This window comes from Shewanella sp. BJSY2023SW001, from assembly GCF_047314685.1.
GTDB lineage: Bacteria > Pseudomonadota > Gammaproteobacteria > Enterobacterales > Shewanellaceae > Shewanella > Shewanella indica.
Window position 1 is genome coordinate 57,672 of the sequence record NZ_JBKORF010000084.1, and the last position, 57,671, is coordinate 115,342.

The window sequence follows — 57,671 nt, forward strand, 5'->3', positions numbered from 1 at the left end:
CTATCTCTTCCACTTCCACCACTGTTATCTTGCCGGCGGTGGCCATCATGGGGTTGAAGTTGGCGGCTGTCTTGCGAAATACCAGGTTACCCATGGTATCGGCCTTCCAGGCGCGGATCAGCGCGAAGTCGGCTGTCAGTGCCTCTTCCAGCACATAGTGGCGGCCATTGATTTCGCGGGTCTCTTTGCCCTCGGCCACCGGGGTGCCGTAGCCGGTGGCGGTAAAGAAGGCGGGGATCCCGGCGCCGCCGGCGCGGATCTTCTCCGCCAGAGTGCCTTGTGGGGTAAGGATTACATTGAGTTCGCCGCTGAGCATCTGCCGCTCAAAGGTGGCGTTTTCACCCACATAGGAGGCGATCATTGTGCTTATCTGCTTATGTTGCAGCAGCAGCCCCAGTCCGAAGTCGTCCACCCCGGCGTTATTGGAGATGGCGGTCAGGCCGCTGACGCCCAGCTTGACCATTTGATTGATAAGGCCTTCGGGAATGCCGCAAAGGCCAAAACCTCCCACCATGACTGTCATATCATTGGTGAGACCTGCGAGCGCTTCGTCGTAGCTGCCGACGACTTTATTGAGTCCTGCCATAGTGATGTCCTTGCTGTTTATTATCTGTCGTTATACTGCTTATCTGTTGTGCCACCTGGAAGCCTTAAGCTCCTAGGGCTCTGGCCACTTTTGAACCGGTTTGCCGGCCAAGCTGCTGGCTTATCTGCCGTCCGGCCCGGGCCAGTTTGTTGAGATCTATGCCTGTGTCTATACCCATACCATGCAGCATGTAGACAAGATCTTCACTGGCCAGATTACCGGATGCGCCTTTGGCATAGGGGCAGCCACCGAGTCCGGCGACCGAGGTATCTATTACACTGACGCCGGTTTCCAGGCAGGCGAGAATGTTGGCCAGCGCCTGACCATAGGTATCATGGAAGTGTAGCGCCAAGCGCTCTACCGGTACTCGCTCGGCCACTGTTTCCAGCATTTTGCGGGCCTTGAGCGGTGTACCTACGCCTATGGTGTCGCCGAGGGATATTTCATAGCAGCCCAATTGATGCAGAATGTCGGCGACCCGAGCCACTTCTGCCGGGGCGATTTCACCATCATAGGGGCAACCCAGTACGCAGGAAACATAGCCGCGAACCCGAACGCCTTGCTCCTTGGCCCGGCTCAGCAGGGGCTCGAAGCGGGCGATGGACTCTTCGATGGAGCAGTTGATGTTCTTCTGGCTGAAGCCTTCGGAGGCGGCGGCAAATACCGCCACTTCATCGGCGCCGGCATCCAGCGCCAACTCCAGGCCCTTGAGATTGGGAGTCAGGGCGCTGTAGCAGACGCCGGTGCGGCGTGAAATGCCGCGCAGCACCTCGCCCGAGTCTGCCATTTGCGGCACCCACTTGGGCGATACAAAGCTGGCGGCTTCGATGCGCTTCACCCCGGCATCGGCCAGGGCTTCAACCAGGGTTATCTTGGCTTGAGTGCTGACCGAGGTTTCATTTTGCAGGCCGTCTCTTGGGCCCACTTCAAACAGGCTTACCTTGGGAGGCAGCATTTTTAAGCCTCCTTGAGTTGTTCGCTGAGCTCCAGCAACTGGGCGCCATCGCTGACCAGTTCGCCGGGCTGGAAGAAAAACTCACTCACAGTGCCATCGAAAGGCGCGGCTATGGTGTATTCCATCTTCATCGCTTCCATCACCATCAGCCCTTGGCCGGCCTTAACGTTATCGCCTACAGCCACCAGGTGGGTGACTATGGTGCCGTTCATCGGCGCCTTGAGCAGATCGGCGTGGTTGGCCTGCTCCTCTTCCAGTTCATTCTGAATGGCGCGGAAATGACAGGCGCTAAGCTCGCCGGAGCGGCCAAGCAGGGTAAAGTCCATACCCTGGCGGCTGATTCGCTGGCTGCTGATATGCCCATCGACCATACAGCGAAGCGTGTCACCACCGGCCTCATCTGTGCTCAACTCGCCTTCGATAACCAGGGTTTGACCATCCAGTGTCAGTTGCCAGCTATCGGCTTTGGCCAGCTCAGTCAGCTGCAGGTGATGAATATGGTGTTCATCGTCCATCAGGGCAATATCGTGGCGCTTGGCGCTGTTGAGTCTAAAGCCATTGGCGCTGCCCCAGGGCGAGGATGGGTCCTGACTGTTTGTCTGTTTGGCCCGGGAGTCGCGTTTGCGCCACAGCATTTCATACAGTGCGGCTTTGGCCAGCAGCGGCAAGGGCAGAGTGCTGTCTTTCGCTTGAGGCAGCAGCTGTGCTTGATAGCGCTCAATAAAATCTGTGCTGAAGTCGGCGCTGGCAAAGGCCGGGTGAGCGGCGATTTTTCCCAGGAAACCGATATTGTGTTTCAGGCCGGTGAGCTGGAAGTCATCCAAAGCCCTTTGCAGGCGCTGCAGCGCTCTTGGGCGTGATTCATCCCAGACAATCAGTTTGGCTATCATGGGGTCGTAGAAGTTGGAGATTTCATCGCCTTCACGAACCCCTGAGTCGATACGTACATGGCGCGATGACTTGGGCTCGCGCAGGAAGTTGAGCTTGCCGCTGGCGGGCAGGAAGTCGTTATCCGGATCTTCGGCATAAATTCGCACTTCAAAGGCATGGCCCTTAATGGCAACTTGCTCCTGAGTCAGGGGCAGAGGCTCTCCGGCGGCGACCAGCAGTTGCCAGTGCACCAGATCTGTCCCTGTCACCAGTTCGGTAACCGGATGCTCTACCTGCAAACGGGTATTCATCTCCATAAAGAAGAAGCTGCCGTCTTCTTCTGTGGCATGGGTGTCCAGCAGAAACTCGACCGTGCCTGCACCCACATAGTCGATGGCGCGGGCGGCAGCCACGGCGGCTTCACCCATGCGGCGGCGCAGGGCGTCGCTGAGGCCGGGGGCCGGCGCTTCCTCCACCACTTTCTGGTGGCGGCGCTGAATCGAGCAGTCCCTGTCTGACAGATAAATGGCATTGCCCTGGGTGTCGGCAAATACCTGTACTTCCACATGGCGCGGCTGCTCCAGGTAACGCTCCATCAACAGCTTGTCATTGCCAAAACTGGAGGCGGCTTCACGGCGGGCCGAGTCGATGGCCGACTTGACTTCCGTCAGGCTGCGGACAATCCGCATTCCCTTACCGCCGCCACCGAAGGCGGCCTTGATCAGCAGCGGGAAACCGATTTTTTCGGCTTCACTGAGCAGCACTTCATCGCTCTGGTCATCACCGTGATAGCCGGGCACCAGCGGCACTCCGGCGCGGCCCATGATGAGTTTGGCGGCGCTCTTGCTGCCCATGGCTTCTATGGAGTCGGCCTTGGGGCCGATAAAGGCGATATTGGCCCGTTCACAGGCAGCGGCAAAACCGGCGTTTTCCGACAGAAAACCATAACCCGGGTGGATCGCCTCGGCGCCACAGGCCTTGGCGATATCGATGATGGCATCGCCCTTGAGGTAGGAGTCGGCCGGCGCCGAGCCCCCCAGATAAAAGGCTTCATCGGCCATAGCCACGTGGGCGGCATGGCGATCGGCATCCGAGAACAGTGCGACAGTGCGCACTCCCAATGACCTGGCGGTACGTATGATGCGACAGGCAATTTCGCCGCGGTTGGCAATCAGAATCTTGTTGAACATCTTACATCCTTCCTTAGTCACGGCGCTGTGGCGGGTTTGAGCTATTGCCTGGATTGCAACTGGAGTTGTTGCCCGAATTGTCACTTGAGCCTTGCCAGCTCGGCGGGCGTTTTTCGAAAAAGGCGTTCAGCCCTTCCTGGCCTTCAGCAGACACCCGGATCCGGGCGATGGCCTCGCCGGTGAGTGCCAGCGTCTGTTCATCTATCAGTCCGTGGCGGATATCGCTTATCAGCTGTTTGCACCAGTTGAGCGCCTGCGGACTGTTGCCCAGCAGCGACTCGATAAGGGGCGCGGCGGCGACCTCGAGATCGTCTGCTACCTGATGCACCAGTTGCAAAGTTTTGGCGGCTTCGGCATCGAAACGCTCTGCGGTCAACATATAGCGTCTCGCCTGACGCTCGCCCATGGCGCGGCGCACATAGGGGCTGATAACCGCCGGGATCAGGCCAAGCTTCACCTCTGACAGGCAAAAGCTGGCCTTGGGTGTTGCTATGGCGATATCACAGCAACACACCAGCCCCAGCGCTCCGCCAAAGGCCGCGCCTTGCACCAGGGCCAATGACGGCTTGGGGAATTGATCCAGGGTTGCCATCAACCGGGCCAACTCGGCGGCGTCTTTGAGGTTGTCGTCAAAGTCCATCGCCGCCTGTTTGCGCATCCAGTTCAGGTCGGCGCCGGCGCTGAAATGTTTGCCGTTGGCTTTCAGCAGCAGCACCCGGCAGGCGGGATCCCGGGCCAGGGACTCCAGCGCATCAATGAGCTCGGCAATCATCACTTCATCGAAGGCGTTGGCCAGCTGCGGGCGATTCATCACCAGGGATGAAACGCCGCGGGAGTCGGTGGTTAAGGTCAGATATTGATAATCCATACCGGCCTCCATTACATGCGGAACACGCCGAAACGTGTGTCCTCTATGGGCGCATTCAGCGCCGCCGACAATGCCAGGCCAACCACATCACGGGTCTGGGCCGGGTCGATAATGCCATCGTCCCACAAACGGGCGCTGGCATGGTAGGGATGCCCCTCTTTATCGTACTGGGCTATTACCGGAGCCTTGAAGGCGGCTTCTTCCTCGGCGCTCATGGTCTGCCCCTTGCGGGCCAGGCCGTCTTTACGCACTGTGGCCAGCACTCCGGCGGCCTGTTCACCCCCCATGACTGAGATGCGGGCGTTGGGCCACATCCACATCATGGTGGGTTCAAAGGCGCGGCCGCACATGCCGTAGTTACCGGCGCCGTAAGAGCCGCCGATGATCACGGTAAATTTGGGCACAGTGGCGCAGGATACTGCAGTCACCATCTTGGCACCGTGTTTGGCTATGCCTTCATGCTCATATTTCTTGCCGACCATAAAGCCGGTAATGTTTTGCAAAAACAGCAGCGGGATCTTGCGCTGGCAACAAAGCTCGATGAAGTGAGCGCCTTTTTGTGCCGACTCGGAAAACAGAATGCCGTTGTTGGCCACTATGCCAACCGGGTAGCCATGAATACGGGCAAAACCGCATACCAGAGTGGCACCATAACCGGCCTTGAACTCGTCGAAGTCTGAGTCATCGACGATGCGGGCAATCACTTCTTTGACATCGAAGGGCTTTTTCAAGTCGGTGCCGACTATGCCGTAGAGCTCATGAATATCGTACTTGGGCGGCTTTACCTGGCTCAGTGTCTGGGCAATCTGCTTTTGGTGATTGAGGCGGGAGACGGCATTGCGGGCCAGCTCCAGCGCGTGGTCGTCGTTTTGCGCCAGATGATCGGCCACACCGCTTATCTTGGTGTGTACTTCGGCGCCGCCGAGCTCTTCGGCACTGACCTCTTCACCCGTGGCGGCTTTCACCAGCGGCGGGCCGGCCAAAAAGATGGTGCCCTGTTCACGGACAATAATCGATTCATCGGCCATCGCCGGCACATAGGCGCCACCTGCGGTACACAGGCCCATGACCACGGCGATTTGCGGGATCCCTTTGGAGGACATGCGGGCCTGATTGAAGAAGATGCGGCCGAAGTGATCCCTGTCCGGAAACACTTCATCCTGGCGCGGCAGGTTGGCACCGCCCGAGTCCACCAGATAGATGCAAGGCAGGTGACAGCGCTCGGCTATCTCCTGAGCGCGCAGGTGTTTTTTCACCGTTAGCGGGTAGTAAGTGCCACCTTTGACCGTGGCGTCGTTGGCGATAATCATGCACTCGACTCCGCTGACCCGGCCGATCCCGGCTATGATGCCGGCGGCGGGCACTTCTTCGTCATAGACTTCGAAGGCGGCAAACTGGCTCAGTTCCAGAAATGGCGAGCCGGGATCCAGAAGTTTCTCTACCCGGGTACGCGGCGCCAGTTTACCGCGGGACAGATGGCGCTCCATGGCCACAGGGCCACCGCCTTCGACTATCTTGTTGAGTTTTTGTTGGACATCGGCCACCAGGTGGGACATGGCGGCTTGTTTTTCCCTGAATTCATCGCTGCGGGCGTTGATTCTACTGCTGATTTGAGGCACGGCTTGTCATCCTTTTCGACTGAATGGGGGAGCGTGAAGGGCCGCTTGAACGGCCCCGGCATTCGCCATTACTTGGTTTCGTTGAACAGCTCTCGGCCGATGAGCATGCGGCGGATTTCCGAAGTACCGGCGCCGATTTCATAGAGCTTGGCATCGCGTAGTAGGCGACCTGTAGCGTATTCATTGATATAGCCGTTGCCGCCCAGCAGCTGAATGGCGTCCAGTGCCATCTTGGTGGCGAGCTCGGCGCTGTAGAGAATGGCTCCGGCGGCATCTTTACGTGTGGTTTCGCCGCGATCGCAGGACTTGGCGACGTTATAGATATAGGACTTGGCGGCATTCATGCCTGTGTACATGTCGGCCAGTTTGCCCTGCACCAGTTGGAATTCGCCGATGGATTTGCCGAACTGCACCCGCTCGTGCATATAGGGCATCACTATGTCCATGCAGGCGGTCATTATCCCAAGAGGGCCGCCGCTGAGCACCACCCGCTCGTAGTCGAGGCCGCTCATCAGTACCTTCACACCCTGGTTGAGGCCGCCGAGAATATTCTCTTCCGGGACTTCGCAGTCTTCGAATACCAGTTCACAGGTGTTGGAGCCGCGCATTCCCAGCTTGTCGAGCTTCTGTGCCTGGGAGAAGCCTTTGAAGCCGCGCTCGACGATAAAGGCAGTGATCCCGTGCGGGCCCTTGTCCAAGTCGGTTTTGGCATAAATCACATAGGTGTGGGCATCCGGGCCATTGGTGATCCACATCTTGTTGCCGTTGAGAATGTAACGGTCGCCTTCCTTGCGGGCATGCAGCTTCATGGAAACCACGTCCGAACCTGCGTTGGGTTCACTCATCGCCAGTGCGCCTATATGTTCGCCGCTGACCAGCTTGGGCAGATATTTTTCTTTCTGGGCCTGATTGCCGTTGCGGTTTATCTGGTTGACGCACAGGTTGGAGTGGGCGCCGTAGGACAAACCTATGGACGCCGACGCGCGGGAGATCTCTTCCATGGCGACGACGTGCGCCAGATAACCCATGTTGGCACCGCCGAACTCTTCGGGGACTGTGATCCCAAGCAGCCCCATGTCGCCGAACTGAGGCCAAAGCTCGTTGGGGAAGGCGTTGTCCTGATCCACCTTGGCGGCAATGGGGGCGATTTCATTGGCGGCGAAACCGTTGACTGCATCCCGCAGCATATCGATTTCTTCACCGAGTCCAAAGTTGAGGCTTGAGTAGAGAGAGTTCATTGGCTTGATGTCCTGTAAGTTAATATTTTTATTTTATTATTATGGTGTTTGGTCAATGGCTCAGGCTTTTTCCTGCTCCATGTCATCCAGCGCCTGACGGCACTGAAGTTCGGCAGAATTGAGTTCCATCAACACCACCTTGATATCGTCCATCTGCTGTTGCAGTGAGGTCTTTTTTTCCTCAATCAGGGCCAACATGGTATTGAGCTGTGCATGGCTGCTCTTGTCGGCATCGTAGAGTTCAAACAGTCGGCGGGTTTCCGCCAGGGAAAAGCCCAGACGCTTGCCGCGCAGAATAAGTTTCAGTCTGACTCTGTCCTTGAGACTGTAGATACGGGTCTGGCCACGACGCCTGGGTTTGAGCAGCCCCTGATCTTCATAGAAGCGGATGCTACGGGTGGTGATATCAAATTCCTTTGACAGATCACTGATGGAGTAAGTGGTTTGTGGATTGTGGTTTGCGCTCATCGATAACACCATAAAATTGAACCTGTTTGGCAAGATATATGAAGTTTACGTAAAGGTAAAGTTTGTTGTGGCATTTTGCGAGCAGCTTGGTGTCCACCGCCGCTGCCATCGGCCTTTGCCCGTATTGAAACACTTGCTTCAGTAACCTGTTTATTTGTCTTCCAATCTGGGTAACGGTACATGGCATCCTTCACTATGCATGTTTGCATTCCAATCGTTTTGATGTCCGCTTCGGATGGACAGCAAAATACTCGGAAGCCAAAAGGTGCAGTTCGAACAGGGTTTTAGGCTAACGTCTAATTGGGGACTTGACCAAAAAGGACTTTAATTGTCACAGGAAGGAAGGGAACGCAGTGCCGTCGCAGAACGGCGTCCTTTGGGAGGAAAGATAATGATAGATCCGGGTTTAGCCATGCATAAGGCGTCACTCGAGGACAAGACACAGTTTTGGGGTGAGTATGCCCGCGCCATTGATTGGCAACAGTCCTGGGAGCAGGTGCTGGATGAGAGTGAGGCGCCATTTTACCACTGGTTTCGCGGTGGCATGCTCAACACCTGCTACAACGCGGTGGATAGACATGTGGCCGCCGGGCGCGGCGAACAGACCGCCATTCAATATGTCAGTCCGGTAACCGATACCGAGTACGGCATCAGCTATAACGAATTACAGCAGCAGGTGAGTCGCCTGGCGGGCTGGATGCAATCTGTCGGCATCAATAAGGGCGACAGAGTCGTTATCTATATGCCCATGGTGCCGGAAACCGTGTTTGCCATGCTGGCCTGTGCCCGCATAGGCGCCATACATTCAGTGGTGTTCGGCGGCTTTGCCGCCAATGAACTGGCAACCCGGATCAACGATGCCAAACCCAGATTGGTATTGTCTGCCTCTTGCGGCATAGAACCTTCAGGTGTTGTGCCTTATAAGCCCCTGCTGGACAAGGCGCTGGAACTGTCCGAGCACAAGGTGGAAAACTGCCTTATTCTCGGTCGCAGTCAGTATCAGGCCGAGTTGCAGCCAGGGCGGGATCATGACTGGCAGAGTGCTATCTGTCAGGCGACTCCTGCCGATTGTGTGGCGGTCGAAGCCACTCATCCCTTGTACATTCTCTACACCTCAGGCACCACAGGGCAGCCAAAGGGGGTTGTGCGTGATAATGGTGGTCATGCGGTAGCGCTGGCCTGGTCGATGAAGGCCATCTATGACATAGAACCAGGAGATGTCTTCTGGGCAGCCTCGGATGTGGGTTGGGTAGTGGGTCACTCCTATATTGTCTATGCACCGCTGCTGGTGGGTGCCACCACCTTGCTGTTTGAAGGCAAACCTGTGGGCACCCCGGATCCCGGTACTTTTTGGCGCACCATAGCCAAGTACAAGGTCAAGAGTTTCTTTACCGCACCGACTGCGATTCGCGCTATCAAACGTGAGGACCCGGAGGCAAGCTATGTGGCTCAAAGTGACCTCTCTTGCCTGAAAAACGTGTTTCTGGCCGGCGAGCGTTGTGACCCGGATACCCTGAAGTGGGCGGCTGAGAAGCTGGCCAAGCCAGTAATAGATCACTGGTGGCAAACCGAAACCGGATGGGCCATTGCTGCCAACTTGATGGGGGTTGCCCCTATTCAGGTCAAAGCCGGGTCACCGGCAAGAGCCGTGCCCGGTTATCAGGTGGAAGTACTGGACGAAATGGGGGAGCAGGTGGCTCCCGGGCAGTCGGGCAATGTGGTTATCAAACTGCCTCTGCCGCCTGGAACCCTGACTACGCTGTGGCAAAATGATAAGCGCTACCATGACAGCTATCTGGCCATGTATCCCGGCTATTATCTCACCGGAGATGCCGGCTATATGGATGAAGAGGGCTATCTCTACATCATGAGTCGCATCGATGACATTATTAATGTGGCCGGTCATAGATTATCGACCGGGCGCTTTGAAGAGGTGCTTTGTCAGCACCCGGCGGTGGCTGAAGCGGCGGTTATCGGTGTGGAAGATAAGCTAAAGGGCCAGGTGCCGCTGGGGTTGGTGGTGCTCAAGATGGGCAATACCCTGAGCGAAGAACAGCTACACAAGGAGCTGGTGGCCCTGGTGCGCCAGGAAATAGGCCCGGTGGCGGCGTTCCGTTTGGTGAGCGCTGTACCCAAGTTGCCCAAGACCCGCTCCGGCAAGATACTGCGCGGCACCATGCGTAAAATTGCCGACAATCAGGAGTTCAAGGCGCCGGCGACCATAGAAGATCCCGCTACTCTGGATCTGGTGCGCACCGCACTGACCCGTATGGGCTATGCCGATTCTCTGGTGAAAGAGCACGCCTGAGGCTGACTTTCTCCTTTTGCGCCTGCCGTCGGCAGGCGTTTTTTTAACTGTTTTTCATGTTGCAAAGGCGCGCCTCTTACACTTTGCCCTTTTAGTCGGCCTTTGCTAAGATGCCGCTGCTCCGTTCGGGGCAACAACAAGTAGTTACATACAAAGTAGTCGCATCCAAGTTTTACATTCAGGCTTGCAACTTAAGCTCACTATGTAGCCTTATCACTCTGGCCGCAGGGACGACCCTGTAAGCGCCTTTTCCACTATCGGGGACGACCCCTCTTAAAAAGGGACGGGTTCATGAACTGGTTACTCTTAATCCTCGCAGGTTTGTTTGAAATAGGTTGGGCCATAGGCCTTAAATATACCCAGGGTTTTACCAAGTTAATTCCGAGTCTGTTGACCTTGGGCGCTATGGCTATCAGTGTCGGTTTGCTTGGGCTGGCGACCAAGTCATTGCCTATAGGCACGGCTTACGGTGTTTGGGTAGGCATTGGCGCTATGGGCACGGCATTGGTGGGGATCTGGCTATTCGGCGAGAGTGCCAGTCTGATGAAAATCGGCAGTTTGCTGTTGATTTTTATTGGTGTTTTGGGACTGAAACTGGCTAATTGAACCCGGATGTTTGTCTGTTAATCGTGTTTTTCAAACAAGGTTATCGTCAAGGGCGGCTGGTAATTAACTTTCGTTAATCAGTATAATTAATCCACTCAAGGCCGGTTGTTGGCTCACAAAACGACCGGCTCCTCTGCTACCCGTGGAATTAATAACAATGCAAACCCACAAGCATCTTTCTGACATCGGGGTCATAGGCCTGGGTGTGATGGGCAAGAATCTCGCTCTCAATATCATAGATAACGGCTATCGGGTCGCGGCGTTCGATCTGGACAGCCGTAAAGTGATTGCTGCCGAAAACCAGGCCAAGATGGAAGTGACCGAGAGGGAACAATTGCTGTTTGGCTGTAATAATCTTACTGATTTGATGGGAAATTTAGCAACGCCACGCATTCTGCTGCTGTCCATTCCGGCCGGTGCGGCAGTCGATGCCGTATGCCAATCCCTGCTCGATGCCGGAATTGAGCGCGAGGATATAGTCATAGATACGGGCAATAGCCTGTGGACAGACACCATAGCGCGGGAGCTGCGCTATCGCGATCAGTTTATCTTCTTCAGCTCCGCCGTATCCGGCGGTGAGGTGGGGGCCAGATTCGGGCCCTCGCTGATGCCCAGCGGTGATATCAAGGCCTGGGGGCGGGTTGCTCCTATTTGGCGGGCGATAGCTGCCAAGGTGGATGGTGACACCGGATTACCGTTGGAGCGATTCGAGCCCGGCAACCCGGTTACCCAAGGGGAGCCCTGCACGGCTTACATAGGCCCGGCCGGTAGCGGTCACTATGTGAAGATGGTGCACAACGGTATTGAATATGCCGATATGCAGTTGATTTGCGAGGCTTATCATCTGCTAAGCCAAGTGCTGGGTCTTGATGCCTACGCCATTGCCGAGGTATTCGAGCGCTGGAATAAAGGTGTGCTTTCCAGTTATCTGATGGAAATCAGCGCCGAGGTCTTGCGGCAACAGGACCCATTGAGCGGTAAGCCTCTGGTTGAGATGATCCTAGATAAGGCAGGGCAGAAGGGCACAGGCCTGTGGACGGCAGTTAGCAGCTTGCAGATAGGTTGCCCGGCGCCCACTATCGCCGAAGCGGTTTATGCCCGCGCCATCAGTACTCAAAAAGTTCTGCGCCAGAGTTTGGCTACCAAGCTGGCCGGTCCCGAAGCGCGAGACACTCAATCGGCGGCCCCGGACGAGCAACAAAGTTTTATTGATGGCTTGGAGAGTGCACTCTATTGCGCCAAGGTGAGCTGTTATGCCCAAGGGTTCCAGTTGATGGCGATGCAGGCTCAGGAGCAGGGATGGCAGCTGGATTTTGCCGCCATTGCCAGGATCTGGCGCGCCGGCTGTATTATTCGCGCCAGATTCCTGCAATCCATAGCCGCAGCCTACGACAAGGAGCCGGAATTGGCCAATTTGCTGTTGGCCGATGGCTTTGCTTCAACGCTTTCTACGCACCAGCAGGCATGGCGGCAAACAGTTGCCAAGGCGGTACTTGCGGGTGTGCCTGTGCCCTGCATCTCATCGGCGCTTTCCTACTACGACAGTTATCGCACTGAGACCTTGCCGGCCAACCTGTTACAGGGGCAACGGGACTTTTTCGGAGCACATAGTTTTGAGCGCATAGATCAAGCTGCCAACGAGCGTTATCACCTGGATTGGAGTGACCCCAAGCGGCCGCTGATTAAGCTGGATTGAGGGAAACCGGGTCGGGCAGAATACTATCACCGGCCAACAAAAAGGCTTCCAACTGCTTGGCAGTGGAAGCCTTTGCTATTTCTATCCCTTTGTTTATAGCTATCCCAGTGCTAAAGGGTAAACACCAAGCCTAAGCTGAACAGGACGCTGAATATCATAGTCAGTTTGGCGGTGCGCCCCAGTAAAGGGTTTAATGCTGCGCCTGACTCCTGGATAAAATCACTGGACAGCTTGCGGGCCATCAGCAGCGCGAGGCCTGTCAGCAGCACAGGTAGCCCAGGTAGCAAGCCCAATAGGAAACCAGCGATAATCAGGCCGAAGGGTAAGTATACCAACGCCTGGTACAGCACCTTGGATTGGGCTTCACCTATACGTACCGCCAAAGTGCGCTTGCCGGCTTTTTCGTCAGTATAGATATCGCGGGTGTTGTTAACTAGGCAGATGGCGGCATTGAGCAGGCCCACGGCGCTACCCAAAATCCAGGCTGCAGTGCTGGTATCACCGGCCTGCAGATAGTAACTGCCGACAACGGCTACCAAGCCAAAGAAGATAAAGGCCGCCACTTCACCCAGGCCGTGTGAGGCCAGCGGGTATGGGCCGCCGCTGTAACCCAGGGCGCCCAAAATGGAAGCCGCCGCCAGGATGGCAATCGGCCAGCCACCGTGCCAGATGAGGAAAGACCCCACCGCCAATGCCAGCAATAGGCAAAAAATCATTGCATTACGCACTTTCAGCGGGTCGAGTAAGCCGCTCTGGGTGACCCTTATCGGCCCAAGTCGTTCTTCGGTATCTATACCATTTTTGAAATCAAAGTAGTCGTTGGCCAGGTTAACGGCAATCTGCAGTAACAGGGCACAGACCATAGATGCCACTGCAATGGTCCAACTAAAACTCTCCAGTTGCAGAGCCAGAATGTTGCCTATCAGCAAGGGTCCTATTGCCGCAGGCAAGGTGCGCGGCCGTGAGGCTAAAATCCAGGGATTCATCTTGTTAATTCTTCAGAGTTAAAGATGGGAAAACATGCTAAGGATACCAATTTTCCACTTGAAAGTTAGCACAATCGGATAAATGCATTTAACAGAGTTTGAGTCAGCGCACATTTGTACCCGTGCGGATTAAAAAAATGCAGCCATAATCAAATAACCTTAGGGGATTATGTGTTCTTATTGTTAAAGAATACCCGGTATTTCATGAGCTTATTACTAAAGCAGAGGTTAATATGATGGGGTTTGGGGGCAGGACAGCCCTTGTCAGCGGTGCCGCCTCGGGGTTGGGGCGCGCCTTTGCCATAGGTTTGGCTCAGCGTGGCGCCAGTCTGGCACTGCTGGACATAGACAGCTGTAAAGATACCTTGAATGCGATTTCTGCTTTGGGGGCCGATGCCAAAGCCTGGCACTGTGATGTTGCCAATGAGCAAGATGTTGCTTTGGTGCTGCAGGAAGCTTGTGACCACTTTGGCACCATAGAGTTGTTGGTGGCCTGTGCCGGGATCCATACCCCTTGCTCATTTGAAAAACTGACACCACAGCAGTGGCGACGGCAGTTGCAGGTGGATCTAGATGGCAGCTTCTTTCTCTGTCACGGCCTCTGGTCGCGAATGAAGGCCCAGGAGTATGGCCGGATCCTTTTGTTGGGGGGTGTTAGTGGACTGTTTGGAGATCTTTTTGAAAGTGCCTGGGCTAGCGCCAAGATGGCTTTGTTTGGATTAACCAATAGTCTCAGTCGTGAAGGCGGCAATCATAACATCCGTGTCAACAGTCTCTATCCTTTGGCTACCACCCCTATGACGGAGCAACATCTGGCACTGCCGGTACAACCTTTATTTGGTTTGAGCGCACCATTGGCAGCCGGGTTGTTTCTGCTCAGTGAGCAGGCGCCCAATGGGCAACATTTGTTGGCTGCAGCAGGCAGTATCAGCCGGGTGAGAATAGCGCAGACAGAGCCGGGTTACTTTAATGCCGATGCTTGTACTCCTGAGCTTTTGGCCAGAGCCTGGCCAGAGTTGAGTGTGGCCACACCGCTGGGTTTCAGCGACAGCGGTGAGGCGCAAATTGTTAACTGGGCCAGACAAGCCGCCGCTGAGCATGATATAGAGATAGAGTAAAGTCATCTGGTCACGAAGGGCGGTTCTGGGTTAATCTTTGCGGTATATGTCAGCCAGTTAGTAGAGTTTTATGAGCCAGGTTTTAGATGATCTCTTGTCACTGCTCGCGCTTGAACAGATAGAAATCGGACTTTATCGGGGCCAGAGTCAGGATCTGGGTTTTGGTCATGTGTTTGGTGGTCAGGTCATGGGTCAGGCCCTCAGTGCCGCCCGTCGTACTGTGCCGCAAGAGCGCCAGGTGCACTCACTGCATTCCTATTTTTTACGTGCAGGCGATGAAAAGCTGCCGATAGTCTACGAAGTTGAAAATATGCGTGACGGTGGCAGTTTCAGCGCCCGTCAGGTGAAGGCGATTCAGAAAGGGCGGCCGATTTTCTACATGACTTGCTCCTTCCAGGAGCCGGAAGTTGGCTTCAGCCATCAGGCAGAAATGCCAGAGGTTCCCGGCCCAGAAGGGATACTCAATCAGCAGGAGTTGGCAATGACCATGAGGGATAAGGTGCCCTCCAGAATGCTGGAAAAGTTTATGGCCGATGCCCCCATTGAAATGCGCCTGGTCAATCCGCTTAACCCTGTAGCTCCGGCGGCCACTGAGCCCGTACGACATGTATGGATGCGGGCAAATGGTGCCTTGCCGCCCGAACATGAAATGCACGACTACCTATTGGCATACGCTTCGGATTTCAACTTTTTGGTGACAGCGGCTCAGCCTCATGGGGTGTCATTTTTGACCCCGGGGATGCGGATGGCCACTATAGATCACTCACTCTGGTTCCACCGACCTGTCAATATGGGGGAATGGCTGCTTTATGCCATAGAGAGTCCCAATGCCAGTGGCGGTCGGGGATATGTGCGAGGGCAATTCTTTAATCAACAGGGCGAGCTGGTGGCTTCTGCCACTCAGGAAGGCTTGATGAGAATGACCGCCAAATAAGGGAAAGCAAGATGATTAAGTATGTGAAAGGACTGGTAATTGCTGCTGGGATAGTGTTTCTAGGCGGCTGTGTCACTGTTGACCCCAAAGCTCCTGTTATCGTCAACGGGGCCGCTGGTTACTTGGAAAGAGTGGCCTTGCCTCAAGGTTCCAGTATCACCATTGCCATCATAGATTTGGACACCCCCGGGGTAATCGTGGCACAAAAGAGCTTTGATATCGCCAGGGCGCCGGTGCCGTTCAAGTTTATTTTACCGACTGAAACCCTTGAGTCCGATGTCAACTATGGTGTGGTCGCCATGATCCAGTATCAGGGAAGGGTGATTTTCCAAACTTATGACAGATATCCGGTGATCAACAATGACAAGTTCACCACCGAAGTGTTGATGAAGGCGGTGCCAATACCTCAGTTGGAACAACAACCTTGATTATTTGATATTGGCGCTAGGATCCCTCTGTCGCGTGATGCCGTTTACTTTTGTAAGCGGCATTTTTATGGTTACGGATGAGGCCGGCTGGGGAAGGGGCTGTTTATTTCGGTAACCTGATATTAGCCGCTGCTATCAGGCTGGCTTACGACTCTAGCCTTGGCGACTTGTCTATTGAACCCATTTTCTCGCCAATAGATGCTGCCAAAATTCACAATCCCCAACTCTAGTCGCGAAACCGGGGGGAGATTAACCATGGTGTTCAGTCTTTATCAGCTTGCCGAACTGATCGTAGAAGTTCCAGTCGCCGGATTCACGATTGCTGATATAGCTGCCTTCGGTACGTTTTTCGCCATTGGTCCAGAAGGTCTGCCACAGCCCCTCTTTTCTATCCCTGAGGAAGGTGCCTTTCTCGGCCAGCTTGCCGTTGTTGTGGAAGTAACTGGCTTCACCCTCTTTCTGGCCCTTGAGCCACTGTTCATGGCTCTGTGGTTTGCCATTTTGGAAGTACTGGCTCAGTTTGCCATCGAGCTTTCCCTGCCAGTAGTTGGCTTGCTGCTTTAACTGACCGTTGCTGTAGTACTGCTCTGACTTGCCGTGCAGTACATCGTCCTTGAATTCATGACTGGCGGCGAGCACGCCATCTTCAAACCAGCTTTGCCACTGGCCGCTTTTGGCTCCTTTTAACAACTCGCCGGCCAGTTTCTGCTGCTCATTGTTGACATAGTACTCGCTGTAGTTGCCGCTCTTGTCGCCATTGGCATAGGTTTCCTTGCGATAAAGGATGCCCTTGAAGCTGTAATGCTCGCGTGCGCCATGCAACTTGCCGAGCTGCCACTGGCTCTTGATCCTGACATTGCCCTCGGGGATGGTGCCGAAGGTGGGATCGTCCTCTTCGTAGCGGTAGTCTATCCAGCTACCTGTCTTCTTATTGTCCAGGTACTCCCCCGTAACCCGGCGGCGGCCATGATAATACTCGGCATATTGGCCATTGAGTTTGCCTTTGACAAAGGTCTGCTCCCGGCTCTTGGCCCCTTCGCGATACTGAATCCAGAGCCCGTCCTTGTCGCCGTTGAGATATGCGCCTTCCTCATTGGGATCGCCGTTGGCGTACCAGCGCTTGAAGGCGCCATCAAGCGGATAACGATAATCCTTGGCGGCCTTGTGTTTGGCATAGTGGGCTAACTCCCTGGGCTTGCCATTGTTGTAGAAGCTCTCATACTTGCCGACCCATTTACCGTCTATGACTTCGCCCTGTTCTTGCACTGTGCCATCTTCAAAGTAGCGGATGGACTTTCCGGTTTGCTTATCATGCAGATATTGCACCAGGCTGCGTTTTTCCCCGTTCGGGAAGTAACGGATAAAGTCGCCGTGACGTTTTCCCTGTTGCCATTGGCTGGACTCTTGCAAAACGCCGGCGCTGAAACGCTGATATAAGCCATCCAGCAGGCCCATGGCAAACCGGGACTTTTCCAGGGGCTTGCCGTCGATATCGAAACGTTCATACTTGCCATGGCGGGGATATTGACCGTTGTCGCTCAATTGGCTGTCGTGGAAGGTTTCCAGCTCGGCCAGCTGGCCATTGGGATGAAAGCGCTTCTGTACGCCGGTTTGCTGGCCGCTTTTGTAGTGCTGCTCTATGACCCGTTTGCCTTCACTGTTGAAGTACTCCTGAGGGCCATCTTTTTCGCCGTCACTGAAGTGTTCATTGCCCAGCAGCACGCCTTTATTGTCGAAGGTTTGGCATTGGCCCTGGCGTTTATCTGCGCGGTAAGCACATTTGATTGCCAGTTCACCGCCGGGGTGATATTTCAGGCTTTCGCCGTCCCGTTCTCCGGCGCTGAAACGGGTTTCGCTCTCTTTGCTGCCATCATCAAAAAAGCTCTGCCAGACGCCCTGACGTTGGCCATTGGCATCGAATTGGCCCTTGACCTTGATTACCCCCTGGGCGTTTTGTTCCAGATACTCGCCAAAGAGTTGGTTGTTGGCATATTGCTGACTTTGGGCCAGGGTGCCGTTTTCATAGAAGCTCTGCCACTGGCCATGGCGCAGGTTATCGGTATAGGTTTCACTGGCCTTGAGTTTACCGCTGGCGTAGAAGCGCTTGACCAGCTCTTTATTGCCGCTGCGGTAGAATACGCTTTCATTGAGGCGGCCATTGCTGTCAAAGGTTTGCCATTCCCCTTCGGGTACGCCCTTGTTGAACACCTGTAATTCGGTCATCTGGCCGCTGAGGTCATACATGCGCCAGCTGCCATTCTGATAACCCTGGAAATACTGGCCCTCAATCAATTTGGCATTGTTGGGGTGAAATACCTGCCAGCGGCCATTGGGCAATCCTTGAGAGAAAGTCGCTTGGGTATAACCTTGGTTATCGCGAATGATGGAGATCTCACCATTGAGGGGCATGCCACTGGCCAGATTGTAATAATGAGGGATACCATCCTGCTGCCGGACTTCCACCATTAAGGAAGAGAGGTTTTGTGCCGCTTGTGCCTGTTGCAGCAAAGTCGATGTGCTCACGACCAACATTGTCATGATGGTGAGATGTTTATGCATAGCTTCTCCTTGTTACCGACTTCTGTAACCCCGTCATTGGGATCCGGTTCTTTACTTATTTGAGCTCACTCTTGCGGGCTTTTTTATATTGGTACATCTGGTTGTCTGCCAACCTGAGACTCTGCTCCACATCGCCATTGAAAGGTGCGATGCCAGCGCTGAAATACACGGCAACCTTATCGGTGGTCAGCTTGGTCTCGACTTGCCGTAAGCGTTCTCTGAGCCAAGTTTCACTGCCGTAGCTGAGCAGCACAAACTCATCGCCGCCAAAGCGGCTCACCAGCGCCGGTGTCGGAAAAGCGAGTTTCAGCTCGGTTGCCAAACGTTTGAGTGCAAAGTCACCGGCACCATGACCCAGACTATCATTGATTTTTTTCAGGTTATCCATATCCAGCAGCACCAGCATGCTTTCTATGTTGTTTTTGGGCTGCCACTTCTGGGTTTGCTCTTCAAAATACTTGCGATTGGCGAGCCCCGTCAGGCTGTCAAAGTTGGCCAATTGGTGGATCTGACGGGACTTTTGGTACAGGGCGATGGCATTGGCGGCTTCATGGGTCAAAATAGCCACCAGATCCCTGTCATAGCTGCTGAAGCTGGCAACCAATGAACTGTCGAGATTGAGCATGGCATAGAGTTTGCCATCTATATGGAGTGGGCTTGAAAGCGTCGCGCTAATGGGAGGGGCGGCTGCGTTTAACAATAATGTTTGAGCTTCAGGACTCAGACCACTCTGGGCGTTGAGTTTGCGCATATCGTTGACTACAACTACCCGGTCGCAGCGGCCATTGGTCAACCTGTATGCGAAAGACTGCTCCAAGGTCATATTCAGCCGTTGCAATTTGGTCATATCCAGCCCAACAGCCGATTCAAAGTGCAGCTTATTACTGCCGGGTTTCACCAGTATGATAGAGCCCATTTCGGCGCCATCTATCATGGCGACTGCTTTACCCAGTAGGGCATTGAGGAAGGCGTGTTCGGTTTCGTATTGGCTGGAAAGATGCACCAACTCGAAGGTGGCTTCGTTGATACCCAGCACCTGTTCCAGGTGTCGCCACAGCCGGCCCAGGCGCCCTTGGTGGACAAAGTAGCCCAGACTATAGGCCATGAAATAGATGACAGAAACCCCAACCCACTGCAGCCAGGGAAGTTCTCCGGCTGGACTGGTGACCCAAAATAATAAGGCTATCAGTAGCAGCGGCAGTAACATAAGCAGCAGATGATAACGCAGATCCAATGTGTCTATCTTCTGCTTTTTGAGTCCGTTCTGATCCAACAAATCCTGAAAACCCTAAAGTTATGCCTTGAACAGTCGTAAAAGGCGGGCAACCCTTGCCCGCCCGTTTTTCAGTCAAACTCTGCCTGTATCCATGAGAGTGGTGCCTGATACTGAGTCGGCATCCACTGCTTAAGCTGGCTGATGCTGTTTGCCAGCGCGTTTTTATCCAGTACCGACAAGTTCAGGTGGCCTACCTTGCGGCCGGGGCGCACCTCTTTGTCGTACCAGAATAGCTCGGCATTGGCCAGGCTCAGCCAACGGTCGTCCTTATCTATGCCTATCAGGTTGACCATCACACATTGGAAGTTAACCTGAGGCGTCATCAGTGGCAAATCGCACAGGGCCCGCAGGTGCAACTGGAACTGATCCATATGGGTGCCTGCCTGAGTCCAGTGCCCTGAGTTGTGCACTCTTGGCGCCAGCTCATTGACCAGCAGGTGATCGCCCACCCGGAAACACTCCATCGCCATCACCCCAACATACTCCAGCTCATGCATTATACTGCTGAGCATAGTTTCGGCCTCGGCCTGCAATGGTTGCAACCGGGCCAAGGGGGCTATCGATGCCATCAGAATGCCATCTTGATGCAAATTGAGCGTTAAGGGATAAAAGAAGCACTCGCCGCTGCGGCTGCGAACCCCAACCAGAGACACTTCTTCATCGAAGGGGATCGCCTGCTCGGCAATCGCCTCATTACGCCAATCGGCTGGGATAGTGCTCGACTCGACTTGCTTCAGCCAGTGTTGTCCCTTGCCATCATAGCCGCCGGTGCGGCGTTTCAGTAGAACTCTTTCACCATATTTGTGATAAAGATCATTAACTTGGGTGTTTTCGTCCAGCAGTTCCCAAGGCGCAGTGGCCACCTTGAGCTGATCCAGCAGGGATTTTTGGGTGTATCTGTCGGCGAGGCGGCCAAATACCGGACCATTGATGAAATGACAGTGCTGCGATAATTGCAGGCTCAGGGGTGACTCGGGCCACTGCTCACGTTCGGCAGTAATAATATCTGTGTCTGTCAGCGGCAACTTTTCATCGCTTGGCGCCATGATATCCACCGGGCGGACATCTATCGCCAGCGGTTGGCCGGCATGACGCAACATGGCACCCAGTTGGCCATCGCCCAGTACCCAAACTCTCTTGTCAGCCATCTCAGTCTTCCCTCGGATCCGGATTATCCAGTACCGCGCGGGTCTGAGCTTCGCGGAAGGCTTCGAGGCGCTCGGCCAGTTGCGAGTCCTGAGTTGCCAGCATCTGGCAGGCCAGCAGGCCGGCATTGAATGCCCCGGCTGTCCCTATGGCCAGCGTTCCTACGGCAATCCCCTTGGGCATCTGCACTATCGACAACAGACTGTCCATGCCGCTGAGAGCCTTGCTTTGTACCGGCACGCCCAGTACAGGCAAGCGGGTCTTGGAAGCTATCATACCCGGCAGGTGAGCGGCGCCGCCGGCACCGCCTATGATGACCTTGTATCCTTTGTCTGCTGCTGATGCGGCAAATTCCATCAACTTGTCTGGGGTTCTATGGGCCGAAACCACTTCGACATGGTAGGGCACCTTGAGAGAATCCATGATCTCTGCGGCCGCTTCCATGGTGGGCCAATCACTCTTGGAACCCATTACAACAGCAACGAGGGCTTGCATGATAACTCCTTAACTACTGATTTTATTTATAATATTTTGCCTGTTTCCAGGTCGGGTACAGTAACGGACGGTGCAAACCCGTTCCATGAGTGCTCTGCGTTGGTCTACAGGCCTGGATACAAGGCGTGGTTCGCACCCTCCTTAACCCGGCGTTGTTCCCAAGGCCGGGCGATAATGGCTGCAGATAATATCATGACAGGACGGCGCGCGCTGCCCTTGAACACTGTGTTTCGGACAAAAATCAGCCCGAATAAAAGATGCGATAGAGGCGGCCTTGGGCATCATCGGCTATCAGCAAGGAACCATCCGGTAACTGCAGCACATCGGCGGGGCGTCCGGATACGGTTTCGCCCTTGAGCCAGCCTTCGGCAAACACCTGAGGTTCACCGGCCTTGCCCTGTTTTATCGGCACGAAACGCACTCGATATCCCACCTTGCTGGACCGGTTCCAGGAGCCGTGTTCGGCAATAAAAATGCCGCCGTGATAGGCCTTGGGGAAGCTGTCGCCGCGATAGAAGGTCATCCCCAGCGCCGCTACATGGGCGCCCAATTTGACTTCAGGTGGGCTGAAATCGGCAAGCTGCTTACCTTTGCCGAATTCAGGATCCAGGGTATCCCCTTGATGAACGTAGGGATAACCAAAATGTTGGCCGCGCTGACTCAAATGATTGAGCTCATCGGCTGGCATATCGTCTCCCATCATGTCGCGGCCATTATCGGTAAACCACAGCTGGCCACTGACGGGGTCGAAGTCGAAACCGACACTGTTGCGCACACCGGCGGCTTCGAGCCTCGGTTGTTTGCTTTGGAGATCCAGGCTGATTATTTTGCTGTAGTCGCTGCCGGCATCACAGATATTGCAAGGCGCGCCTATGGGTATATACAGGCGACCGTCGGCGGCAAACTTGAGGTATTTCCAGCCGTGATGCTTATCTGTGGGTAAGTCATCATAAAAGATTCGATAACTCGGGGAAGCACTCTGACTCAGTTGCTGCTCGATATTGTCAAAGGCGAGAATTTGGCTCACGGCGCCTACATAGAGAGTCTGGTCCCGAAAAGCCAGCCCGGAAGGCATATTGAGCCCGGAGGCGATCACTTTAACCCTGTCATGGCGGCCATCGGCATCTGTATCTATTGCGGCATAGACTTTACCTTCGCCGCGACTGCCGATAAAGAGTGTGCCCTGGCTGCCAAGCGCCATCTGGCGGGCATTGGCGACATTATCCAGATAGACTTCTATCTTAAAGCCCTGGGGCAGGCGGATATCCTTCAGTACCGATGGCGCTGAATTTTCAGCCAGTGCAGAGCCACTCACGGTAGCTGTCAACAAAGCTGCCGTCGAGAGAGCTGCTGCAAGCGAGATAGCGCGGCGCTGCGGGCGCAGTGAAACGGATGAATGCTTAGACATAAGGCCTCCTTGCGGTTGGGCATATCAGTATGACCTGAAATGAAGGCGAATAAAAAGGGAGGCTAAGCCTCCCTTCAATTTACCTTCTAGCCAGCCTGTTATTTGGCGGATGCTTTACTGCCAAGGGTGGTGCTTTTTTCCATCAGTCCCAACGCCGACAAGCCGGTGATCACGTCCAGATTGGAGGTTATGCCGTTGCCGCCACTGCCGTTGATATAGTTCTTCGGCATATCCACCTTGAAGTTGGGCAGGTTCTGATACAGGGCGTTGGCTACATCCCGATTCAGCTCGGCCAGATACACTTTCTCATGAGCACCCAATGCCTTGTATTTCGCCGCCAGTACGTCGGCTTCGGCTATCCCTTTTTCACGGATCGCCTTGGCCTCAAACATGGCCGAGGCCGAGTTGGCTTTCTGGATCTCCAGGTTGGCCTGGGCGATTTCCAGCTCTTTGGCCTTGCTCAGGGTAGCGATATCTTTCTTCTTGCGTTCTTCCACCAGTTCACGCTCGGCGATTTGCCGCGCCACTTCAACCTCTTTTTGCTGGGCAATAACCGCCAGCTCCTTGGCACGCTGGGCATCCTGTACTTCGCGGGTACGCTGGATCTCTTTGCGCAGCTGCTCAGTCTTGGCCTGGGCCTTGGAGGTTTCCTGCTCTTGAATGGTACGGATCCGTTCGGCAACCAGTTTTTTCTTGTCGGTCAATAGCTTGTCCAGTTGATCTTCCGGCTTGGGATCGCCGATAGTGACCTGGGTGACCGTGATGCCATAGTGTTTTAGCGGGTTATCCTGACGTACCGGATTACCGCTCTTGTCGGTAATAGGCACTGTCTTCCACACCAATTGCTTGGTGGCTTGCAGCTTGTTGGAATCTTCCTGATCGAAGCCCACCGGCACCAGATCCACCTGCTCGACTTCAACCTGGCGTCGCTCAGTGGTATAGATACCGTTGCTGAGCTGATCCGACAGTTGTGCCTTGAACTGATTGAGGCCGCCCTGGAAAAACTCCTCGCCGGTATATTGGGTTGAGGTGATCACAGTGACGTTGCGGGCGTTTTTGATCAACATGGTGTCAATCAGGTTGTCGTTGGAGCGAAACTCCCGATGCATGGTCTTGAGCTGCTCGGGATCATAAGACAGCTTAAAGCGGAAAGTGGCCGGTACCTGGCCCGTGTAGGTATCGGCAAAACGTACCTGCAGCGCCGGCAGACGTTGGTAGAATACCTCGCCCTGGTTGTTGCCAAAGGAGACGGTAACGACCTGATCATAGCGGGTTATTTTCGACAGAAACGGCATGCGAAAGTGGATGCCGGGCTCGGTGAACACATCCAAAGAGCCGGTAACATTGTTTTGATGCACATAGGTGTAACCGGCATCTGTCATCAATACTGAGCTTTGGGCAATACTCAGGGCCGCCAAAACGCCCACCCCAATCAGAATGCGCTTGGGGGTAAAATAGGATTTAAAACCTGAGGCACTTTTCAGTTCCATCTAATCTTCCTTAATTGAGTTCCAATACGAAATTGACATAATCCGGGTATTTCTGCTGCCAGGCATCATCAAAGAAATGCCCGCCATGATGCGGTTTGACCTGCAGTTGATTACCCGGGCTAAAAAATTGTTCCAACTGTTTATCCAGCGCCAGATTACTGCTGTGTTCCTGTTCGCCGTATGAGATGACCAGTCGCTTACCGGCGGGCGCCGAAGTTTTGAGCTCGGTTTGCATGCCGCCTGCAGACAATAACAGGGCGCCGACATAATCATTCGGGTGTTTGGCCAGAAGGTGAGCGCTGTGAAGGGCGCCCTGGGAAAAGCCCATCAGCGCCACTTTCTGCTTGTTGACAGGGCTGTTCTTTGCCGCCAGGGCTAAAGCTTGCTGCACCGCCCGGTGACTGGATTCGGTTTCGGTTCTGGCCCAGCGGAAGCTGTGCTCATTGAGCTTTTCCGTGCCGTTGATGCCGATAAATATTGCCCGTTCACTTGTCAGCAGTTCGGCCATATGGGCGCTGTCACTGCCTTCTGTGCCATAGCCGGATAACCAGACCAGCACAGGCCAGCCACCTTCAGGGGCAGTCCCCTGAGGGCGGTAGATATAAGCTGTACCGGCATCTTTTGCATGCTGAGGATAACGACGTTTTACCTTATCCAGCACGGCGCGGTATTCATCCGAGTCTCTGATGGCGTTAAGTTCGTCGTCTTCCTCAAGCATTATCTTTTGCCACAGGCCGCGGCTGTCGGCCAGTTGCAGCATTTCGATTGCCTGGTCTTTAAGTTCCAGCATTGCCAGAGTAGCGGCGGCTTGATAGGGCGCCCAGATATTGCTGCTATCGCGTTCTGTGGCCATTAGGTAATAGGCGAGGGCGCCGGCGTAGTTGTTGTAGCGGCTTTTTTCATTATCCCCTTGGGCGATGAAGTCTTCCGCGTTGGCTTGACTCAGATACAGGTTGGCTATCGGGCTAAGTGTTTGCCAGCGGATCTCCGCTTCTGTTTTATCCTCATTAGCCTGCGCCAGTTGGCTCAGGCTGAATAGTCCTAGCCCGGCAACCAGCTTTAACAGGTTACAGAGCTTTGTTTGTTTTGCTTGCATTCCCAGTCCTTTGCAATGTACGGCGGCAAATCAATATTGCGCCTTTTTTATCCTGTGCTTTTTAATCAACGCCCTTTTTATCAGCGCGCATACTAGCAGATTGGCTTAAGTGGGGGGGATAGCCAATCTCTTACAATTGTGTCAGTAGTTTGCGATGGTTATTACTTTGGCGGGATAAGCGAGCGCCCGGATAAGACCGGGCGCGTGAAGGTATAATCAATGCTCAATAGTGCTATTGTGCCGGTTTGATATGGGCGGCTTCTGCGCTAGTTTGACCATCTATGCTGAGCGGCACCTGTTCTTCAATTAGCTCTCTCAAAGTGGGATAGAACTTGAGCACACCTTCGATAGGCTGAACCTTGGCCTTGGCCAGGGTCCGGATTGGCTGGAATTGCAGATCGGCGACCAGCAAACGGGTATCGTTACTTTGGCATTTGCGTATCAGCTTGTTCAACGCCGCCATACCACCGGCATCGAGAATGGACACCCCATCCATATAGAGCACGATTGTCTGTTTATCCTGAGTCATCTGCGCTATTTCAGCAAAGATGCGCTCCGCCGCGGCAAAAAACAGTGGGCCATTAATCTTAAGTACTACCCAATCGTCCGGTAGTGGCCGGTCAATATAACGTTTATTGTGGCTGATATCGTAGAGGCGGGTCATCTCGGCGATCTCTTTCATAAACAGTAGGGCCGCCAGCATGATCCCGAAAGAGATGGCGATCACCATGTCGAACGCTACCGTCAGGAAAAAGCAGCTTAAAAATACCCAGATATCGCTGCGCGGCGCGGTTTTCAGCAGTTGCCAGGCCTTGGGAGCTTCGCTCATGTTCCAGGCTACAACCAGCAATAAGGCCGCCATGGCCGCCATCGGCAGGAAGGACAGTAATCCGGCCAGCGCCACCAGCCCCAGGAGTACCACCAGGGAGTGGATAATCGCCGATACCGGGCTAAAGGCACCGGCCTTGACGTTGGCCGCGCTGCGGGCGATGGCAGCTGTAGCCGTGATACCGCCAAAGAAAGGGGCCACTATATTACCTATCCCCTGACCAAGCAGCTCACTGTTGGCGCTGTGACGCTTACCTGTCATGCCATCGAGCACTACGGCGCACAGCAGGGATTCGATGGCGCCCAACATGGCGATGGCAAAGGCGGCTGGGGCCAGGGCTTTTACCATCTGCCAGGAAAGCCCCAGAGGTTCACCATCCGGCCCGGGCTGCAACCAAGGCCACTCAAAGTTTGGCAGGAAGGGGGGAATACCATTGCCCTGGCTACCGTCGGGCAGCAGATAATGGAAGCGGCTGCCTATGGTTTCTACCTCTTGCCCAAAGCTGCCGAGCAGCAGTGCCAGTAGACTGCCGATAATGATGGCCGGCAGATGCGCCGGTACCGGCAATTTCAGTTTTGGCCACAACAGCATCACAGCCAGAGTGACCAATGCGACCACTAAGCTGGGAAAATCGGTTTGTGGCAGTGCCAGTACCAGTACCTGCAGCTTTTCACCAAACTGCTCCGGCATGCTGTCTATCGGGAGGCCGAAGAAGTCTTTCAGCTGTAGAACTGCAATGACTACCCCTATCCCGGCGGTAAAGCCCAGCGTCACCGACTGGGGAATATATTGGATCAGGCGACCAAGGCGCAGCAGCGCCATGGCTATCAGAATCCCCCCTGACATCATCCCCGCCATCAACAGACCGGCGAGGCCAAACTCCTGAGCTATGGGATAAAGCAGCACCACAAAGGCCGCGGTTGGGCCAGAGATTGAGTAGCGTGAGCCGCCGGTAAGGGCGATGATAAAGCCGCCTATGATAGCGGTATAGAGACCATATTGAGGGGCAACACCACTGGCTATAGCCAAAGCCATAGCCAATGGAATGGCGATGATCCCCACTGTGACCCCGGCCATCAGATCCTGGCCAAAGTGTTTACCACTATAGCCTTCCTTGGCGATGACTTCACGCAGGGCATGGCCTAGGCGCAAAGAAAAAAGTTGGGTTCTGAAATTGCTTATGTGAGGCACGTCGACAGGGCTCCAGAAAATCGAACCGGCTTGTGGCCGGAAAAAAAGAGCCGTTATTTTAGGCTTCTGTAAACCTGTCTTGTGTGACGCGTGGCTCAAAAGCTAAATTTTAAGCTTTTTTTTGGGGTAAAAGTGTGTTTGGTCGAAAGCAATTCTGTTTTTCACGTTTGCTCTTCTCTTTCTATCTGCCTTGGTCGCTTGGCGTTTCTTAGCCATCATTCACCAGTGCTTTGGCTTATTTGCAAGATTTATTGTGGGTTCGATAACCCTTTTGCTTCTGCTGCCCGTTTGCAATAACAATAGCCGAATAAGGAGAAATGTTATGAAGGCGACAGTGTTGCCAGGCAAATGCAAGGTGAGTACCAAAGGGAAGATGGGGATAAATCAAAGCGCCGCCATTGCCGGGCGCCAATATCACCTTAGCCTGTTGGCCATTCTAGTTGGCAGTTTGTGGCTGACTGCCTGTCAGCCACAGCAGTCCCATGAGCCACCCAAGGTAGCCAATCAAGCGAGTGAGCCTCAGTCCTCTGAGGTTGAAACTACTGTGCTGCCAAGCAAAGACCCCGGGCGGGATATCGCGAATGCTATAACCCATGCGCAAGCTCAGAAGTTAGCCGTCAGCGGCGCTGCATCGTCACGGACTTTGTACCAGCCGAGTGTCCAGCCAAGAAGCTTGAGCGTGCCTGCTGAATTGACTCTGGCGGATGTGAATTATCCCAGCGCCACTGTGCTTGCCAATGGCTCGGAGGTGTATATCGCCAACGGCATCATGGTGGCGGGCGAAACACCGTTATCGACCTTTTCCGTCGATGTGGACAGTGGCAGTTACAGCCTGATGCGGCGCAGTATCAACCTGGGAGCATTGCCAGCCAAGGGCACAGTGAGAGTTGAGGAATTGATTAACTATTTCGACTACAACTACCCACAGCCGGACAAAGGCGAGCCTTTCTCCATCAGTACTGAGCTGGCACCGTCGCCTTACAATGAAGGCAAGATGTTGCTGCGTATCGGGCTTAAGGGTTATGAAGTGCCTGCCAGTCAGATAGGCGCCGCCAACCTGGTGTTCTTGCTGGATGTTTCCGGCTCCATGTCATCGCAGGACAAGTTGCCGCTGCTGAAATCGGCCATCAAAATGCTCAGCGATACGCTCACCTCAGAGGACAAGGTGTCGATAGTTGTCTATGCCGGTGAGGCCGGCGTCGTACTGGACGGTATCAATGGTGCCGATAAAGAGAGCCTAGACGCCGCTTTGGCTGAGCTTAAGGCCGCCGGCGGCACCAATGGCGGCGAAGGCATCCAAACAGCTTACCGTTTGGCCCGCAAGCACTTTATCAGTGGCGGGGTAAATCGGGTTCTGCTGGCCACCGATGGCGACTTCAATGTGGGTCTGACCAGCAGGCTGGAGCTGCTGGCACTGGTTGAACAACAAAAGCAGCAGGGGATTGGCCTGACGACTCTGGGGTTTGGCCTAGGCAACTACCGCGACAGTATGTTGGAGCAGTTGGCGGATAAGGGTAATGGCCAATACGCTTATATCGATACCTTGAGCGAGGCCCGTAAAATTCTGGTGGAGCAGCGTAGCGGTACCCTGCTGACCATAGCGTCGGATGTCAAAGTGCAGCTCGAGTTCAACCCGGCGCTGGTGGCCGAGTATCGCCTCATCGGCTATGAAAACCGCGCCCTCAAGCGGGAGGATTTCAACAACGATAAGGTCGACGCCGCCGAAATGGGCGCCGGACATGCGGTGACGGCCCTGTATGAGCTCAGCCTTACGGATTCACATAACCTGGCCAACGATGCATTGCGCTATGGTCGCGACCCTGTCAGCGGCAAGGAAAAATACAGCCGTGAAGAGCTTGGCTATCTGAAACTGCGAGCCAAACCGCCCTTGAGTGAGAGTAGCAAAGACAGCAAGAGCCAGCTTTATACTCACGGCATTCGCCTGGATTCTGCCCACAAGTCGCTTGCGCTCGCCAGTGATGATCTGCGTTTCGCCGCGGCGGTAGCCGGGCTTGGGCAACTGCTTAACGGCTCAGTGTATCTGCATGACTTTGACTGGCGCCGGGTCGCCGAGCTTGCCGATTCGGCCAAGGGCGAAGACCCATACGGTTATCGACATGAGTTTGTCAGCCTGGCTCGCAGCGCCGCGCTGTTGGCCGGGCAAGGCGCGCTTAAGCCCGGACGCAAAGTCGTGGCAGATAAAACCAGAGCCGAATCTGTGTCCGAAGCTATGTTTGAACCTATGCCGGCCGACGGATTTAAACCACTGGGACAGGGGCGTAGGCAAAACTGAGATCCAGAGTCGCGCCAGCGGGCTTTACAGCCCAATGGTGTAGAGGCAAACTCTCATCCCAATAACCAATTAAGCTGCCGGTCAGGAGAGAGAATTTGGAACAGCAAAGGCAGACGGGAATGCCAAGTGGAGAGGATGAGACCTGGATGCTGGCTTATGCCGCCGGGGATGCCCAAGCTTTTGAGCGCCTCTATCTTAAACACAAGGGCGGACTCTACCGGTATTTTGTCCGTCAGTTAAGTGACATGGCCTTGGCTGAAGACTTGTATCAGGAAACCTGGAGCCGGGTGATCAAGGCGGCGCAGAGTTATCAACCCAGCGCCAAGTTTACTACCTGGCTGTACCGGATAGCTCATAACCTGCTGATTGACCATGTGCGGGCGGTTAAACCGGTCGACAGCCTCAGCATAGATGAGGATGAGCCGGATGCGCAGGCCAATCTGCTGGGCCCACAAACCGCCGAGCCGGATAGCGAACTGCTGCGAGGTCGTCAGGTCGCCTGGCTTAAGGAGTGCATCGGCCTCTTGCCCCAGGTGCAGAAGGAAGCCTTTTTGCTGAATCAGGAGTCCGGGCTGACGGCGCAACTGATCAGCGAAGTGGTCGGGGCAACGCTGGAGGCCACCAAGAGCCGGATACGTTATGCCTATCAGAGCCTGCGTGACTGTTTGGGGCGCAAGACCCAGGAGAGCATTGAATGACAGAGAACAAACGCGATGATGCTGCCACACCAGAGTCGCAGATAGATGCGCTCTATCGTGAAGGTGCTGTCGAGCAGCCGCCTCTGGCCCTGGATCAGCAAATTCTGCAGCAGGCGAGGGACAACTGCCGCCAAGCGCCAGAGGTGATCCGTCCGGCGCCCGGTTTCTGGCAAAAGCACAGATATGGCCTATCCGCCGCGGCTTCTGTGATGTTGGTGGCAGGGCTGTTTATTCTGAATCCCGAACTGCGAAACTCATCGGCGCCGCAGCTCAGTGCTCCGGCTAATCTGGAAATCAGCCCGCAGCCAGATAGCGCTGAAGATGCGGCGCAGCCCGCCAGAGTTGAGCCGATGGCGGCGCCGCAGTCCATGGCCGCCAAGCGAGCGGCACCTCAGGAACAGGCTGTTCAGCAACAGGATATGCATCTTCAAGAAAGCGCTGCTGCCAAGAATCGCGCCGTGGCAGAACAGAGTGTGCAGCAAAGAGCGGGAATGGCCCCCAGGCAGCAGCAAGCTCTGGCCGCGCAGCCAAGTGATATCGACGGCCGATTGGATCTGCTGACAAGTACCATCGAAGCCGGTGAACTTGAACAGGCGGCAGTGCTGGTACGAGGCATAGTTGCAGATTATCAACTGACGCTGCCGGATGCTTTAGCCAAGGCCTTGAGCCTAAATGAAGCGGCTCTGGTGAAAGAAGCGGCCCAGCAGCAACTGAAGCAGCAGTCCTTTATCCATCAGGCTACGGCGCCCGAGAATGCGCAAGCGCTTAATCGCGAGCAGAGCGAGCGCTGGCAAGCCTTGCTTGAGCGTCTCGAGCAGAGTCTCGAAGTCAAAGAGAATCACTGAGACTAAAGATTGAGCTTAAAAGAGAGTGACTGAGTTTAAATATAGTGACGGGGCTTAAAAAGAGTTACGGGCTTAAAAAAAGTTACCGGGAAGTCAGTCAGTTTCAATCCATCACAGGGCAGGGAGCCTGCCCTTATTTTAATAACAGGAGTTTTTTATGTTGACCGCCGATGATGTTATCCAGGCACTCGAGCTTGAGCCCCATGTTGAGGGCGGGTATTTCGGTCGTTCATTCGTTTCGGACAGTCACTATGATGACAGCCGTAACCTGTGGACCAGCATCTACTTTATGCTCAAGACGGGGGAAGTGTCCCACCTGCATCAACTGACGGCCGATGAGATGTGGTACTTCCACAGTGGCGAGTCGCTGACCATATATATGCTCTCAGAGCAGGGTGAGCTGACCGAGGCGCAACTCGGGATGGACTTGGCCAAAGGTGAGCGGCCACAGGTCTTGGTGCCCAAAGGCACTATTTTTGGTTCGGCAATGAATAATCCGGGCTATTCGCTGGTAGGTTGTATGGTGGCACCTGGCTTTACTTTCGATGACTTCAAGCTGTTCGGCCGTAATGAACTGCTCGAGCGTTTCCCTCAGCATCAGGCGTTGATAAACCGCCTGACCCGCTAGCGAGCGTTACAAGGTTTAAGCTTATTTTGAGCCGTGATTTTTAAACCGCCTTTTTGAACCGTCAAATCCACGGGGGCAGCTGCCAACCTGCTCCCGGTCTTTTAGCCCGACTTAGCGGGTAATTCTCAGCCCAATGCCGCCCAGGTGGTGCTGATATTGGCCTAAGCCGGGGAGCAAGCACCGAAACTGAGTTTTATTTCAGGGGTTATTCCCGGGCACTTTGAGCTTGTCTCTTCCCCGGGAAAGGTAGCGCCAGGGAGCCCGGGAGTAACAGCAAACAACCCAGGCTGTATGCCAGCAGATCCAGCCAGTCGAAGTGGCTGCCGATAACGATTCGTGCCAGGCGAATATGGCCCAGCCCCAACTTATCCACCAAGCTAAAGGCCTGACCAAACTCTATGGCGAAGGCAAATGCCAGCACCAAGGGAAGCAGCAACCGACTTGTCCAAGGGGTAAGAGTTTTAAGGGCGCAAAACATCAATATTACTACCAGCAAATCGCCGATAAACCCGCGGATGAAGCCGGGCGGGGCGTAGCGGGCTATCAATACTTCAATACCGAACAATAAAAGCGTGGCCAAGGCAAAATGCCAGCGCTTCATGCCATCGAGCCAGGGCACAGGTTTCATTGGGCCTCTCCCGTCAGCAAGTCGGCGTTTTGCTCGGCAAAAAGGTGCATCTGCTCCAGCAGCGGCAACAGTGCCATTCCAAGCACGCTGAGACGATAGTCGACCCTGGGCGGCACTTCAGGGTAGAGAGTACGGGTGAGTACGCCGTCTTGCTCCAGCTCCTTTAGCTGAGCGGTCAGCACTTTTTGACTGACACCGGGTAGATGCCGTTTTAAGTAGCTGAAGCGCTGTGGCTGCTGTTGCAGCAGGAACAGAATGGCGGGTTTCCATTTGCCGCAGATCAGCCGCAGAACCTGATAGGCCGGGCAGAGAGGGGCTTGCTGATTGAGTGTCATAAGGCTGGGCGCAAGTTACTTTAGGGTAACTATGCCACCAATTTGTGCCTCCTTGTAGCGAACGCGCCGCAGTTTTATGATTTCATAAGGAAGGTTCTCATGCTGCTATCTGCCAAGCGAGCAGCATTAACAGTGACAGGCATTCAAGGCCAATCACTTGTTTGCATCTTCCCTGACATTAATCCGCAAACCAAGGGGAGGGTTGAATGACCACTCTATTGCAAATCGATTTTGAATTTCCCGCCGAAATGATGGGCGATGCCCTGACTGAGCAGGCCAAGCCTCTGGCCGAGTCCATTACCCGGGAGCCGGGTTTCATTGCCAAAATCTGGACCGAAAACCCACGCAGCGGCGAGGCCGGTGGCATCTATCTATTTGAAGATGAAGCCAGCGCCGAAGCTTACGCTTGCATGCACTCACAACGAGTGGCGGCCATGGGCGCCCACAACATACGCATCAGGCTGTTCGATGTGAATGAACCCTTGAGTAAAATTACCCACGGCTGGCCGCTATCAGTTTGATTTTTTCAGTATGCCTGCCGACACATTTGCTAAAACTTCTGTCGTCGGCAACAGCTGAATCCCGCCGCTTTCTCTGCTAACTTGTTGGGCTCGTAAAACCGCGCTAACTGATTAATAACAGAGAATAGAGGCATTGATGAAACTTCGTCACTCCGTGGCCTGCTGTATGCTGGCATTGGGAACTTTGGGCAGTGCAGCCGCCTATGCCGCAGAAGCGGGTCAGGGCTATTACCGTTCGCCCGCGATTCATGACAATACCCTGGTGTTTACTGCCGAAGGGGATATCTGGACTCAGACACTCGGGCAGGAGAAAGCTGCCCGTTTGACCAGCCTGCCGGCCGAAGAGCTGAATGCCAAGATCTCTGCCGATGGAAAATCGCTGGCGTTTACCGCCAACTATGATGGTGCCCAGGAAGTCTATGTGATCCCCATGAGTGGCGGGCTTGCAAAGCGCGTCAGTTTCGAAAACAGCCAGGTTCGGCTACAGGGCTGGACCGCAAATGGCGAAATTCTCTATGCCACAGACAATGCCCAGGGGCCGGCGAACTACTGGGTGCTGCGCTCGGTAAACCCGGATACCCTGACAACCCGCGATCTGCCGTTGGCCGATGCCATAGAAGGCGTGGTTGACCCACAAGGCGAGTATGTCTACTTCAGCCGCTTTGGGCTGCAAACCACAGGGGATAATGCCAAGGTGTACCGCGGCGGCGCCATGGGTGAACTGTGGCGTTATCAACTGGGGCAGGACAAAGAGGCCGTGCGGCTGGCCAAAGAGCATCAGGGCTCGCTGCGTCATCCCATGCTGTGGCAGGGGCGGGTCTATTTCGTCTCGGATGCCGATGGCAACGCCAATATCTGGTCTATGGCCAGCGATGGCTCAGATCTTAAACAGTTGACTCAATATCGTGATTTCGAAGTGCGCAGCCCCTATCTGGACGGCGGCCGCATAGTGTTTCAGCTGGGTGCCGATATTCACCTGTGGGACCTGGCTTCCGGGCAGGAGCAGAAGCTGGATCTGCGTCTGGCCTCAGACTTCCCCGAGCGGCGTGAACATTGGGTTAACGATCCGCTCGATTTTGCCACCAGTGCCAGGCTGGCCCCGGCAGGAGACAAGGTGGTCATCACTGCCCGCAGCCATGTGGCGCTTGCGACTACAGATGGTTCCCGCCTGGTAGAGCTGGACTCGGACGGCAAGCATAGAATGCGCAATGCACTGATGAGTCATGACGGCCGTTGGGTCTATGCCATCTCGGATGCTTCCGGTGAGCAGGAGATCTGGCGTTATCCCGCCGATGGCAGCGCTGGCGCCAAGCAGCTGACCCAAGATGGCAACACATTGAGAATGAGCCTGGAGCTGTCGCCCAATGGTCGTTATTTGGCTCATGATGATTATGCCGGTAATTTGTGGCTGCTGGATCTCAAAGACGGCAGTAACAAGAAGATAGTGACCAACAACGAAGGTCTCGGCCCCTATGTCGATATCCGTTGGTCGCCGGATAGCCGCTTCCTGGCTTTGACTCGCTCGGAAGTCGGTGCCCAGCGCAGCCAGGTGATGCTCTACTCGCTGGAATCCGCCAAGGGCGAGATGCTGACCAGCGACAAGTACGAGTCTTTCTCGCCCAGCTTCAGCCCGGATGGCCAGTGGCTCTATTTCCTGTCAAACCGTGAGTTCCAGGCCACTCCATCTTCGCCTTGGGGCGATCGCAACATGGGCCCCGTATTTGACAAGCGTAGCCAAATATTTGCCCTGGCATTGAGTCAGGATGCCCGTTTCCCATTCCAACGTCCCAACGAGCTGCAAGGCGCTGTTGCCGGTGATGAAAAGGCCGCTGACGATAAGCTGCAAGTGGATTGGCAAGGCCTGAAGTCGCGGCTGTGGCAAGTCCCCATCGAGGCGGGTAACTACCAGAATTTGCAGGTGCTGGACTCGGGGCTCTATCTGCTAGATAGCGATATCACAGGCGAACAGTCGGCGCTCAAGCTGGTAAGGTTTGACCCTTTGAGCCCCAAGCTGGAAACCTTCGCCGATGATGTGCGCGATTATCAGCTCTCGGCCGATCAGAGCAAGGTATTGCTGCGTAAGCAGAGCAATCCCAAAGAGATGGTAATAGTGCCAGTGGGTGACAAACTGCCGGGCGATCTCAGCAATGCCGTGGTGCAAACATCCCAGTGGCAACTCGCCATTCAACCGCGTCAGGAGTGGCAGCAGATCTTTGAAGATGCCTGGCTGATGCACAGAGACTCCTTTTTCGACAAGAAGATGCGCGGTGTCGATTGGCAAGCCGCCAAGGCCAAATATCAGCCATTGCTGGACCGGCTCACCGACAGACATGAGCTGAATGACATCTTCACTCAGATGATGGGTGAACTGGATGCGTTGCATTCTCAAGTGCGCGGTGGTGACTTTGCCAAGGATCCCGATATGCCCAAGGCCGCCGAGCTGGGTGCACGTCTGAGTCAGGTGAAAGATGGTGTCAAGGTAAGCCATATCTATCGCACCGACCCTGAGTTGCCGATGCAGGCCTCACCGCTGGCGCGCCCCGGAGTCGATGTCCGCGATGGTGACATCATCACCCATATCAATGGCCGTAAGCTGGCTACCCTGGCGCAGCTCACCTCCATGCTGCGTAATCAGGCCGATAAACAGGTGCTTTTGGGCCTCAAGCGCGGCAGCAAGCAGCACAAGGTAATAGTGCAGGCCATCAGCAACCGTGACAATGCCAAACTCAGGTATCTCGATTGGGTCAATGCCAATGCCGATAAGGTGGCCAAGGCCAGCGACGGCAAGATAGGTTATCTGCATCTGTATGCCATGGGCCGTGATGATATTGAGAGCTTTGCCCGCGAGTTTTACGCCAACTATGACAAGGATGGCCTGGTTATCGATGTGCGCCGCAATCGTGGCGGTAATATCGACAGCTGGATTATCGAAAAGCTGCTGCGTAAGGCCTGGGCCTTCTGGCAACCCACAACAGGTGCGCCTTATGTCAACATGCAGCAGACGTTCCGCGGCCACCTGGTGGTGCTGACAGATCAGTTGACCTACTCCGATGGTGAAACCTTCTCCGCCGGCATAAAGGCACTGGGATTGGCGCCCTTGGTGGGTAAACAGACGGCGGGCGCCGGGGTTTGGCTCTCGGGTCGCAACAGCCTCACCGACCGGGGCATGGCGCGGGTTGCCGAGTATCCTCAGTATGCCATCGATGGTCGCTGGGTGCTTGAAGGCCGAGGTGTCAGCCCGGATATCGAGGTAGACAACTTGCCACTGGCAACCTTCAATGGCAAAGACGCCCAGCTTGAGCGGGCTATCAGTTATCTCAAGGATGAATTGTTGCGGGAGCCGATACCGGCATTGAATGCTCGCCCCATGCCTCCCAAGGGGAAAGCGGACGATATTAAGTAAACGTCGAGGTATAAAAAACGGGGGATGCATTTGCATCCCCCGTGCAGGTGTTAGGGTGTTATCGGCCACTTGGTTCCCAGGCCGGTAGCACCCGTTTTTATTGCTCAGAAATTAATTTCCACTTCGGTATCTGCCGCCAGAGAGTTGGCGATAAAGCAGTTGGCATGTGCCTTTTCGTGGATCTTTGCCAATGTTTCCCTATCTATCTCGGTGCCTTCGGCAAAGGCCACTTCAGGATTAAGAGTCATACGGGTCACGGCGATTTTACCTGATTCCTTCTTGCCGATTTCTGCGGTGGCGTTATCCCGGTAGCTCTCGACCGGTAAGCGCTTCAAGTGAGCTATAGTCAGGAAAGTCAGCATATGGCAGGACGACAGTGCCGCCAGCAGACTCTCTTCCGGGTTGACTTTGGTTTCATTGCCTTTGTATTCGGGGGCTGCTGACGCCAGCAGTTGTTGGCCAGTACCAAAGTCTATTTGATGATCGCGATTGAACTCTCCCTCGGGCGCCGGGCTGGTTTGCCAGGATACGGTCAGATGAAAACTCAATTGGATGCTCCTTGAGACGGTTTGCAAAGTAGCGGCCACTATAGCCTATTTGCCAAACCCTTGTCTGCCACTGGGGGGCAGGATCCATTTATGCTCGATATTTTTCGGCAAGATCAACAGAAAATATTTATTAAAGTGTTGTTTTTAAAGTTAATTACATGAATGTCTGCCATTAGTTCTTTGGTCTTAATTCTTTGGTCATTCCACCTACTTTAGTCTTGCATCTCAAGTCTGGCAGCGCTATAACAATAGCGTGTGTAAACACCTTGTTTCAATTGTTAATAAAAATAATATTTCGAGATAGATCGAAATGCAGACCAAAAACAAATTGCAGGAGAACATTATGCAGGCATTTTACAAGCCCCTCGCAGCAGCGGTGACTTTGGCGCTGTGCGTCGGTGCACAGGCTGCAGATAACGAGCGCTACATAGTCAAGTTTAAGGAGGGGAAAGGCCCCAGCACTATGGCTCAGATGAAGGCCATGGGTGCCAAAATGGAGCTGGATCTGTCGGCCCACAACGCCGCCGCTTTTTCTATTCCGGCTCAGGCTCTCAAGGGCCTGGCCAACAATCCCAACGTGGAATATGTCGAAGCGGATGTGAAGCGTTTCCCGCTTTCACAGATAGTGCCTTATGGTATTCCCATGGTGCAGGCCGACCAACTCAGTGACGCCCAGACCGGCAATATGAAGGTCTGTATCATAGATTCGGGTTACCAGTTGGCTCATGAAGACCTATCGGGCAACAATGTTGATGGCACCAATGATCCGGGTACCGGCAACTGGTACACAGATGAAAACCATCATGGTACCCATGTGGCCGGGACTATTGCCGCGCTCAACAATGGGGTTGGTGTGGTAGGCGTAAACCCCAACGGCAATCTTAACTTGCACATTATCAAGGTATTCAATGCCGATGGTTGGGGCTATTCATCCAGCCTGGTTGCCGCACTGGACAAGTGTGAACAGACCGGCGCCAAGGTAATCAACATGAGTCTGGGTGGCAGCATGAAGAGCCGCACCGAGGACAGCGCCTTTGCTGCCGCCGACAGTCGCGGCATTCTGAGTATTGCTGCAGCCGGTAACGACGGTAATACCCGTCACTCTTATCCGGCATCTTATAACTCTGTGGTGTCGGTTGCCGCAGTGGATGCCAACAAGCAGCATGCGGATTTCTCACAGCGTACCAGTCAGGTTGAGCTCTCCGGCCCGGGGGTCGGCGTACTTTCCTCTGTGCCTATGGGCACTGCATTGGTAGCTGCTGCCGCTGTTGCCGGCAATGGTTATGAGGCCATAGGTATGGAAGGCTCACCTACAGGTAGCGCCGCCGGTACTCTGGCTGACTGCGGCACAGGTGAGAGCCAGTGTGATGCCGCCGGCAAGGTGTGTTTAATTCAGCGCGGTAATATCGCCTTCTCCGACAAGGTGCTCGCCTGTGAAAACGGCGGTGGTGTTGCGGCCATTATCTACAACAATGAGCCGGGGGCCTTAAACGGGACTCTGGGTGAGGTGGTTACCGCCATTCCGTCTGTGGGTGTGAGTGATACCGATGGTGCGGCCATGTTGGCGGCAGTCGGCAGCAATGCCAGCGTTGATATCGGTGCGGGTAACTATGCATACTTCGACGGCACTTCGATGGCGACACCTCATGTGGCCGGGGTTGCGGCCTTGGTGTGGAGTCATTTCCCTCAGTGCAGCAACAGTGACATTCGTGCGGCATTGCGTGCCACCGCCGAAGATCTTGGTGCTACCGGCCGTGATGATGAGACAGGTTATGGTCTGGTACAGGCCAAGGATGCTGTGGATTATCTGACCGCCAATGGTTGCTCCGGCAGTGGCACCGGCGGTGGCGGTGACACAGGTGGATGTAAGGGCAAAGGCTGTAAAAACCCGAAAAATCCTCGCTGATTGCTGGATCTCTTTTGAGATACACACTAAAAAGCGCTGCAGTTGCAGCGCTTTTTCATGGCGAGTTTGAGGCAGAGTTGGCTAGATAAACCAACCCGCTATCAGGATGACAGGTGCCAATATTAACGTTTTTGGTAGGCTACGGCTGGCATAGCTGAGCTGTAAAACCACAGGCAGGGCGGCCAGCGTCATCAGACCGAAAAACAGTATGCTACCGTAACCCCAATCATATTTTGTGACACACAGTATCAGGCTCATCAATAGCGTCAGCCAACCACTGACATACAATAGCTGGCTTTCCAATGTTTTTGGCGCGCGCCCCATGGCCTCACGGAAATGACCGAACATGGACATGGCCAGCAGGCCAAAGGCGAGATAAGTCAACGCAATAAGTGCAATCATCATCCGCGCACCGCCTTAAGTTTTTGGGCCTTGGCCGTTTGTTTCATTGGCAGTCTCCCCAAACGCTTGAAGGCAAATAAGCCAAGGGCAGCGAAGGCCAGCGCCAGCAGATCAAATCCTGCCAATTGCCATTGACCGGCCGCGAAGTTGCTCAGCAGGTTGGCTGGCGAGGTCAGGGCGTTCAGCAGCGGCAAGAACGCCAGTGCGGCTGTCAGCGCCGCCAGTTGAGCGCGCCACATGGCTTTGTCTCGGCGCCAGATAGCCAGCAGGCCACTGATCACCAGCAGAATAAAGAAACTGTGAACCTCCCATTGACTGCGGCCAGGCAAAGAGGCCGGCAGCAGGCGATTGGCATAGAAAAAGGCCACTGTACCCAGGGGTAGGCCGAGGATAAACATCAGGTTCAGCGTTTCCACCAGGCGCAGACCCAGGCTGGGCTTGGCGCCCTGACTGATGGCTTTTTGTTGTTTCTGGCGAATCTTAACCGCCCACATCAAGGTACCGCTGGCTATCATCACGCAGCCGCTCAGCCCCAGAAGGAAGAAGAGCCCCCTCAGTACGGGGCCGGAGAAACGGGCGGTGTGCAAGGACATCATGGCGTCGTGAGTTGCCTTGGCGGCGCTGATGTCGTTGTCCGCGCTGTAGAGAAGCTCGCCATCAGTACCGCTGAACACCATAAACAGCTCCCGCTCTGTGACCTGCTCGCCTGTGTTGAAAGTGACCACTACCCGGCTGTTGGCATCATCCGGGTTGATCACTGACACCGACTTGAGCGGCAGTTCGGCAAAAGTTTGCTGCACCTTGGGCAAAAAGTTTGCCAGTGGCAATTGAGGCGCGGCTGCATTGGCGGCAGCTATGCGGGTGAAGCTGCTGCCGGGGCGGGCTTCATTGATAAATTCCCGGCGGTCACTGTCATAGTTGACCAATATGCCCCAAGGCATATAGATGATCATCAGGGTGATAAGCCCGGTATAAGTGATCATCAGATGGAATGGCAGTGCCAGTACCGAACTGACATTATGGGCATCGAGCCAGGAACGGCTGCCCTTGCCGGGGCGAAAGCTGAAGAAGTCCTTGAAGATGCGTTTATGGATCACTATTCCTGAGATGATCGCCAGCAGCATAAACATGGTGCAGAAACCGACAATCCAGCGCGCCGTGATGGCCGAGATATAATGCAGATCGAAATGCAGGCGATAAAAAAAGTTGCCGCCGCGGCTCTCCCGCACTTCAGTCACATAGCCGCTGTTATCGGCCTTGACTGCATGTTCACTGAAGGCGCCGCGGCGCTGTCCCGGCTCCGGCGGCTGTTGCCAGCCATAACTCAACATGGGATGACGCTCAGTGGGGAATTCAATCAGCCAGCGCTGGGCGTTGACCGCATTTTGCCTGAGATAATCCTCGCCCTGACTCAGTTGCTCAGTAAGGCGGGTGGTATCGTAGGATTGGAACACCTCTTTGTGTAGCTCAGGCTGATTCCACAGGCTGATTTCATGGCGATAGTAGCTCAGGGTGCCAGCAAAAAACACCAATAACAGTACCCAACAAACCAGCAGGCCTACCCAGGTGTGTAGCCAGGTCATAGTTCGAAAAAAACTGTCTTTCATCTCAAGCCCCCAGCAGTTTCAGCACGCCAAACAGGGCGGTCGCCAGCAGCAGGAGTTCCTGCCAGGCCCGCAAACTGCGTTTGATGCAAAATACCCTGATAACCACCAGGGCGTAGATCAAAAAAGACAGCATCATGGCGCACACTGTACTGTCGATACGGCTCATCGGCAGACTCACAGCCAACAGGGCACAGGCCAAAGACGCAATAAGATAACCGCCAATAATAGATGCCAGCGCCCGGCTGATAATGGTCAGAGCTTGGGGATGGCGCCTGGGAAACTGTAATAGAGATAAAGATTTCATGATTGCTGCGGATAGTGCATTGGTCATCAAGGGAAAGAGATGCGCTGATTCTATCTTAATAATGCTTAATGATAAACATTAGCATTCGTGTTTTACTTGTAAATGATGCCTGTATCAAGTTCGCCAGGGTTTGATAATGAAGGGGCTGAAAATATTGAACTGAATTAAATCGAGCTAATTACAGGCGATAAAAACAGCACTAAACAGGGAGTATGATGAACTCTGGATTAATTTTGACCATACAAGAGCAGAATAAGGCACTTATCGAGCTTTATTTGAACATTGCCCCTTGTGTTTTACGCTGAAAGCCCCAAGCTCTATAAGTGAATCAGCAGAAAAAAGGAAAACCTATGAAAATTCAGCTTTCAGGTCATCATGTTGAAGTTACAGCAGCAGTACGTAGCCATATCGAAGAGAAGTTTTCCAAAATCGCCAAGCATTTTCCCAGCCTGATCGGCTTGGACATCATTATTGCCAAAGAGCATGGCGTACATCAGGTTGATATTCGAACCAATTACGAGGGGGTGGCGGTCGCGGCCTCCGGCAAGAACGAAGTCATGTATCCGGCTATCGCCGAGGCAGGCAAAAAACTGGAAGCGGCGCTCAAGCACAGAAAGGGACAGCTCAAAGCCGATCTTCATGAAAAGCCCGAGGTGACGACCCCGGAAATTGCCCACGAGATCATCCAGGAAATGGAACTGCGTTAATTCAAGGACTTAACTTTGATGCAGAAATGAAAAAGGGACCATCTGGTCCCTTTTTCATATTCTAAATCTTTGAGATTATTCGATGATCTCGGCGTTGTGATAGACATTTTGCACGTCATCACAGTCTTCCAGTGCGGCAATAAACTTGTCGAACTGGGCGACATCTTCACCGGACACTTCCACCATGCTCTGTGGCACGAAAGTGATCTCTTCCATCTCAAAGTTGATCTCGGGGAAGGCTTCCTGCAATGCCGTCTTGGCTTTGTAGAATTCTGTGTTGGGGGCGTAGACACTGATCATGCCATCTTCCAACTCGACATCGGCAACATCGACATCGGCCATCATCAGGGCCTCGAGCACCACTTCATCATCTTCACCGGGGAAGACAAATACCGCCTGGTGATCGAACATGTGGGCCACAGTGCCTGGGCCACCCAGTTTGGCATCATTCTTCACAAAGGCCTGACGAACCTCGGTGAAGGTGCGCTTGCCGTTGTCGGTCAGACAGTCGACAATCACCATGCAGTTACCCGGGCCGAAACCTTCATAGCGGGCAGTATCATAGTCTTCACCGCCACCACCTTTGGCCTTGTCGATAGCCCGGTCAATAACGTGTGCCGGTACCTGATCTTTCTTGGCGCGCTCAATCAGGCGCCGCAGTGCCAGGTTACCGTCGGGATCGACACCGCCACCCTTGGCACACACGTAGATCTCTTTCCCGTAACGGGAGTAGACCTTGGTCTTCTGTGCGGCCGTTTTGGCCATGGATTCCTTGCGGTTTTGATATGCTCTGCCCATCTTTGCAATGTCTCATCAATGCGTTGAAAAAGAGTGGCAGATTCTAGCAGCTTTCCCACACTAAATGCACCTGTCCGCCCGTCGGGCTGCCGGCAGTGTGAAGCCACGCCTGATCATGCTTACCGTCTCCGGCCGTAGAAGTTCATAGCCTCACTATAGACTTATGTCCAATTCGGCAGAGCGCCATGCTTTGGGTTATGCTGAAAACTCAAGGATCCCTTATTTGGTGCAAACCAACACTAAGGATAGGAAGGGAGGCTGCATGTTTGAGGAAAACCGTATTTGGCCTATGCTGGCGGGTTTGCTGCTCGGGGCGCTGGCACTGGGTTGTGTCCAGTTGGCTTTAAGTGCCGACAATCTATTACTTTCACTGCTTGGATGGTGTCTTGCGCTTATTGGCCCTGTATTGGCGCTGCGCTGGGCTTCCCGCCCTGTGGTTCAAAATGCCAAGCAGGTATCCAGCGAGAGCGCAGGTGATGACAAGGCGGCGCAGCAACTGGGCCGGGATGCCAGTCGTATTGCTATCGGCGCTGCCGAAGTGTCCCACTTTGTTGACCAGCTCAAGCTCACTCTGGATTCCAGCGGCCAGCAAGCCGGGCAAATTGCCGTGGCTGCCAATCAGCTGAGTCATACTACCGTGGTCTTGAGTGAACACGCCGAAGTGGTGCTCAATCAGGCACAGGCATCCCGCAGTGTCAGCATGGAAGGGCGTCAGTATGCTGTCAGTGGTTTTCGTGCGGTTGAAGCTTTGAGTCAGGATGTCGACAAGGCCGCCTCCGGGGTGGGGCAACTCAAGGCGCAGGCCGATGCCATAGGCAAAATCACCGAAGTGATTGACAGTGTTGCTGCCCAGACCAATCTGTTGGCGCTCAATGCCGCCATTGAAGCCGCCAGAGCCGGAGAGGCGGGCAGGGGCTTTGCCGTTGTGGCCGATGAGGTGCGCAGTCTGGCGGCCAAGACCGCAGAGGCTACTCAGAATATTGCCGCCATGTTGACCCAGATTAGAGAGCTGACCGATGGCACCTCACAGCTAATGAATCAGGTGGTTAGCCAAACGGCCGGCGCCGTGGATGCCATGAATTCATTGGAGCAGAGGTTTGACAGTATCGCTTCGGGTGTCGAGGACTCGGCGCAGGCGTTGGAGCAGATTGAGGCGGCTTTACGTGAATATCGCGGCACTACGGCGGATATTTCCAATGCCATTACCCATATCAGCGAGTCGCTGACAGATACAGGTCGTCGCAGCGAGCAGATCTCCCGTCAGGCCTTTGGGCTGTCGCAGACCACAGAGGGAATGTTCCGGGCGCTTTCCCATTGGGATACCGGCAGTTTCGATCAGCTTATTTTCAAAGAAGCGCAGCAGGCCGCCAAGGCTTGCGGCCAGGCGCTGGAGCAAGGGTTGGTGGAAGGCAAATTTACTGAGCAGCAGCTGTTTTCGCCGCAATATCGGCCGATAGCGGCGACAGAGCCACCCAAATACAACACCGCCTTTGACGGTTTTACCGACAAGCACTTTCCGGCCTTGCAGGAACCGATACTGGAACGTCACCGGCAGGTGATTTACGCCGGTGCGGTCGATAAGAAGGGCTACTTTCCGACTCACAATCAGCGTTTTTGCCAGCCGCTGACCGGCGATAGGGAGCGGGATATGCTGCAAAACCGCACCAAGAGATTGTTCAACGACCCAACAGGGATCCGCTGTGGCCAGCACACGGAGCCGGTGCTGCTGCAGACCTACAAACGTGATACGGGCGAGGTGATGCACGATCTCTCTGTGCCTATCTATGTTAAGGGCAAACACTGGGGTGGCTTTCGGATAGGCTTCAAGGCCCAGTGATGCTGCAGTGCGACTGCGCCTTGGGCGCTCAAGGCTTGCGGTCGGCTCAGAGACTCAGGTGTTCAAACAGCTCTGTGGCCAGGGCTCTGAGTTCATCGGCGCTCGGGCGAGTATGGGCATAAGTGCGCAGGCCATAAATACCCATCATCAGAAACCGGGTCAGTTGCGCCGGATCTTTATCGGCGGCCAGTTCACCTTGCGCCTGGGCCTGCTGCAGTATCTGCTGCAACGCCGTTTGCCATTGTTGTAGATGTTGGTTCACTCTTTGTTGCACAGCCAGATCTTGCTCACCCACTTCGCTCAAGGCCTTGACCAAAAGGCAGGCCTGGCTGGTGTCACAGCTGAGGCACTCGCTGACTATGTTGTCCAGATAACGCCGCAGGCACTCGAGTCGTGAACCCTCGGCCGGGAAAAAGCCCTGTAGCTGCTGCTCGCGATCGGCGTGGTACTGGTCAATCGCCGCCAGAAACAGCCCGTGCTTATTGTCGAAGGCACAATAGATAGACCCCGGATGCAAGCCGGTTGCCCGGGTCAGATCCTGCATACTCGTCTTGCTGTAACCCTTGGCCATGAAGGCATTCATGGCGCTGCGCAGCACTTTCTCGCGATCGAATTCGGCGTTTCTCATAAGATGATTTCCCACTGTGATGCGCCGAGTTTACTGCAATTTGAACATTTGTTCAAAAAAGGCTTGAATGATCATTCAACAATCTTTATCTTGAACAAACATTCAAATAGGGGCTCAGCTCCTCAGGCTCTGAATAAGGCGAATGCCAGTGACTGAGCCGTTAACTCGCCAAGGGCAGGAACCATGTACCAGAACTTGTTTGAACAGTATCGTCTCAATGACAGCATCACACTCAATAACCGCTTTATGATGGCGCCGCTAACCCGTTGTATGGCCGATGCCGATTTGGTGCCGACCGATGCCATGTTGGCTTACTACGCCCGCCGCGCCGAGGCTGGGCTGATCATCAGTGAAGCCACCATCATTCGCCCGGATGGGCAGGGCTATCCCAATACTCCTGGGCTCTTTACCCAGGCTCAGATTGCCGGTTGGCGCAGGGTGACAGATGCCGTGCATGAAAAGGGCGGTAAGATTTTTGCCCAGCTGTGGCACACAGGCAGGGTCGCGCATCCGCACTTCTTTAATGGTGAGCATGTGTTGGCACCATCTGCCGTGGGCGTTGAAGGTACAGTGCCGAGAATGCGCGAGCTGAGCTATCAAACCCCAAAGGCGGCCAGCAAGGCCGAGATTGCTGAACTGGTGCGTGATTACGCCAAGGCGGCAGAAAACGCCATTGAGGCCGGTTTCGATGGTGTGGAGATCCACGGCGCCAACGGTTATCTCATCGATCAGTTCCTGCATTACGACAGCAACCGACGTGAAGATGAGTACGGTCAAACGCCTGAAAACATGAGCCGCTTTGCCCTGGAAGTAGTGGATGCCACCATAGCCGCCATAGGTGCAGATCGCACGGCGCTGCGTTTGTCACCCGGGGCATACTTTAATATGAGTGCCGATCCCCGTGACCGTCAGGTGTTTGATTATCTGCTCGCCGAGCTTGGCTCCCGCCGATTGGCCTATCTGCACGAGGGCATGTTTGACGACAACATGCGCTTTGACTTCCTCGATGGCCGGGTATCGGACTACATGCGCCGTCACTACCAGGGAAATCTGGTGGGTGTGGGTGGCTACAGCCCGGAAACGGCCGCCGAGGCGATTGCTGCCGGGCGTTTTGACCTGGTCGCCATAGGCCGCCCCTTTATTGCTAACCCTGACTATATCGCCAAGGTTCGCAGCGGTGAGCGCCTGCAGGATTACTCGGATGAGATGCTGGCCACTCTTGACTGAAGCAGAACATCCCGTTCGGAGTCTTATCCTTAACCCGCTTAGCCATGGCGCCATCGAGATGCAGTATTGGCGGCGCCCGGCGTCCTTGTAGAATTGCCCCATATTTGGCGAGTATTTTGGCATACTCGCCGTTTTTTTTGATTGTCTCCAGCCCTTGATTGAATTCGGCTATCAACTCTGCGCCATGGGGATGAAGGCGACTGGTGCTCAGGTGCAGGTTGCGAATATCCAGTGGCGGACCGGTAAAGTCGAAGCTATCTTCCTGGTGCAGACGCCAGAATGTATCTGTGGCGACAATTTCATCCTCCAGAGTCAAATCCAGACGCCCCACTGCCAACATCTTCAGATTGGACTCCAGACTGTTGTTGGGCACGCGAATAAAATCGCGTGCGGCGCGAAAACCGGTTTGATAGCTGTATCCGCGTACCACGCCGATTCTTTTCTCCTTGAGGCTGTCGAGATCTGTGTATTCAAAGGGATCGCCACGGCGCTTGATGAAACGCTGGCGATTTTGCAGATAGGGCTCAGAAAACAACAGCACTTGCTCTCGCTCCGGCGTATGCCAGGTCGCCAGCAGCAGATCGGTTTTGGCCTCTTTAACCGACCTCAGTGCCCTGGCCCAGGGTTTTAACTCCACCTGTAAGCGATAACAATGAACCGCCAGCGCGCTCTGAACTATTTCCAGTGCCAAACCGGTTTTGCCATCGGTCTCAATAAAAGGAGGCCAGGGATCATTGGTCAGTGTCAGATGCAGCGGTACTGCCGGTTCAGAAGTTGAAGGGGATGAAGGATTACAGTTAGCGAAAGCCAGCCATGGCTGCTGCAGAAATAGCAGAAAAAATACCCAAGTCAGTTTCATATTTAACCTTCATATCAGAGGCTTGGAACCCAAAAGTGCTGAAAGAAAGCTGCAGGTGTCGTCAGCATCCCATAAATCCGCATGTAATTGCAACGTTACCAAATGCTACGAAATTGTTTGTTTTTGTTTGTTATATCTGGAGGGCAGATTTTCTGCGTAATTGAAAGCAAGAGTCTTAAAGAGGACCTATGACTATAACAAATAATCAGCTTGGAACGCGGTTCCGGCAGACGGCGCTGGCCAGTCTGACCGCGCTCTATTTCGGCGGCATGATGAGCGCCACCGCCCAGGTGCAGATGCAACCTGTGGGCAAAGGCAATTTCTATCAGCCAAGTTTTACCAAAGAACAGGTGTTGGCGGCAGACAAGGCCCGCAAGGCGAGTCTTGAAGGTGATATTTATGCCGGTCAGCCGGGAGTGCTCAATCAGGTGTTGCGTCAACGGACACCGGAACAGATATTTCAACCGGATCCATCTGTCAGTGGCGTTCAAAGTTATATAGTGCAGCTTAATGAAGAGCCTCTGGCAACTTATGACGGTAGTATTTCAGGGCTGGCGGCCACCAAGGCACCAAAAAATCGTTCGCTGATCGCCAAAGGTCGGGTCAGTGTCAATACGACTGATGCCAGGGCTTACAGCCGCTTCCTGGAACAGCGCCAGGACAGTTTCGTAAACCGCGCCCGTCAGGCCGGCGCCAATCTGCAGTTGAAACAGCGCTTCACCGTCGCCAGCAATGCCATGGTGGTGGAGATGACTCAGGAAGATGCCAAAATTCTTGCCCGTCAGAGCGGCGTCAAGCGGATAACCCCTAACCGCATTTTCCAACTGCGTACCGACAGAGGGCCTGAGTTTATCGGTGCCGACCGGATCTGGCTCGGCCAGGACCCGAGTACAGGCCTGGCTGCCAAGGGCGAGGGCATGTTGGTCGGGATCATAGATACCGGGGTTAACACAGATCACCCGGCCTTTGCCGAGGATCAGGACTATGTGCGTTTGAATCCGCTCGGTAGCAACAAGTTTACCGGTGATTGTGTCGACAGCCCTGAGCTGTGTAACAACAAACTGGTGGGGGTACATTCCTATCCCGAGATCACAGATGTTTACGGTGCGCCGGAATTTCAGGCCAACCCCTGGGGCACACCTGTCATGGTGCGCCCGGCCAATGGTGAGGACTATAACGGCCATGGCTCCCACACCGCCAGCACAGTAGCAGGTAACCATCTGGATAATACACCTTTGCAGGCTGCAACAGGTGACGCTACCAGTGATGGGGTTAATGTGCCCTTTAACTTCCCGTCTACCAGCGGTGTAGCGCCGCGGGCACATATCATCTCTTATCAGGTGTGCTGGCCCGGCAATGGTGGTGATCCCTATGCAGGTTGTCCCGAGTCGGCGATTCTGGCGGCTTTTGAAGATGCGATTGCCGACGGGGTCGATGCGATAAACTTCTCAATCGGTGGCGCTGAATCTTTACCCTGGGCCGACCCTATGGAGTTGGCTTTTCTGGCAGCCCGTGAAGCGGGGATTTCTGTGGCCGTAGCGGCCGGTAATGCCGGCGCCTATTGGAGCGCGGATCACAGCTCTCCCTGGGTGACAACTGTTGGCGCCACCACCCACGACAGGGTGCTGGAAGCCGGTAGCAAGCATATAGACAACTTCGGCGGCAACGAACGTTATCGCCCGTCCGAGCCTATTGCAGGCAAGAGTTTCTCCGGCAGCATTACCGGTGAGGTGGTGCTGGCTGAAAACTATGCCGACCCTGATCCCAGTGATGATTTCAACGCCGCTTCCTGCAACGCCCCTTTCCCTGCCGGAACCTTCCGCGATGACCAGATTGTCATCTGTGAGCGCGGTGACATTCCCAGAGTGGACAAGGCCAAGAATGTAGCGGCCGGCGGCGCCGGTGGTTTTATTCTGCAAAACGTGGACTATCAGGTCGACAATCTGGTGGCCGACAGCTTTGTGATCCCTGGGATCCAGGTGAAGCAGAGTAACAGATATAAGCTGAAAAACTGGGTTAAATACAGTGAGCCTGGCACGGCTGTCGCGACTATCTCGGATTTCAGCAACGAGTATCTATTTGACGACGCGTTGGCCAATAACCTGGCGCCTTTCAGCTCAATGGGCCCGAGCCGCACCAACAACACCTTGGTGCCGGATCTTACTGCTCCCGGGGTACAGATTTACGCTGCCAACGCAGATGATCAACCCTTTACCGGAGCGCCGGATGCTTCTGACTGGACCTTTATGAGCGGCACCTCAATGGCAGCCCCCCATGTGACGGGTGCCATGACGTTGCTGATGCAGCTGCATCCAGAGTGGACCCCGGCTGAAGTGCAGTCGGCGCTGATGATGACTGCCGGGCCTGTGTATCTCAACACAGGTTATGAGTTGCTGGAGCCTTTCTATCACTTTATGGCTGGCGCCGGTGCCATTAATGTGGCCCGTGCAGCCGATACCGGCCTGGTGATGGATGAGACCATAGAAAATTACCGTAATGCCAATCCGGAAAACGGTGGGATAGTCAATTGGCTCAACCTGCCTTCCATGGTGGAAATGGCCTGTGAGCAAAGCTGCAGCTGGATGCGTACTGTTACTGCTACCCGCGACGGCAGCTGGAGTGCCGAGGCTTTGGGTCAGGAGCAGGGCTTTGAGCTCAGCGTTTCTCCCACGAACTTTACTCTTGCCAAGGGTGAGAGTCAGACCCTGGTGATCAAGGCCAAAGTGCCGCCGCTGATTGAGTCCAACGTCAATCCGAGCGAACCGGGAACGCCTTGGCAACAGGTACAAAACAAAAACACCTTCTTCAATGGTGAGCTCAGGCTCACTGAAGCGTCGGGTGCTTCCCCTGAGCTGCACATGCCAGTGGTGGTGGCCAGTAAGGCAGATCAGATGCCGGTATCCATGGATTTGGAGATCAGCCGCTCTCAGGGCAGTGAGACTCTGAAGATGAATACCTCGGCCTATGCCCAGCTGACGCCACGTTTCTACGGCCCAGTGCAGCCTGAACTTAAAAGTGCCACCCTGGAAGCCGTGGCGCCATTCCTTGACCTGGACTACATAGAAAAGGGCTGGGATATTCAAACAGTCACGGTTCCTGAAGGCGCCAAGCGTTTGGTGGTGGAAGTGCAGAGCGCCAAGCGCACCAGCACGCTTGAGGATATGAACCCACGCTATTCAGGGGTGTTCCCTTTTGTGATCCTGGGTCGTGATGCCAACGGCAACAACGGCTTTATCCCTTCGCAGGAGGAGATGGAACAGGATGACAGGGCGCTCAAGGCTGAATACGATGCCGAGCTGATGTGTTTCTCTTCCAGCCAAGCCGAAAACAACCTTTGTAGCCTGGAAAATCCTGCTCCCGGTACTTATTGGTTTGCCACCGCCATGGCTTATGGCAAGGGGGAAGTGGAAGCTGTGACCGGCCATGCGGTGATCATGGCCGATGACGATCGTGGTATGTTGAGCTTGGATGGCCCGGCATCGCACGATGGCAACGGTGACTACCAGTTGACTCTTAACTGGAATATTCCCGATGCCAAGCAAGGGGATGTTTTCTATGGCGGTATGGATCTCGGTGCCGGGCCGGGCGCTGAAGGTTCTTTCGGTTTTAGTGCCCTCAATATCCGCCGCAGCGAGGATGCCGTCAGTTGGACAGTCAGCCAGGACAAGGCGCTGAGTGAAGATGTTGTGGATGTTACCGTTAAACTGGCGGCCAACCTGGAATCCCGCGATCGCAACTATGAACTGCAGCTCAAGTTACCTGAAGGCATGCGTTTGGCGCCGGCGACCATCAAGAGCAATAACCCTGCGGTTGCCGAAGCGATTGTTGCCGATGAAAACGGTTTGACGCTGACAGGCTTGCAGCCCAGCACTCGGCTCCTTGAGCGGCAATACAAAGTCAGTACCAACCTTAACGATGCCATGTGTCGTACACCTATGATTGATGAGTACTCCACCGGTGGCTACATAGATCTCTTTGGTGAGTTTGGTATGCAGCCCAATGCCGACTGGTTGGTCGGTGATTCTCAAACCAGTGTCGATGTGCCTATTGACTGGTTGTTCTACAAAGAGGGCGCCGAGTTTAAGGTGTACAATCAGGCCAATGCCGGTTATATGCGGATGCACACAGTGGGCGCGTTGCAGTTTAACACTGCCTACTGGTATATGGGTGCGCACCGTGGCCCGGGTTTCCTCTACGAGGCGCTGGCACCCTTCTGGCGTGGCAGTTTCGAGATGAAGTACCGCCGTCATTGGGAAGAACCATGGGGCCTGACCATAGCGTCTCAGTATAAGGAAGAACGTCCGGATCTGGGGGATTTGTTGTTCCTCGAGTTTGATAATGTTACCGACCGCCAGACAGGTCAGGAGTTTGACTTCCAGACCATACTGCGTAGTGGTATCGACGATCATCCAGGTATGTATGAGATCATCTATGCCTACCAGAATCTGGGGGCCGATGTGGCCGACGGTGCTGTGTTTGTCGAAGGCTTTGACAGTACCTGGTCCAGTGATGCGGGGCCGAAGAATGGCTATCTTTATGAGATGCTGGGCTTCGATAATCTGGATACCTTGCTCGAGGAAGACCTTGTGATCTGTTTTGATTACTCAGGGCCTGAGCAAAGCAGGGTCGAGCTGAGCTTCAAGGCGGCGATTCAACCCGGTGCTACCGGTAAGGCGCTTGCCATGACACTGGATTACGATCTTGAAGGCGGCGAACCGGAAACCCTGAGCCATCAAATTGCGGTTAAAGGCAATATCCAACTGGCGCCACTCAGTGACATGAGCGTTGCTGAAAATGGCCGTATAGACGGTATTGCCGTGACTTATATTGATGCCGATAAAGTGCCTAATCTGTTGGAGGTCAGTGGTGAACACATCAGCGCAGAGATTAACGGTGACAGTTTCAACCTGATCCCAGAGGCCGATTTCCACGGTGAAACCCTGGTCACAGTAACTGTGCGTGATAGCCTCAACAGCGGCGATGCCGCCAGCACCAGCTTTATGCTGAAGGTGGAGTCCGACGGGGTTGACCCTGTGAGCCCACCAGAGCCGCCGGTGGATGAGTCAGACTCGGGTGGTTCACTCGGCTGGAGTTTACTGCTCTTGTCGCTGGGATTGCTGCGACGTCGGCGTTAAGCCCAGTTCAGGTGGTTCGCCTGGAAAAATAGCCAGATGAAAAATCCCCGCCATTAACAATGGCGGGGATTTTTATTGAGTTTCACGGCATGGTCACTGACGTTTTGACTTTATACCGGAAAAGAGTGCGCTTTGCCCAGAATAGGTTTAAGCCTTGTTTTGATTCTTGTCTTGGTTTTTAGTTTTCAGGGCTGACAGCCTGGCCGAGGCCAGCCCCAGTAAACTGCCATTCGGGTAGTGACCGCGCTTGTCGGCCTTGCCGGTTTCCATATCACACAGCAATGCCATCGCCTCGGTCACATGCTCGACCGTCCAGATATGGAACTTGCCCTTGCTGATTGCGTCCACCACAGGCTTTTTCAGCATCAGGTTGTGGGCGTTGGCCGCGGGAATGATCACCCCTTGGGTATGTCTGCGCCCCTTGATGGCACAGACATCGAAAAAGCCTTCAATCTTTTCATTGACTCCGCCTATGGGTTGGGCTTCACCGAACTGGTTCATTGAGCCTGTGATGGCGATATCCTGGCGCAGGGGAACCTGGGCGATTGCAGAGATAATGGCGCAGCATTCGGCCATGGAGGCACTGTCGCCATCGACCCCGGAATAAGATTGTTCAAAGGTCAGGGAGGTGGTCAGCGGAATATCGGCCTCGCGTCCCAACAGGGTTTTGATATAGGCCGAGAGGATCCACACCCCCTTGGAGTGAATACGGCCGCCGAGGCGCACCTTGTGTTCAATGTCCAACACTTCGCCCTTGCCAAAGGCTGTGGTCGCGCTGATACGGTTGGGCAGGCCAAACTGATGATCTGTGGTGGCGATGACCGACAGGGCGTTGACCTGGCCACAGACCTTGCCGTGCACATCAATCAGGGTGGTGCCCTTGTGAAAGCTCTGCATCAGTTGATCCCTGAGACGCGATACCCTTTGCTCCTGCTGCGCCAGTGCCTGCTCCACATGGGCGAGGCGAATACTGCGGGCGTTGGCCGCCTTGGCGCAGTAGTGGGTCTCCCGCAGCAGATTGGCGATATTGGCCGAATGCAGTGACAATTGGGTTTGGTCATCGGCCTGGCGCGAGCTGAATTCGATTATCCGCGCAATGGCGCTGCGATCGCAGTGCAGCATCTGGTTGTCGTGCACTATCGAGGAGATGAATCTGGCATAGAAACATTCGGCCTTCGGACTTCTTGGCATCACATCTTCAAAGTCGGCGGTTACCCGAAACAGCTCGCTGAAGTCTGGATCATAATGCTGCAGTAACTGGTAGGTCTGGTTATCACCGAAGAGCACGATTTTGACATCCAGAGGGATAGGCTCAGGTGCCAGTGAAACTGTGCCGGACAGGGAGACTTCACGCTCCAGCGAGCTGAGGTCCAGACTGCGGGAACGCAGTGCCCGTTTGAGTCCGTCCCAAACGTAGGGCCGCTCCAGCACCTTGACCGCATCCATAAGCAGCACCCCGCCATTGGCCTTGTGCAGGCTGCCGGGTCGGATCAGCGAAAAGTCGGTAAAGACAGTGCCGCGGTAAGTGGCGTTTTCCACATATCCAAACAGGCCGTGATAGGTGGGGTTTTCCTCTACCACCACAGGGAATTTCTGCTCTTCCTGTTCTACCAAGAGATTAACCTGATAGCGCCTGGGCATTTTCTTTTCCAGCGAGGCATAAGCCAGCGCCAGTTGGTCTTCACTCTCCTCAAGGAAGATATCCAGGTTGCCGAGCATATCTTTTTGCATCGCCGTCAGAAAAGAGCGGATTTCCGGCAGACTGCGGTATTCATCCTTGAGCGGCTTGAAGAAATGGCTCAGTACTTCGCGGGCCACCTGTTCATCGTGCTCCTGCTGCTTGGTGCTGAACTCCTCTTCCCATTCGGTCAATTGGCGAATAATGCCCCTTAGGCGCGATTCCAAGTGTTTGATATTCTGTTCAAACAGCTGTTGCTCGGCTTCTGGCAGGGCGAGATAGGTTTCCTCGGTATGCGGCTCTTCGCCGTTCAGCGCCATCAACTGATACTCGCCCTGAGTGTTGATGGAGAGGCTTATTTTCATCCCCTTGGCTTCTTCGCTCAGAGCCAGCAGCGCCGCTTCCTGTTTTTGCGCCAACTGACTTTTGAGCTTGTCGGCGCGGCGGTAATACATCTCGTTGTCAAACGCCAACGGCAGCGCCTTGACCAGCCTGAGAACCAGTTTTTCCATCTCTTTCTTGAAAGTGACGCCCTTGCCGGCGGGCAGTTTGAGCACCTTTGGGGTCCGGGTCTGGTCGAAGTTGGCCACATAACACCAGTCGTTAAGTGTCTTGTCGGTAAATTCATGGCGCTTGAGATAACGCAGCATCATGGTGCGTTTGCCCAGACCATTTTGGCCTATGGCATAGATGTTGTAGCCCTTCTCCTTGATGGACATGGCAAATTCCACCGCACTCTGGGCCCGCTCCTGGCCTATGATGTCATCCAGCGGCTCCAGTTCGCGGGTAGATTTGACCTCATCTCCCAGATTGTCGAGATTGGCGGGACGATATACCTGACTGGCATCTAAGCTGGTGACGGCCATGGGCGCTTCCTTGTTCAAATAGGGCAGAGAAAAGTAAAACTGCTTTTTATGACAATAAGATGCGCTGCAGCCTAAAGCAAACGTCAAGCCGAATAAGTCTCTCGGGCGGTTAATTTTTCACCCGTAAGCCACGTTTGCTGCCTGAACCCAGGGATAACATCTATTCGGCACCGGGTAGCAGGGTATAATGGCGGTTTGCTCTAAGCTTTATTTTTGAAGGACTCTCCATGGAATTTGCCGCTTTTTCTCTGCCCGAATCGCTACTGACCAATCTGGCCGGACTGGGTTTTAGCAAGGCAACCCAAGTGCAGGCAGAGGCTATTCCTTTGGTGCTCGCCGGCAGCGATCTCCTGGTGCAGGCACAGACGGGCACAGGGAAAACCGCCGCCTTTGCCTTGCCGCTGCTGGCGCGTTTACTGCCCGCCACGGCTGAGAGAGCAGTAAAACCCGCAGCGCCCAAGGCTCTGGTGCTGGTGCCTACCCGGGAGTTGGCGCAGCAGGTTTTCGATAACATTAAAAGCTATGCCAAGGGCTGCGAGCTGAAGATTGCCATTGCCTATGGCGGCGTGCCACTCGATGGGCAGCTAAAGAACTTCAAGGATGGCGTTGATCTCTTGGTCGCCACGCCCGGGCGCCTGCTGGATCATCTTAAAAAGCGCAGTCTCAGGCTGGATAAGGTTGAAACCTTGGTGTTTGATGAGGCCGACCGCATGTTGGACATGGGGTTTGAAGATGAGATCTCGGCGCTGATGAAAAAGATGGCCAAACAGCGCCAGACTCTGCTGTTTTCCGCCACCTTCAACGACAACATCTGGCACCTGGCCAAGACTTTGCTGCAGTCTCCCAAAGTGCTGGAGCTGCAAGCATCAGAGCAGGATGGCAGTATCAAAGAGCGATTGATTGAGCTCGATAGCGAGCGTAAGGCCGCCGCCGTTGCCGCCCTTTGTCGCCGGCACGACTGGCGTCAGGTGTTGCTGTTCAGCCGCACCAAGGAGGGCGCCGACAAACTGGTCTGTGAGCTCAGTGCCGAGGGCTTGGCCGCCAGTGCGCTGCACTCAGATCTGAGTCAGGCCCAGCGGGAGCAGACCTATCAGGCGTTCAAGGCGGGTGAATACCGTTTGCTGGTGGCCACGGATGTTGCCGCCAGAGGCCTGGATGTAGCGGCCTTGCCTTGCGTTATCAATCTGGAGCTGCCGTTCAAGCGCGAAGATTATCTACACCGCATTGGCCGCACCGGCCGCGCCGGCATGGAAGGGCTCGCCATCACCCTATTCAGTCGTGACGACGAGCGCCTCCTCGAAGAGCTGGAAGCCATGCTCGACAGGCGCCTCCCCAGAGAATGGCTGCCCGGGTTTGAGCCGGATCTCAACCGCAGTTTCGACGCGCCGAAAAACCAGAGTAAAGCCGCCCAAAAGCAGCGGGCCCGCAAGAGAGCGCTTGGTAAAAGATAGCAAGTCCGATTTAGTTGAGCCTACTTGGGTTAATCAACCGCAAATGCCAACAACATAAGTATTCTGCTCCTGATGGATTCGAGGCCTTCGCTGGCATGGGTGCCAGAGTAGAGCCATCAGGGATGATTTCACGGCGTGCCGAGAAGCCGTTAGGACGAAAGCCCACGGCAGGTGCTTGAGAGTTTTGCCGAGTGGAAATCTATGCTGTTCAAGCCGTTTGAGTCGATGCATCCCCTTTATCTTTGGGGTGGCCGATGGGCTGGAAAGCTATTGGGTTCATTCGCCAAAGTGGGTCAGTTGCGCTAAGCTAGTGGCCCGGTTTTCAAGAAACAGTCTCCTGGGGGAGCCATGTTCGTAGTCGATACCCATACCCACACAGTTGCCTCTACTCACGCCTACAGCACGATCCATGATTATCTGGCAGTCGCCAAGCACAAAGGGATCCGTTTGTTTGCCACCACAGATCATGGTCCGGCGATGGCCGATGCACCGCATTTTTGGCATTTCGTGAATCTCAGGGTGTTGCCGCGGATAGTCGACGGCGTGGGGATATTGCGCGGGATTGAAGCCAATATTACCAATCTGGAGGGGGAAATCGACTTCTTTGGTGAGTTCCTGGAAGAGCTGGACTTGGTGCAGGCCGGGTTTCACGAGCCGGTATTCCCTCCCGCCGACAGTGACAGCCATACTCAGGCGCTGCTGAACTGCATTCGCAGCGGCAAGGTCGATATCATTACCCACCCAGGCAACCCCAAATATCCACTGGATCAGGAGCTGATTGTCCGCGCCGCCGCCGAGCATAATGTGGCGCTGGAGATCAATAACTCCTCTTTTGCCTGCTCCCGCAAGGGCAGTGAAGACAGCTGCCTCAATATTGCCAAACTGGCGAAACGATTCGACGCCCAATTGGTGATGGGATCAGATTCCCATGTGGCCTTCAGTCTGGGTGAGTTCCCGCTGGCGCTTGAAATAGTGGATGCCGCCGGTTATCCAAGAGACAGGCTGCT

At 54.6% G+C, this 57,671-nt stretch carries 45 protein-coding genes (2 of these 45 cut by a window edge); 19 read left to right on the top strand and 26 right to left on the bottom strand.

The window, feature by feature from the left end:
• The 7 genes from ACMHXH_RS20170 to ACMHXH_RS20200 all read right to left on the bottom strand — a co-directional run.
• Positions 1–586: the 5' portion of a CoA transferase subunit A gene (locus ACMHXH_RS20170; protein WP_071476287.1), read on the bottom strand. The gene continues 116 nt to the left of window position 1, outside the view; the window shows 586 of its 702 coding nt (coding positions 1–586); its start codon is at positions 584–586; its stop codon lies off the left edge, out of view.
• Positions 587–650: 64 nt separating this feature from the next.
• On the bottom strand, positions 651–1,541 hold the full coding sequence (locus tag ACMHXH_RS20175) for a hydroxymethylglutaryl-CoA lyase (protein WP_335912146.1): 891 nt from the start codon (positions 1,539–1,541) through the stop codon (positions 651–653).
• 2 nt (positions 1,542–1,543) lie between these two features.
• Positions 1,544–3,601 carry an acetyl/propionyl/methylcrotonyl-CoA carboxylase subunit alpha gene (locus ACMHXH_RS20180; RefSeq protein WP_335912144.1) on the bottom strand — a complete coding sequence of 686 codons (2,058 nt, stop codon included), beginning with the start codon at positions 3,599–3,601 and terminating at the stop codon, positions 1,544–1,546.
• A 13-nt stretch (positions 3,602–3,614) separates the two neighbouring features.
• Positions 3,615–4,469, bottom strand: a complete 855-nt coding sequence (locus ACMHXH_RS20185; RefSeq protein WP_233962749.1) for an enoyl-CoA hydratase-related protein — start codon at positions 4,467–4,469, stop codon at positions 3,615–3,617.
• Between the two features lie 11 nt (positions 4,470–4,480).
• Entirely contained in the window at positions 4,481–6,088 is a 1,608-nt protein-coding gene (locus tag ACMHXH_RS20190; RefSeq protein WP_025009397.1) for a carboxyl transferase domain-containing protein, read from the bottom strand.
• Between the two features lie 68 nt (positions 6,089–6,156).
• Positions 6,157–7,326, bottom strand: a complete 1,170-nt coding sequence (locus tag ACMHXH_RS20195; RefSeq protein WP_025889846.1) for an isovaleryl-CoA dehydrogenase — start codon at positions 7,324–7,326, stop codon at positions 6,157–6,159.
• A 60-nt stretch (positions 7,327–7,386) separates the two neighbouring features.
• On the bottom strand, positions 7,387–7,794 hold the full coding sequence (locus ACMHXH_RS20200; protein WP_025009395.1) for a MerR family transcriptional regulator: 408 nt from the start codon (positions 7,792–7,794) through the stop codon (positions 7,387–7,389).
• A 391-nt stretch (positions 7,795–8,185) separates the two neighbouring features.
• Here ACMHXH_RS20200 and ACMHXH_RS20205 point away from each other — a divergent pair, with 391 nt between their 5' ends.
• The 3 genes from ACMHXH_RS20205 to gndA all read left to right on the top strand — a co-directional run bounded on the left by ACMHXH_RS20205 (position 8,186) and on the right by gndA (position 12,404).
• On the top strand, positions 8,186–10,102 hold the full coding sequence (locus ACMHXH_RS20205; protein WP_335912141.1) for a propionyl-CoA synthetase: 1,917 nt from the start codon (positions 8,186–8,188) through the stop codon (positions 10,100–10,102).
• Between the two features lie 291 nt (positions 10,103–10,393).
• Entirely contained in the window at positions 10,394–10,708 is a 315-nt protein-coding gene (sugE, locus tag ACMHXH_RS20210) for a quaternary ammonium compound efflux SMR transporter SugE (protein ID WP_039033745.1), read from the top strand.
• Positions 10,709–10,865: 157 nt separating this feature from the next.
• Complete coding sequence (gene gndA / locus ACMHXH_RS20215; protein ID WP_039033746.1) at positions 10,866–12,404, top strand: NADP-dependent phosphogluconate dehydrogenase; 1,539 nt, start codon at positions 10,866–10,868, stop codon at positions 12,402–12,404.
• Positions 12,405–12,514: 110 nt separating this feature from the next.
• Here gndA and ACMHXH_RS20220 read toward each other — a convergent pair whose 3' ends face one another.
• Positions 12,515–13,390 carry a 1,4-dihydroxy-2-naphthoate polyprenyltransferase gene (locus ACMHXH_RS20220; RefSeq protein WP_335912139.1) on the bottom strand — a complete coding sequence of 292 codons (876 nt, stop codon included), beginning with the start codon at positions 13,388–13,390 and terminating at the stop codon, positions 12,515–12,517.
• 233 nt (positions 13,391–13,623) lie between these two features.
• Between ACMHXH_RS20220 and ACMHXH_RS20225 the strand changes: the two genes are divergently transcribed.
• The 3 genes from ACMHXH_RS20225 to ACMHXH_RS20235 all read left to right on the top strand — a co-directional run bounded on the left by ACMHXH_RS20225 (position 13,624) and on the right by ACMHXH_RS20235 (position 15,870).
• Entirely contained in the window at positions 13,624–14,508 is an 885-nt protein-coding gene (locus ACMHXH_RS20225; RefSeq protein WP_052248016.1) for an SDR family NAD(P)-dependent oxidoreductase, read from the top strand.
• 70 nt (positions 14,509–14,578) lie between these two features.
• Complete coding sequence (tesB, locus tag ACMHXH_RS20230; RefSeq protein ID WP_039033748.1) at positions 14,579–15,442, top strand: acyl-CoA thioesterase II; 864 nt, start codon at positions 14,579–14,581, stop codon at positions 15,440–15,442.
• An 11-nt stretch (positions 15,443–15,453) separates the two neighbouring features.
• Complete coding sequence (locus ACMHXH_RS20235) at positions 15,454–15,870, top strand: YbaY family lipoprotein (RefSeq protein ID WP_071476282.1); 417 nt, start codon at positions 15,454–15,456, stop codon at positions 15,868–15,870.
• A gap of 249 nt (positions 15,871–16,119) precedes the next feature.
• Here ACMHXH_RS20235 and ACMHXH_RS20240 read toward each other — a convergent pair whose 3' ends face one another.
• The 8 genes from ACMHXH_RS20240 to dauA form a co-directional block, all read right to left on the bottom strand.
• On the bottom strand, positions 16,120–18,429 hold the full coding sequence (locus tag ACMHXH_RS20240) for a toxin-antitoxin system YwqK family antitoxin (protein WP_413738527.1): 2,310 nt from the start codon (positions 18,427–18,429) through the stop codon (positions 16,120–16,122).
• A 55-nt stretch (positions 18,430–18,484) separates the two neighbouring features.
• On the bottom strand, positions 18,485–19,705 hold the full coding sequence (locus ACMHXH_RS20245; RefSeq protein WP_039033751.1) for a sensor domain-containing diguanylate cyclase: 1,221 nt from the start codon (positions 19,703–19,705) through the stop codon (positions 18,485–18,487).
• Between the two features lie 68 nt (positions 19,706–19,773).
• Positions 19,774–20,853: a 5-(carboxyamino)imidazole ribonucleotide synthase gene (purK, locus tag ACMHXH_RS20250; protein ID WP_335912138.1), complete on the bottom strand. Its 1,080-nt coding sequence runs from the start codon at positions 20,851–20,853 to the stop codon at positions 19,774–19,776.
• Between the two features lies 1 nt (position 20,854).
• Positions 20,855–21,346, bottom strand: coding sequence for a 5-(carboxyamino)imidazole ribonucleotide mutase (purE, locus tag ACMHXH_RS20255; protein ID WP_025010942.1), 492 nt, complete (start codon positions 21,344–21,346; stop codon positions 20,855–20,857).
• Between the two features lie 241 nt (positions 21,347–21,587).
• Positions 21,588–22,754, bottom strand: coding sequence for a PQQ-dependent sugar dehydrogenase (locus tag ACMHXH_RS20260; protein WP_335912137.1), 1,167 nt, complete (start codon positions 22,752–22,754; stop codon positions 21,588–21,590).
• A 98-nt stretch (positions 22,755–22,852) separates the two neighbouring features.
• On the bottom strand, positions 22,853–24,244 hold the full coding sequence (locus ACMHXH_RS20265) for an SPFH domain-containing protein (RefSeq protein WP_335912136.1): 1,392 nt from the start codon (positions 24,242–24,244) through the stop codon (positions 22,853–22,855).
• Positions 24,245–24,254: 10 nt separating this feature from the next.
• Entirely contained in the window at positions 24,255–25,340 is a 1,086-nt protein-coding gene (locus tag ACMHXH_RS20270) for an alpha/beta hydrolase (protein ID WP_335912134.1), read from the bottom strand.
• Positions 25,341–25,572: 232 nt separating this feature from the next.
• On the bottom strand, positions 25,573–27,360 hold the full coding sequence (dauA, locus tag ACMHXH_RS20275) for a C4-dicarboxylic acid transporter DauA (RefSeq protein ID WP_039033755.1): 1,788 nt from the start codon (positions 27,358–27,360) through the stop codon (positions 25,573–25,575).
• 322 nt (positions 27,361–27,682) lie between these two features.
• On the opposite strand from dauA, the gene ACMHXH_RS20280 reads away from it, so the two are divergent.
• From ACMHXH_RS20280 to ACMHXH_RS20295, 4 genes are all read left to right on the top strand, one after another.
• On the top strand, positions 27,683–29,653 hold the full coding sequence (locus tag ACMHXH_RS20280) for a VWA domain-containing protein (protein WP_335912132.1): 1,971 nt from the start codon (positions 27,683–27,685) through the stop codon (positions 29,651–29,653).
• Between the two features lie 119 nt (positions 29,654–29,772).
• Entirely contained in the window at positions 29,773–30,351 is a 579-nt protein-coding gene (locus ACMHXH_RS20285) for a sigma-70 family RNA polymerase sigma factor (protein ID WP_071476276.1), read from the top strand.
• Positions 30,348–31,196 (top strand): hypothetical protein, encoded by an 849-nt coding sequence (locus ACMHXH_RS20290; RefSeq protein WP_071476275.1) that lies wholly within the window; start codon positions 30,348–30,350, stop codon positions 31,194–31,196. The genes ACMHXH_RS20285 and ACMHXH_RS20290 overlap by 4 nt, the downstream gene beginning before the upstream one ends.
• A 157-nt stretch (positions 31,197–31,353) precedes the next feature.
• Positions 31,354–31,824, top strand: coding sequence for a cupin domain-containing protein (locus ACMHXH_RS20295; RefSeq protein ID WP_071476274.1), 471 nt, complete (start codon positions 31,354–31,356; stop codon positions 31,822–31,824).
• 205 nt (positions 31,825–32,029) lie between these two features.
• Here ACMHXH_RS20295 and ACMHXH_RS20300 read toward each other — a convergent pair whose 3' ends face one another.
• Positions 32,030–32,452, bottom strand: a complete 423-nt coding sequence (locus tag ACMHXH_RS20300; protein ID WP_335912129.1) for a DUF2809 domain-containing protein — start codon at positions 32,450–32,452, stop codon at positions 32,030–32,032.
• The gene (locus ACMHXH_RS20305) at positions 32,449–32,787 is read right to left on the bottom strand and encodes a winged helix-turn-helix transcriptional regulator (RefSeq protein WP_071476272.1); all 339 of its coding nucleotides are present in this window, start codon (positions 32,785–32,787) and stop codon (positions 32,449–32,451) included. Before ACMHXH_RS20305 ends, ACMHXH_RS20300 begins: the two co-directional genes overlap by 4 nt.
• Before the next feature lie 206 nt (positions 32,788–32,993).
• On the opposite strand from ACMHXH_RS20305, the gene ACMHXH_RS20310 reads away from it, so the two are divergent.
• Complete coding sequence (locus ACMHXH_RS20310; RefSeq protein ID WP_071476271.1) at positions 32,994–33,308, top strand: monooxygenase; 315 nt, start codon at positions 32,994–32,996, stop codon at positions 33,306–33,308.
• Between the two features lie 136 nt (positions 33,309–33,444).
• The gene (locus tag ACMHXH_RS20315; protein WP_335912127.1) at positions 33,445–36,711 is read left to right on the top strand and encodes a S41 family peptidase; all 3,267 of its coding nucleotides are present in this window, start codon (positions 33,445–33,447) and stop codon (positions 36,709–36,711) included.
• A 104-nt stretch (positions 36,712–36,815) separates the two neighbouring features.
• Here ACMHXH_RS20315 and ACMHXH_RS20320 read toward each other — a convergent pair whose 3' ends face one another.
• Positions 36,816–37,259 carry an OsmC family protein gene (locus tag ACMHXH_RS20320; RefSeq protein WP_039033761.1) on the bottom strand — a complete coding sequence of 148 codons (444 nt, stop codon included), beginning with the start codon at positions 37,257–37,259 and terminating at the stop codon, positions 36,816–36,818.
• 343 nt (positions 37,260–37,602) lie between these two features.
• Here ACMHXH_RS20320 and ACMHXH_RS20325 point away from each other — a divergent pair, with 343 nt between their 5' ends.
• Entirely contained in the window at positions 37,603–39,165 is a 1,563-nt protein-coding gene (locus tag ACMHXH_RS20325) for a S8 family serine peptidase (protein ID WP_335912125.1), read from the top strand.
• An 81-nt stretch (positions 39,166–39,246) separates the two neighbouring features.
• Here the strand turns inward: ACMHXH_RS20325 and ACMHXH_RS20330 are convergent, their stop codons facing one another.
• From ACMHXH_RS20330 to ACMHXH_RS20340, 3 genes are read right to left on the bottom strand one after another with little or no spacing between them, the layout of a single operon-like run.
• Positions 39,247–39,570, bottom strand: coding sequence for a DUF3325 domain-containing protein (locus tag ACMHXH_RS20330; RefSeq protein ID WP_039033762.1), 324 nt, complete (start codon positions 39,568–39,570; stop codon positions 39,247–39,249).
• A complete protein-coding gene (locus ACMHXH_RS20335) occupies positions 39,567–41,174 on the bottom strand; it encodes a PepSY-associated TM helix domain-containing protein (RefSeq protein ID WP_234500688.1) in 1,608 nt (535 codons plus the stop codon). Before ACMHXH_RS20335 ends, ACMHXH_RS20330 begins: the two co-directional genes overlap by 4 nt.
• 1 nt (position 41,175) lies before the next feature.
• Positions 41,176–41,478 (bottom strand): hypothetical protein, encoded by a 303-nt coding sequence (locus ACMHXH_RS20340; protein ID WP_052248020.1) that lies wholly within the window; start codon positions 41,476–41,478, stop codon positions 41,176–41,178.
• A 350-nt stretch (positions 41,479–41,828) separates the two neighbouring features.
• Here ACMHXH_RS20340 and hpf point away from each other — a divergent pair, with 350 nt between their 5' ends.
• Positions 41,829–42,185, top strand: coding sequence for a ribosome hibernation-promoting factor, HPF/YfiA family (gene hpf, locus ACMHXH_RS20345; RefSeq protein ID WP_039033763.1), 357 nt, complete (start codon positions 41,829–41,831; stop codon positions 42,183–42,185).
• Positions 42,186–42,260: 75 nt separating this feature from the next.
• On the opposite strand, the gene ACMHXH_RS20350 is transcribed toward hpf, so the two are convergent.
• Positions 42,261–42,983 carry a YebC/PmpR family DNA-binding transcriptional regulator gene (locus ACMHXH_RS20350; protein ID WP_039033764.1) on the bottom strand — a complete coding sequence of 241 codons (723 nt, stop codon included), beginning with the start codon at positions 42,981–42,983 and terminating at the stop codon, positions 42,261–42,263.
• Between the two features lie 262 nt (positions 42,984–43,245).
• On the opposite strand from ACMHXH_RS20350, the gene ACMHXH_RS20355 reads away from it, so the two are divergent.
• On the top strand, positions 43,246–44,820 hold the full coding sequence (locus ACMHXH_RS20355; protein ID WP_039033765.1) for a methyl-accepting chemotaxis protein: 1,575 nt from the start codon (positions 43,246–43,248) through the stop codon (positions 44,818–44,820).
• A 46-nt stretch (positions 44,821–44,866) separates the two neighbouring features.
• Here ACMHXH_RS20355 and ACMHXH_RS20360 read toward each other — a convergent pair whose 3' ends face one another.
• The gene (locus tag ACMHXH_RS20360) at positions 44,867–45,448 is read right to left on the bottom strand and encodes a TetR/AcrR family transcriptional regulator (protein WP_039033766.1); all 582 of its coding nucleotides are present in this window, start codon (positions 45,446–45,448) and stop codon (positions 44,867–44,869) included.
• Positions 45,449–45,631: 183 nt separating this feature from the next.
• Between ACMHXH_RS20360 and ACMHXH_RS20365 the strand changes: the two genes are divergently transcribed.
• Positions 45,632–46,675: an alkene reductase gene (locus tag ACMHXH_RS20365; RefSeq protein ID WP_039033767.1), complete on the top strand. Its 1,044-nt coding sequence runs from the start codon at positions 45,632–45,634 to the stop codon at positions 46,673–46,675.
• Here the strand turns inward: ACMHXH_RS20365 and ACMHXH_RS20370 are convergent.
• Positions 46,593–47,534, bottom strand: coding sequence for a substrate-binding periplasmic protein (locus tag ACMHXH_RS20370; RefSeq protein ID WP_335912123.1), 942 nt, complete (start codon positions 47,532–47,534; stop codon positions 46,593–46,595). The genes ACMHXH_RS20365 and ACMHXH_RS20370 overlap by 83 nt on opposite strands.
• Before the next feature lie 188 nt (positions 47,535–47,722).
• Between ACMHXH_RS20370 and ACMHXH_RS20375 the strand changes: the two genes are divergently transcribed.
• Complete coding sequence (locus ACMHXH_RS20375) at positions 47,723–52,669, top strand: S8 family serine peptidase (RefSeq protein WP_039033768.1); 4,947 nt, start codon at positions 47,723–47,725, stop codon at positions 52,667–52,669.
• 147 nt (positions 52,670–52,816) lie between these two features.
• Here ACMHXH_RS20375 and ACMHXH_RS20380 read toward each other — a convergent pair whose 3' ends face one another.
• Positions 52,817–55,213 (bottom strand): Lon protease family protein, encoded by a 2,397-nt coding sequence (locus tag ACMHXH_RS20380; RefSeq protein WP_071476260.1) that lies wholly within the window; start codon positions 55,211–55,213, stop codon positions 52,817–52,819.
• Positions 55,214–55,440: 227 nt separating this feature from the next.
• Here ACMHXH_RS20380 and ACMHXH_RS20385 point away from each other — a divergent pair, with 227 nt between their 5' ends.
• Positions 55,441–56,664, top strand: a complete 1,224-nt coding sequence (locus ACMHXH_RS20385) for a DEAD/DEAH box helicase (protein ID WP_071476259.1) — start codon at positions 55,441–55,443, stop codon at positions 56,662–56,664.
• 348 nt (positions 56,665–57,012) lie between these two features.
• Positions 57,013–57,671, top strand: the 5' portion of a protein-coding gene (locus ACMHXH_RS20390; RefSeq protein WP_071476258.1) for a phosphatase. 103 nt of this gene lie beyond the right edge of the window; the window shows 659 of its 762 coding nt (coding positions 1–659); its start codon is at positions 57,013–57,015; its stop codon lies off the right edge, out of view.

Bases quoted from the DNA above. Each gene is read 5' to 3' on its own strand.
- ACMHXH_RS20200 (WP_025009395.1), bottom strand. From the start codon at position 7,794: ATGAGCGCAAACCACAATCCACAAACCACTTACTCCATCAGTGATCTG.
- ACMHXH_RS20350 (WP_039033764.1), bottom strand. From the start codon at position 42,983: ATGGGCAGAGCATATCAAAACCGCAAGGAATCCATGGCCAAAACGGCC.
- ACMHXH_RS20175 (WP_335912146.1), bottom strand. From the start codon at position 1,541: ATGCTGCCTCCCAAGGTAAGCCTGTTTGAAGTGGGCCCAAGAGACGGC.
- ACMHXH_RS20195 (WP_025889846.1), bottom strand. From the start codon at position 7,326: ATGAACTCTCTCTACTCAAGCCTCAACTTTGGACTCGGTGAAGAAATC.
- ACMHXH_RS20290 (WP_071476275.1), top strand. From the start codon at position 30,348: ATGACAGAGAACAAACGCGATGATGCTGCCACACCAGAGTCGCAGATA.
- ACMHXH_RS20225 (WP_052248016.1), top strand. From the start codon at position 13,624: ATGATGGGGTTTGGGGGCAGGACAGCCCTTGTCAGCGGTGCCGCCTCG.
- ACMHXH_RS20180 (WP_335912144.1), bottom strand. From the start codon at position 3,601: ATGTTCAACAAGATTCTGATTGCCAACCGCGGCGAAATTGCCTGTCGC.
- ACMHXH_RS20370 (WP_335912123.1), bottom strand. From the start codon at position 47,534: ATGAAACTGACTTGGGTATTTTTTCTGCTATTTCTGCAGCAGCCATGG.
- ACMHXH_RS20220 (WP_335912139.1), bottom strand. From the start codon at position 13,390: ATGAATCCCTGGATTTTAGCCTCACGGCCGCGCACCTTGCCTGCGGCA.
- ACMHXH_RS20235 (WP_071476282.1), top strand. From the start codon at position 15,454: ATGATTAAGTATGTGAAAGGACTGGTAATTGCTGCTGGGATAGTGTTT.
- ACMHXH_RS20295 (WP_071476274.1), top strand. From the start codon at position 31,354: ATGTTGACCGCCGATGATGTTATCCAGGCACTCGAGCTTGAGCCCCAT.
- tesB (WP_039033748.1), top strand. From the start codon at position 14,579: ATGAGCCAGGTTTTAGATGATCTCTTGTCACTGCTCGCGCTTGAACAG.
- ACMHXH_RS20300 (WP_335912129.1), bottom strand. From the start codon at position 32,452: ATGAAACCTGTGCCCTGGCTCGATGGCATGAAGCGCTGGCATTTTGCC.
- ACMHXH_RS20340 (WP_052248020.1), bottom strand. From the start codon at position 41,478: ATGAAATCTTTATCTCTATTACAGTTTCCCAGGCGCCATCCCCAAGCT.
- purK (WP_335912138.1), bottom strand. From the start codon at position 20,853: ATGGCTGACAAGAGAGTTTGGGTACTGGGCGATGGCCAACTGGGTGCC.
- ACMHXH_RS20240 (WP_413738527.1), bottom strand. From the start codon at position 18,429: ATGCATAAACATCTCACCATCATGACAATGTTGGTCGTGAGCACATCG.
- ACMHXH_RS20375 (WP_039033768.1), top strand. From the start codon at position 47,723: ATGACTATAACAAATAATCAGCTTGGAACGCGGTTCCGGCAGACGGCG.
- ACMHXH_RS20360 (WP_039033766.1), bottom strand. From the start codon at position 45,448: ATGAGAAACGCCGAATTCGATCGCGAGAAAGTGCTGCGCAGCGCCATG.
- gndA (WP_039033746.1), top strand. From the start codon at position 10,866: ATGCAAACCCACAAGCATCTTTCTGACATCGGGGTCATAGGCCTGGGT.
- ACMHXH_RS20205 (WP_335912141.1), top strand. From the start codon at position 8,186: ATGATAGATCCGGGTTTAGCCATGCATAAGGCGTCACTCGAGGACAAG.
- ACMHXH_RS20305 (WP_071476272.1), bottom strand. From the start codon at position 32,787: ATGACACTCAATCAGCAAGCCCCTCTCTGCCCGGCCTATCAGGTTCTG.
- sugE (WP_039033745.1), top strand. From the start codon at position 10,394: ATGAACTGGTTACTCTTAATCCTCGCAGGTTTGTTTGAAATAGGTTGG.
- ACMHXH_RS20385 (WP_071476259.1), top strand. From the start codon at position 55,441: ATGGAATTTGCCGCTTTTTCTCTGCCCGAATCGCTACTGACCAATCTG.
- ACMHXH_RS20265 (WP_335912136.1), bottom strand. From the start codon at position 24,244: ATGGAACTGAAAAGTGCCTCAGGTTTTAAATCCTATTTTACCCCCAAG.
- ACMHXH_RS20355 (WP_039033765.1), top strand. From the start codon at position 43,246: ATGTTTGAGGAAAACCGTATTTGGCCTATGCTGGCGGGTTTGCTGCTC.
- ACMHXH_RS20285 (WP_071476276.1), top strand. From the start codon at position 29,773: ATGCCAAGTGGAGAGGATGAGACCTGGATGCTGGCTTATGCCGCCGGG.
- purE (WP_025010942.1), bottom strand. From the start codon at position 21,346: ATGCAAGCCCTCGTTGCTGTTGTAATGGGTTCCAAGAGTGATTGGCCC.
- ACMHXH_RS20185 (WP_233962749.1), bottom strand. From the start codon at position 4,469: ATGGATTATCAATATCTGACCTTAACCACCGACTCCCGCGGCGTTTCA.
- ACMHXH_RS20260 (WP_335912137.1), bottom strand. From the start codon at position 22,754: ATGTCTAAGCATTCATCCGTTTCACTGCGCCCGCAGCGCCGCGCTATC.
- hpf (WP_039033763.1), top strand. From the start codon at position 41,829: ATGAAAATTCAGCTTTCAGGTCATCATGTTGAAGTTACAGCAGCAGTA.
- ACMHXH_RS20310 (WP_071476271.1), top strand. From the start codon at position 32,994: ATGACCACTCTATTGCAAATCGATTTTGAATTTCCCGCCGAAATGATG.
- ACMHXH_RS20335 (WP_234500688.1), bottom strand. From the start codon at position 41,174: ATGAAAGACAGTTTTTTTCGAACTATGACCTGGCTACACACCTGGGTA.
- ACMHXH_RS20280 (WP_335912132.1), top strand. From the start codon at position 27,683: ATGAAGGCGACAGTGTTGCCAGGCAAATGCAAGGTGAGTACCAAAGGG.
- ACMHXH_RS20270 (WP_335912134.1), bottom strand. From the start codon at position 25,340: ATGCAAGCAAAACAAACAAAGCTCTGTAACCTGTTAAAGCTGGTTGCC.
- ACMHXH_RS20365 (WP_039033767.1), top strand. From the start codon at position 45,632: ATGTACCAGAACTTGTTTGAACAGTATCGTCTCAATGACAGCATCACA.
- ACMHXH_RS20330 (WP_039033762.1), bottom strand. From the start codon at position 39,570: ATGATGATTGCACTTATTGCGTTGACTTATCTCGCCTTTGGCCTGCTG.
- ACMHXH_RS20325 (WP_335912125.1), top strand. From the start codon at position 37,603: ATGCAGGCATTTTACAAGCCCCTCGCAGCAGCGGTGACTTTGGCGCTG.
- ACMHXH_RS20380 (WP_071476260.1), bottom strand. From the start codon at position 55,213: ATGGCCGTCACCAGCTTAGATGCCAGTCAGGTATATCGTCCCGCCAAT.
- ACMHXH_RS20315 (WP_335912127.1), top strand. From the start codon at position 33,445: ATGAAACTTCGTCACTCCGTGGCCTGCTGTATGCTGGCATTGGGAACT.